The 57671-nt window shown below is 63.7% G+C and carries 51 protein-coding genes and 1 pseudogene (2 of these 52 only partly in view); 22 read left to right on the top strand and 30 right to left on the bottom strand.

The features are described from left to right. The 3 genes from NKF27_RS06900 to NKF27_RS06890 form a co-directional block, all read left to right on the top strand. A protein-coding gene (locus tag NKF27_RS06900; RefSeq protein ID WP_108131729.1) for a TenA family transcriptional regulator crosses the window boundary here: on the top strand, positions 1-743 show its 3' portion. 28 nt of this gene lie to the left of the window's left edge; 743 of the gene's 771 nt are visible here — the last part of the coding sequence; the start codon falls outside the window, past its left edge; it ends in the stop codon at positions 741-743. Further along, on the top strand, positions 731-1561 hold the full coding sequence (locus NKF27_RS06895) for an SDR family oxidoreductase (RefSeq protein WP_108131728.1): 831 nt from the start codon (positions 731-733) through the stop codon (positions 1559-1561). The genes NKF27_RS06900 and NKF27_RS06895 overlap by 13 nt, the downstream gene beginning before the upstream one ends. Before the next feature lie 151 nt (positions 1562-1712). Further along, on the top strand, positions 1713-2492 hold the full coding sequence (locus NKF27_RS06890) for a glutaredoxin (protein ID WP_197037071.1): 780 nt from the start codon (positions 1713-1715) through the stop codon (positions 2490-2492). Between the two features lie 85 nt (positions 2493-2577). Here the strand turns inward: NKF27_RS06890 and NKF27_RS06885 are convergent, their stop codons facing one another. From NKF27_RS06885 to NKF27_RS06850, 7 genes are all read right to left on the bottom strand, one after another. Beyond that, positions 2578-2988 (bottom strand): hypothetical protein, encoded by a 411-nt coding sequence (locus NKF27_RS06885; protein ID WP_124802262.1) that lies wholly within the window; start codon positions 2986-2988, stop codon positions 2578-2580. Between the two features lie 133 nt (positions 2989-3121). Then, positions 3122-3892, bottom strand: coding sequence for a copper resistance protein B (locus NKF27_RS06880; protein ID WP_108131727.1), 771 nt, complete (start codon positions 3890-3892; stop codon positions 3122-3124). 13 nt (positions 3893-3905) lie between these two features. Continuing rightward, positions 3906-5786 carry a copper resistance system multicopper oxidase gene (locus NKF27_RS06875; RefSeq protein ID WP_301271184.1) on the bottom strand — a complete coding sequence of 627 codons (1881 nt, stop codon included), beginning with the start codon at positions 5784-5786 and terminating at the stop codon, positions 3906-3908. Positions 5787-5854: 68 nt separating this feature from the next. Further along, positions 5855-7204, bottom strand: a complete 1350-nt coding sequence (locus NKF27_RS06865) for an ATP-binding protein (RefSeq protein ID WP_253555846.1) — start codon at positions 7202-7204, stop codon at positions 5855-5857. Next, the gene (locus NKF27_RS06860; RefSeq protein WP_240184300.1) at positions 7191-7886 is read right to left on the bottom strand and encodes a response regulator transcription factor; all 696 of its coding nucleotides are present in this window, start codon (positions 7884-7886) and stop codon (positions 7191-7193) included. The genes NKF27_RS06865 and NKF27_RS06860 overlap by 14 nt, the downstream gene beginning before the upstream one ends. Before the next feature lie 50 nt (positions 7887-7936). After that, positions 7937-8425 carry a plastocyanin/azurin family copper-binding protein gene (locus NKF27_RS06855; protein WP_108131725.1) on the bottom strand — a complete coding sequence of 163 codons (489 nt, stop codon included), beginning with the start codon at positions 8423-8425 and terminating at the stop codon, positions 7937-7939. Positions 8426-8523: 98 nt separating this feature from the next. Further along, positions 8524-9423, bottom strand: a complete 900-nt coding sequence (locus tag NKF27_RS06850; protein ID WP_045994126.1) for a LysR family transcriptional regulator — start codon at positions 9421-9423, stop codon at positions 8524-8526. 150 nt (positions 9424-9573) lie between these two features. On the opposite strand from NKF27_RS06850, the gene NKF27_RS06845 reads away from it, so the two are divergent. From NKF27_RS06845 to NKF27_RS06825, 6 genes and pseudogenes are all read left to right on the top strand, one after another. Then, the gene (locus NKF27_RS06845; RefSeq protein ID WP_253555845.1) at positions 9574-10707 is read left to right on the top strand and encodes a 4-oxalomesaconate tautomerase; all 1134 of its coding nucleotides are present in this window, start codon (positions 9574-9576) and stop codon (positions 10705-10707) included. A gap of 128 nt (positions 10708-10835) precedes the next feature. Continuing rightward, the gene (locus tag NKF27_RS06840; RefSeq protein ID WP_253555844.1) at positions 10836-11237 is read left to right on the top strand and encodes a hypothetical protein; all 402 of its coding nucleotides are present in this window, start codon (positions 10836-10838) and stop codon (positions 11235-11237) included. Between the two features lie 33 nt (positions 11238-11270). After that, the gene (locus tag NKF27_RS06835) at positions 11271-11963 is read left to right on the top strand and encodes a hypothetical protein (RefSeq protein ID WP_253555843.1); all 693 of its coding nucleotides are present in this window, start codon (positions 11271-11273) and stop codon (positions 11961-11963) included. A 101-nt stretch (positions 11964-12064) separates the two neighbouring features. Beyond that, positions 12065-14024, top strand: a pseudogene (locus tag NKF27_RS06830) (tripartite tricarboxylate transporter permease). Positions 14025-14446: 422 nt separating this feature from the next. Continuing rightward, positions 14447-14599, top strand: coding sequence for a DUF4160 domain-containing protein (locus NKF27_RS21150; RefSeq protein WP_222569224.1), 153 nt, complete (start codon positions 14447-14449; stop codon positions 14597-14599). Between the two features lie 10 nt (positions 14600-14609). Then, a complete protein-coding gene (locus NKF27_RS06825; RefSeq protein WP_253555842.1) occupies positions 14610-14891 on the top strand; it encodes a DUF2442 domain-containing protein in 282 nt (93 codons plus the stop codon). Between the two features lie 158 nt (positions 14892-15049). Here NKF27_RS06825 and NKF27_RS06820 read toward each other — a convergent pair whose 3' ends face one another. From NKF27_RS06820 to NKF27_RS06805, 4 genes are all read right to left on the bottom strand, one after another. Continuing rightward, complete coding sequence (locus NKF27_RS06820) at positions 15050-15745, bottom strand: FadR/GntR family transcriptional regulator (RefSeq protein WP_253555841.1); 696 nt, start codon at positions 15743-15745, stop codon at positions 15050-15052. 167 nt (positions 15746-15912) lie between these two features. After that, a complete protein-coding gene (locus tag NKF27_RS06815) occupies positions 15913-17430 on the bottom strand; it encodes a tripartite tricarboxylate transporter permease (protein ID WP_231498536.1) in 1518 nt (505 codons plus the stop codon). After that, positions 17430-17900: a tripartite tricarboxylate transporter TctB family protein gene (locus tag NKF27_RS06810; protein ID WP_052704466.1), complete on the bottom strand. Its 471-nt coding sequence runs from the start codon at positions 17898-17900 to the stop codon at positions 17430-17432. Before NKF27_RS06810 ends, NKF27_RS06815 begins: the two co-directional genes overlap by 1 nt. Positions 17901-18098: 198 nt before the next feature. Further along, positions 18099-19064, bottom strand: coding sequence for a tripartite tricarboxylate transporter substrate binding protein (locus NKF27_RS06805; RefSeq protein ID WP_253555840.1), 966 nt, complete (start codon positions 19062-19064; stop codon positions 18099-18101). A 453-nt stretch (positions 19065-19517) separates the two neighbouring features. Between NKF27_RS06805 and NKF27_RS06800 the strand changes: the two genes are divergently transcribed. Further along, a complete protein-coding gene (locus NKF27_RS06800) occupies positions 19518-20294 on the top strand; it encodes an SDR family NAD(P)-dependent oxidoreductase (RefSeq protein ID WP_222515339.1) in 777 nt (258 codons plus the stop codon). A 224-nt stretch (positions 20295-20518) separates the two neighbouring features. Then, positions 20519-22099: an aldehyde dehydrogenase (NADP(+)) gene (locus NKF27_RS06795; protein WP_253555839.1), complete on the top strand. Its 1581-nt coding sequence runs from the start codon at positions 20519-20521 to the stop codon at positions 22097-22099. A gap of 589 nt (positions 22100-22688) precedes the next feature. Here the strand turns inward: NKF27_RS06795 and NKF27_RS06790 are convergent. The 4 genes from NKF27_RS06790 to NKF27_RS06775 form a co-directional block, all read right to left on the bottom strand. Further along, the gene (locus tag NKF27_RS06790; RefSeq protein ID WP_253555838.1) at positions 22689-24218 is read right to left on the bottom strand and encodes a tripartite tricarboxylate transporter permease; all 1530 of its coding nucleotides are present in this window, start codon (positions 24216-24218) and stop codon (positions 22689-22691) included. Positions 24219-24280: 62 nt separating this feature from the next. Beyond that, entirely contained in the window at positions 24281-24808 is a 528-nt protein-coding gene (locus NKF27_RS06785) for a tripartite tricarboxylate transporter TctB family protein (protein WP_253555837.1), read from the bottom strand. 202 nt (positions 24809-25010) lie between these two features. Then, the gene (locus tag NKF27_RS06780; RefSeq protein ID WP_108449893.1) at positions 25011-26030 is read right to left on the bottom strand and encodes a tripartite tricarboxylate transporter substrate binding protein; all 1020 of its coding nucleotides are present in this window, start codon (positions 26028-26030) and stop codon (positions 25011-25013) included. Between the two features lie 75 nt (positions 26031-26105). Next, the gene (locus tag NKF27_RS06775; RefSeq protein WP_045994114.1) at positions 26106-26852 is read right to left on the bottom strand and encodes a ribonuclease activity regulator RraA; all 747 of its coding nucleotides are present in this window, start codon (positions 26850-26852) and stop codon (positions 26106-26108) included. A 394-nt stretch (positions 26853-27246) separates the two neighbouring features. Here NKF27_RS06775 and NKF27_RS06770 point away from each other — a divergent pair, with 394 nt between their 5' ends. Continuing rightward, a complete protein-coding gene (locus NKF27_RS06770) occupies positions 27247-28011 on the top strand; it encodes an SDR family NAD(P)-dependent oxidoreductase (RefSeq protein ID WP_253555836.1) in 765 nt (254 codons plus the stop codon). A 128-nt stretch (positions 28012-28139) separates the two neighbouring features. Here the strand turns inward: NKF27_RS06770 and NKF27_RS06765 are convergent, their stop codons facing one another. The 4 genes from NKF27_RS06765 to NKF27_RS06750 form a co-directional block, all read right to left on the bottom strand. Beyond that, positions 28140-29465, bottom strand: a complete 1326-nt coding sequence (locus tag NKF27_RS06765; protein WP_253555834.1) for an FAD-binding oxidoreductase — start codon at positions 29463-29465, stop codon at positions 28140-28142. Between the two features lie 13 nt (positions 29466-29478). Continuing rightward, positions 29479-29790 (bottom strand): hypothetical protein, encoded by a 312-nt coding sequence (locus tag NKF27_RS06760; protein ID WP_253555832.1) that lies wholly within the window; start codon positions 29788-29790, stop codon positions 29479-29481. Further along, the gene (locus NKF27_RS06755) at positions 29790-31238 is read right to left on the bottom strand and encodes a sodium-dependent transporter (RefSeq protein WP_253555830.1); all 1449 of its coding nucleotides are present in this window, start codon (positions 31236-31238) and stop codon (positions 29790-29792) included. Before NKF27_RS06755 ends, NKF27_RS06760 begins: the two co-directional genes overlap by 1 nt. 64 nt (positions 31239-31302) lie before the next feature. Further along, entirely contained in the window at positions 31303-32796 is a 1494-nt protein-coding gene (locus NKF27_RS06750) for an aldehyde dehydrogenase family protein (RefSeq protein WP_253555828.1), read from the bottom strand. A 123-nt stretch (positions 32797-32919) separates the two neighbouring features. Here NKF27_RS06750 and NKF27_RS06745 point away from each other — a divergent pair, with 123 nt between their 5' ends. Further along, the gene (locus NKF27_RS06745; RefSeq protein WP_253555827.1) at positions 32920-33852 is read left to right on the top strand and encodes a LysR family transcriptional regulator; all 933 of its coding nucleotides are present in this window, start codon (positions 32920-32922) and stop codon (positions 33850-33852) included. 231 nt (positions 33853-34083) lie between these two features. Here NKF27_RS06745 and NKF27_RS06740 read toward each other — a convergent pair whose 3' ends face one another. The 5 genes from NKF27_RS06740 to NKF27_RS06720 form a co-directional block, all read right to left on the bottom strand. Then, on the bottom strand, positions 34084-35364 hold the full coding sequence (locus NKF27_RS06740; protein WP_108131714.1) for a TRAP transporter large permease: 1281 nt from the start codon (positions 35362-35364) through the stop codon (positions 34084-34086). After that, positions 35361-35972 (bottom strand): TRAP transporter small permease, encoded by a 612-nt coding sequence (locus NKF27_RS06735; protein WP_253555826.1) that lies wholly within the window; start codon positions 35970-35972, stop codon positions 35361-35363. The genes NKF27_RS06740 and NKF27_RS06735 overlap by 4 nt, the downstream gene beginning before the upstream one ends. Before the next feature lie 18 nt (positions 35973-35990). Then, entirely contained in the window at positions 35991-36965 is a 975-nt protein-coding gene (locus NKF27_RS06730) for a sialic acid TRAP transporter substrate-binding protein SiaP (RefSeq protein WP_231498535.1), read from the bottom strand. A 73-nt stretch (positions 36966-37038) separates the two neighbouring features. Then, positions 37039-38730, bottom strand: a complete 1692-nt coding sequence (locus NKF27_RS06725; RefSeq protein WP_253555825.1) for a GMC family oxidoreductase — start codon at positions 38728-38730, stop codon at positions 37039-37041. Beyond that, positions 38727-39428: an FCD domain-containing protein gene (locus tag NKF27_RS06720; protein ID WP_253555824.1), complete on the bottom strand. Its 702-nt coding sequence runs from the start codon at positions 39426-39428 to the stop codon at positions 38727-38729. The genes NKF27_RS06725 and NKF27_RS06720 overlap by 4 nt, the downstream gene beginning before the upstream one ends. A gap of 291 nt (positions 39429-39719) precedes the next feature. Here NKF27_RS06720 and NKF27_RS06715 point away from each other — a divergent pair, with 291 nt between their 5' ends. The 9 genes from NKF27_RS06715 to NKF27_RS06675 all read left to right on the top strand — a co-directional run bounded on the left by NKF27_RS06715 (position 39720) and on the right by NKF27_RS06675 (position 49872). Beyond that, positions 39720-41189: an aldehyde dehydrogenase family protein gene (locus tag NKF27_RS06715; RefSeq protein ID WP_253555823.1), complete on the top strand. Its 1470-nt coding sequence runs from the start codon at positions 39720-39722 to the stop codon at positions 41187-41189. 78 nt (positions 41190-41267) lie between these two features. Then, positions 41268-42281, top strand: a complete 1014-nt coding sequence (locus NKF27_RS06710; RefSeq protein WP_222569127.1) for an ABC transporter substrate-binding protein — start codon at positions 41268-41270, stop codon at positions 42279-42281. Between the two features lie 52 nt (positions 42282-42333). Further along, positions 42334-43920 (top strand): sugar ABC transporter ATP-binding protein, encoded by a 1587-nt coding sequence (locus tag NKF27_RS06705; RefSeq protein ID WP_253555822.1) that lies wholly within the window; start codon positions 42334-42336, stop codon positions 43918-43920. After that, complete coding sequence (locus NKF27_RS06700; protein ID WP_197037066.1) at positions 43917-44930, top strand: ABC transporter permease; 1014 nt, start codon at positions 43917-43919, stop codon at positions 44928-44930. Before NKF27_RS06705 ends, NKF27_RS06700 begins: the two co-directional genes overlap by 4 nt. A gap of 1 nt (position 44931) precedes the next feature. After that, positions 44932-45912 (top strand): ABC transporter permease, encoded by a 981-nt coding sequence (locus NKF27_RS06695; RefSeq protein WP_253555821.1) that lies wholly within the window; start codon positions 44932-44934, stop codon positions 45910-45912. 7 nt (positions 45913-45919) lie between these two features. Then, positions 45920-47062: a mandelate racemase/muconate lactonizing enzyme family protein gene (locus tag NKF27_RS06690; protein ID WP_253555820.1), complete on the top strand. Its 1143-nt coding sequence runs from the start codon at positions 45920-45922 to the stop codon at positions 47060-47062. A gap of 42 nt (positions 47063-47104) precedes the next feature. Continuing rightward, positions 47105-48124: a zinc-binding dehydrogenase gene (locus tag NKF27_RS06685; RefSeq protein ID WP_253555819.1), complete on the top strand. Its 1020-nt coding sequence runs from the start codon at positions 47105-47107 to the stop codon at positions 48122-48124. After that, positions 48121-48897, top strand: coding sequence for an SDR family NAD(P)-dependent oxidoreductase (locus tag NKF27_RS06680; RefSeq protein ID WP_253555818.1), 777 nt, complete (start codon positions 48121-48123; stop codon positions 48895-48897). The genes NKF27_RS06685 and NKF27_RS06680 overlap by 4 nt, the downstream gene beginning before the upstream one ends. 12 nt (positions 48898-48909) lie before the next feature. Next, the gene (locus NKF27_RS06675) at positions 48910-49872 is read left to right on the top strand and encodes a C-terminal binding protein (RefSeq protein ID WP_253555817.1); all 963 of its coding nucleotides are present in this window, start codon (positions 48910-48912) and stop codon (positions 49870-49872) included. Between the two features lie 123 nt (positions 49873-49995). On the opposite strand, the gene NKF27_RS06670 is transcribed toward NKF27_RS06675, so the two are convergent. From NKF27_RS06670 to NKF27_RS06645, 6 genes are all read right to left on the bottom strand, one after another. Then, positions 49996-50613, bottom strand: coding sequence for a helix-turn-helix domain-containing protein (locus tag NKF27_RS06670; RefSeq protein WP_253555816.1), 618 nt, complete (start codon positions 50611-50613; stop codon positions 49996-49998). 82 nt (positions 50614-50695) lie between these two features. Next, positions 50696-51127 (bottom strand): nuclear transport factor 2 family protein, encoded by a 432-nt coding sequence (locus tag NKF27_RS06665; protein ID WP_108131704.1) that lies wholly within the window; start codon positions 51125-51127, stop codon positions 50696-50698. A gap of 125 nt (positions 51128-51252) precedes the next feature. Next, complete coding sequence (locus tag NKF27_RS06660; protein ID WP_253555815.1) at positions 51253-52629, bottom strand: FAD-binding oxidoreductase; 1377 nt, start codon at positions 52627-52629, stop codon at positions 51253-51255. 48 nt (positions 52630-52677) lie between these two features. Continuing rightward, the gene (locus NKF27_RS06655; RefSeq protein ID WP_052704185.1) at positions 52678-54351 is read right to left on the bottom strand and encodes a BCCT family transporter; all 1674 of its coding nucleotides are present in this window, start codon (positions 54349-54351) and stop codon (positions 52678-52680) included. 410 nt (positions 54352-54761) lie between these two features. Then, complete coding sequence (locus tag NKF27_RS06650; protein ID WP_253555814.1) at positions 54762-56954, bottom strand: OsmC domain/YcaO domain-containing protein; 2193 nt, start codon at positions 56952-56954, stop codon at positions 54762-54764. Between the two features lie 159 nt (positions 56955-57113). Beyond that, positions 57114-57671: the 3' portion of a hypothetical protein gene (locus NKF27_RS06645; protein ID WP_253555813.1), read on the bottom strand. The gene runs 189 nt beyond the window's last position; the window shows 558 of its 747 coding nt (coding positions 190-747); its start codon lies off the right edge, out of view — the gene reads right to left on this strand; its stop codon occupies positions 57114-57116.

Below are 57671 nucleotides of genomic sequence, written 5' to 3'. Positions count from 1 at the left end.
TCACCTCGCCACCTGTCGACAACGGCAAGCCCGACGGTTTCTACCGCCACCTGCTCGCTGCCACCGAAGACGAACGCCAAGCCTTGATGGGAGGGGAACTGATCGGGCGCGCCCAGGGCGGCAAGATCACGCTGCCCGAATATCGCGCCTTTCTCGCCCAGGCCTATCACCATGTGCGTCACACCGTCTCACTGATGATGGCCTGCGGCGCCGAATTGTCCGCTCCTAACTTCGTGCTGCGCGACAACCTGCGCATGGCCATCGCCGAGTACATCGACGAGGAAAAGGGCCACGAACATTGGATACTCGATGACCTCGAGTCCACCGGCGTCGATCGGCACCACGCGCGTTCACGCCCACCGCTGTTCGAGACGGAATGGATGGTGTCCTACGCCTACGACAGCATCAGACGGCGCCATCCGCTGGCCATGTTCGGCATGGTACTGGTGCTCGAGGGTACCAGCACCTCGGCGGCCAGCGCCGCCGGCAGGGCCATCCGCGATAGTCTGGGCCTGACCGATGACGCCTTCCACTACCTGTTTTCCCACGGCGAACTGGACATCTCCCATATGGCCTTCTTCGCCGAACTGATGGACACCATCACCGACACCGAGGAGCAGGCCCAGATCGTCCATTCGGCCCGCGCCTTCTATCGCCTCTATGGCGCGGTCCATGACGCCGCCCTGCGAGACGCCGAGCACTGGACGGACGAAGCGCTGGAGGCAAACTCATGCCATCACTGAGCGAGCGCAGGATTCTGGTGACCGGCGCCACTGGCGGCATCGGCTCGGCGCTGGTGAAGCGGCTTGACGCCGAAGGCGCCAGCCTGTGGCTGGCAGGGCGTGATGAGGGCAAGCTCAGCGCCCTGGCGGGCGAGCTTGGCAAGGCTGCCTCGAGACACACCCTCGTCGCTGGCGTCGATCTGACCACCGCGATGGGCCGCCAGCGGCTACTCGACCAGCTAAGTCAGGCAGCACCCGAGCAGCGCCCTTCGACGCTGGTCCACCTGGCCGGCATCAATCATCTCGGCTGGTTTCGCGAAACCTCGCCAGACGACGTCATCCGGGTGCTCGATACCAATCTGAGCTCGACCCTGCTGCTGACCCAGGCCCTGCTGCCCTTGTTTCTCGGCCAACCCAGCGCCAACCTGCTGTTCGTTGGCTCACTGCTGGGGCATATCGGCCACCCGGGCTATGTCGCCTACTGCGCCAGCAAGGCCGGCCTCAAGGGCTTCGCCGAAGCGCTGTCCCGGGAGCTCGAAGACACTTCGGTCCGAGTGCAGTACCTGGCCCCCCGCGCCACCCGGACCGCCATGAACGGCCCCGACGCCGAGGCCATGAACGAGGCCCTGGGCAATACCGTGGACAGCCCCGAGCGCGTGGCCGATGCCATCATCACGCAGCTGACAAGTGGCCGGCGTCGCGCCGTCCTCGGCGGCAAGGAGCGCCTGTTCGCGCTGATCAACGCCATCGCCCCCACGCTCGTCGATCGCGCTATCGCCCGGTCCCGAGCCGATATATCCCGCCACCTGGATCCCCCTGCGCAGGTTATCCAGGACTGACCAGCCGATGACCGTATCACCTTGACCCTTGTGCCGCACAAGGGTTTTAGTCTGTGGTGGAGATGCTCGAACTTGCATAGTAGTGACAGAAGCTTCAGGGGCAACCACCCTGGCCTGTCTGGGCTTTTCTCAACCACCACAGGGAGAGGAAATGAGCACGAACACAGCAAGCCCGGCGCAGCGGGCCTCATCCAGCACTGCCCGCCTCTATCGCATGAAGACCGCGGATCACCTCTGCCCCTTCGGCCTCAAGACCTTGTCGCTGCTCAAGCGCAAGGGCTACCAGGTCGACGACCACACCCTGACGTCACGTGAAGCCATCGACCGCTTCAAGCAGGAAGCCGACGTGGACACCACACCCCAGGTGTACATCGGCGACGAGCGCATCGGCGGCTACGAAGAACTGCGCCGCTACCTCGGCATGAGCGTGCCCGGCGACAAGGAAGTCAGCTACCGTCCTGTCATCGCCATCTTCGCCACGGCCCTGCTGATCGGCCTGGCGGTAGGCTGGGTGTCCGGCCAGTCGCTGGTCTCAGTGCGCACCATCGAGTTCGCCGTCGCCTCGGCCATGGTTCTGCTGGGCCTGCAGAAACTGCAGGACGTGGAAAGCTTCAGCACCATGTTCCTGAACTACGACCTGCTGGCCCAACGCGATGTACGCTACGGCTACATCTACCCCTACGCCGAAACACTGGCCGGGATACTGATGCTGGCAGGCAGCCTGATCTGGATCGCCGCGCCTGTGGCCCTGTTCATCGGTACCGTGGGGGCCATCTCGGTGTTCAAGGCGGTCTACATCGACAAGCGCGAACTCAAGTGCGCCTGCGTCGGCGGCAACAGCAACGTTCCCCTGGGCTTCGTTTCCCTGAGCGAGAACCTGATCATGCTGCTGATGGGCCTGTGGATGCCGGCCAAGGCACTGTTAATGTAAGACACGCCTGACCTGACGGCTCCAGACGTGCAGCAAAAACCCGCCAGGCATTGCCTGGCGGGTTTTCTCTGGCACGATGCAACGTTTATTCGAAGCCGACATGCAGACTGTAGCGACCACTGTTTTCATTGGCGCTGCCAAGCACACTGCCTCGCACTTCAAGCTCATAGTTTCCGGGAGTGACAGGTTCCTCCAGCAGGAAGTGGCCGTTGTTGTCCGCGTCGCTGGCCACCAGCTGCCCCGCGGGGGAATACAGCCTTCCCTCGATACTCATCGACTGACTCGAGTCGCTGGCAAGATGTTCACTGCTGACGACGATCATTCCTTCCTCTTCGATCGGCAACCGGTAACGCACGGGTGCACCACGAAGCTGTTGGGTGGCAGACACACCTTGCCGCAAGATTTCGGCTTCCTGCGAATGGCCCTGCGCAGCCCATACCGGTAGAGAAACGCCCACGAGGACAGCTACACCCATCATGTGTTGCCACAATTTCATAACGATTACCTCCTTTGAATGTTGGCACCTTCATGATGTGTCATCTGGCTTAATCTACGCTGAAACATTGAAAAACGGCGTAGTGAAGCAGATCCCGCCAGCGGCCTGAATGGCAACCGTAGGCGTAGAGGCATCAAAACCAGACGCGTAGCCCGGCAACCACTGCGGTGTCTTCCACTTGATCGCCTTCATCACGCGCCATATCGGCAGTATCGCCATAAAGTTTCTGCCAATAGGCGCCGATATAGGGCGCGAACTTGCGATGTAGCTCATAGCGAAGGCGCAGGCCGGTGCGCAAGGAATTGAATCCCTCCCCTACACCGAACTCCTCGGCATCATCGAACGCCACTTCCATTTCCAGGCGAGGCTGCAGATAAAGCCGCTGGGTCAGTCGCAGATCATATTCCTGCTCCAGACTCAAGGAGGTATCACCATCGTCACTGACACGAAGATCCAGCTCGGTTTCCAACCGGTAGGGCGCCAGACCCTGCAGACTGATCACGCCGAAATAGCGCTCGGGATGGTCATCGCTGCCAAGCCCGCCCTGGTAGCCAAGCCCTCCCTGTAGCTCCCAGAAGTCGGCGATCAGTCGGCTATACAGCAGATCCAGCGATTCAAATTCCGCATCTTCGCCATCCCCTTGGGTATTGTTCCCTTCCCCCTTCAGGTAGACGCGATGAACGTCGCCTCCGTACCAGGCTTGAAAATCCCAGGTTACTGCCTCGCTGTCTTCAGACGGCCAGACGTATTCCAGACGGTCGACCAGCACCGAGCCACGCAGATGCTCCTGCATGGGCGACGGCCAGTGATCGGGCGCGTCGTAGCCATCCTCAGCCAGCGCCAGCGACGACAATGCCAGACCAGATAGCGTTGCCAGGCAAATACGGCCCACACGAATTTCCATGCGTCATCTCTCCTCAGGCAACCTTGACGACGCGGAACATGCCGGCGTCCATGTGATAAAGAAGGTGGCAGTGGAACGCCCAGCTACCCTCGGCATCCGCCGTGATCAGTGCAGAAAGGCGCTCGCCTGGCTTGACGTTCAGGGTGTGCTTGCGCGGAATCAGCTCACCGGCACCATTCTCCAGCTCCATCCACATGCCGTGCAGGTGGATCGGGTGCTCCATCATGGTGCGATTGACCAGGATGAGGCGCAGACGCTCGCCCTTGTCGAAGTGGATCGGCCCCGAGACCTCACTGAATTTCTTGCCGTCGAAGGACCACATGTAGCGTTCCATGTTACCGGTCAGATGAAGCTCGAGTTCGCGACCAGGAGGACGACGGTCAGGCCAGGGCGCGATGGCCTTCAAGTCCTGATACACCAGCACACGACGCTCGCGGGCATCCAGGCCGATTCCAGGCTGATCGAGGCGGGAGCCTGGCTGCGCCACGCCCACCGGCAGCATGGCTGTACCAGTGGCGCTCTCCGTACTGTCCATCTGAGCGTGATCCATTCCCGCCATGTTCGAGTGATCCATACCGGCCATCGAGCCGTGATCCATGCCGCCCATGTTCGAGTGATCCATACCGGCCATCGAGCCGTGATCCATGCCCGCCATGCTCGAGTGATCCATACCGGCCATCGAGCCGTGATCCATGCCCGCCATGCTCGAGTGATCCATACCGGCCATCGAGCCGTGATCCATGCCGTCATGGGCTCCCATGGCCTCCATTCCTCGATCGGCGATACGTCGGCGTTCCGGCACCGGCGCCACCATCCCCATACGCGGCGCCAGGGTCCCCCTGGCAAAGCCGCTTCGGTCCATGGACTCGGCAAAGATGGTGTAGGCCACATCGTCTTTCGGCGTCACCAGAACGTCATAGGTTTCCGCCACCCCGATGCGGAACTCTTCGACGGGCACGGGCCGAACCGGCTGGCCGTCGGCCGCCACCACCGTCATTTCGAGCCCCGGAATCCGCACGTCGAAGTAGCTCATGGCGGAGCCATTGATGACACGTAGCCGCTGCGTCTCGCCGGGGCGAAACAGGGCAGTCCAATTGTCATCGGGTGAATGACCGTTGAGCAGATAGGTGTAGGTGGCGCCGGTAACATCGGCGATATCACGGGAGCTCATGCGCATCCGGCCCCACATGGCACGCGCTTCCCAGGTGGAGGCGAGCCCCTGACGGTCCACATCGGCGATGAAGTCACCCAGGGTGCGCTCCTGGAAGTTGTAGTACCCCTCCCCGGTCTTCAGGTTGTGGAAGATGGTCGAGGGGTCCTCGACACTCCAGTCGGTCAGCAGCAGCACGTGCTCGCGGTCATAGCGAAAGGGTTCGCGCTGTTCGGCGTCGATGACCAGGGGGCCCACATGGCCAATCTGCTCCTGCAGTCCTGAGTGGCTGTGGTACCAGTAGGTGCCGCTTTGACGGAGGGGAAAGCGGTAGGTAAAGGTTTCGCCCGGCATGATGCCGGCAAAGCTCACGCCGGGGACGCCATCCATCTCCGGCGGCAGGAGAATGCCGTGCCAGTGAATCGAGGTGGGCTCGTCCAGCAGGTTGGTCACCCGCAGCGTCACGTCCTGCCCTTCCTTGAGCCGGATCAGGGGGCCAGGGCTGGTGCCGTTGAGGGTAATCGGCCGTGCAGACTGGCCAGCGATGGGCACGCTCTGGCGACGTATGGCCAGCGAGATATCCGGACCGCTTTCCACCCCCTTGGGGTAACTCGAAGTCTGTCCCCAGGGGTTGGCCCAGGCAGGCGCCAGACCGAGGGCGGCGGTGCCGATTCCCAGGGCTGCGCTTCCCTTGATGAATCCTCGTCGTGATAGCCGATGTGGCGGTAGAAGTGTCGTCGACATGGGTGCTGTCTTCCTGTGCGATGAACTTCTGCCATCTTCCATCGCCAAGCTGAAAGCCAGCTGAATCCTTAACGCACGGCCTCTCTCTCGGAGGTTGACGCCAGCGCCAACGGCAAGCGGATGGTCACCTCGAGTCCACCGCTGGGCGGCGCCTGAAAGCCGACCTCTCCCCGGTACTGCTCGACCAGTTCAAGCAGAATCGACAGGCCAATGCCGTTGCCTGGCCGCCCTTCATCCAGCCTCTGCCCTCGCCGGCCCAACAGCGGCAGCAACTCCGCCGCCACTCCGGGGCCATCATCCTGGATCTTCAGCTCTAGACATCGCCCCAACGTCAGCGCGAGCCACACCGACTGGTTGGCCCACTTGCCCGCGTTGTCGAGCACGATGCCGATCATTTCCAGGAAGTCCTGTCGCTCCATCTCGATGCAGGCATCCTCGGCGTCCCCGAGGGCCATGACGAAGCGCTTGTCGGGGTACAGGCTTCGAAACATGTCGAAAAGCTGGTCGAGTTCCCGCTTGACCCGGGTGTGCTGGCCGCCACCGGGGCCCGCCAGACGCGCCTGACGCAGATGGGACTCCATCAACTCCTGCATCAGCGTCAACCGCTCCAGCAGACGCTCACGGCGGGATTTATCAAGCTCACGCTTGCTGCGCAGCGCCTGCATCACCGCGGTCAGAGGGGTCTTGAGCGCATGGGACAGGTCGGCAACGGCGTTACGCGAACGCACCAATCGGCGCTCCTGGCTGTCCATCAGACGATTAAGCTGCGAGACCAGAGGGCGGAACTCCTGCGGCACCTTCATTCTGACACGCTGTCGCTGACCACTTCGCAGCTCGGCCAGCTGGCGCTGCAACAGATCCAGTGGCCGCAGGGCGGCATTGACCGCCAACCCGTTAAGCAGCGAAAGAGCCAGCAGCACCAGACCTGCGATGGCGCCAATCCACCAGTGCAGTGCCGCAAGGCCTTCCTCGACGCTGTCGAAGGATTCACCGATGAGCAGCACCCCAGGCCTACCGTCCACCGTAAAGGTTCGCCTCAACACCAGCAGGTGACGCCCCTCCAGGTGCACATCCAGCAGCGACCTGTCAGGCCCATCCAGATGGGGCGTCAGCGCCGACAACCAGCTCGGATGGGAGGTGGTGACGATCTCGCCGCGCTTGAGCACGTACAGGTGATGAAAGACCTCGGCCGACAGGCTCGAGGGCAAGGTGGGGGCCGGTACCGGGTCTGCGGCTTGACGCAGTTGCGCCAGGCGATACTCCGCCTCCTGCCGCAGTCGATCACCCAGAAAGTCCCGCGCGGTCTCGCGCAGCAGCAGGCCATGCATGAACCAGGTCAACCCCATGACCAGTAGGGACACCGCCCCGAGGCTGACCAGCAGGCGCAGACGGAGACTATTGCGTCTAATGCGAAACAAGCACGTACCCCTGGCCTCGGCGGGTCTGGATGACATGCTTGCCCAGCAGACGCCTCAGGCGCGCGATATAGACCTCCACCAGATTGGGCGCCGGGGCATCCTGCTCCAGGGCGTAGAGCTGATCGAGCAGCTTCGTCTTGGAGTGCACCCGGTCAGGGTGGTGCATCAGGTAGCGCAGCAGGCAGAACTCGGTGGCGGTAAGCGTCTGCCATGGGCCTCCCGCGCAACTGACCTGGCGCTGCTCCTCGTCAAGGCGGATGCCATTGACGATCAGCCGCGCCGTCAATTCGGTACGCCGCCGCAGCAGCGCCTGTATCCGCGCCAGCAGTTCCTGTTCGTGAAAGGGCTTGGTGAGGTAGTCATCAGCCCCCCGACGCAGGCCGTCCACCTTGTCCTGCCAGGCATCGCGAGCCGTCAGGATCAGCACCGGAAGGCCTAGGCCGTGTTCACGCTGGAACTCGAGCCAGTCGAGCCCCGAACCATCGGGCAGGCCGATATCCAGAATCATCAGTGCATACTCTTCGCTGTGCAACAGCGCCTTTGCCACGCTCAGTCGCTCGGCTACGTCGACGCGATAGCCATGATCATCCAGCGTATCCTTCAGACTCTCGCAGAGCAGGTCATCGTCCTCGACCAGCAACAGCTTCATCACCATCATCTCCCTGCCAGCGGGCCCCGGCATGCCACGCCTCACTCGAGCCGGACGGGGTGGCCCCGTCCCAGGCTTGCCGCCTATTCTCCCACACTCAGGGTGCCATGCATGCCCGCTTCAAAATGTCCGGGTACATTGCAGGCGAAGGTCAGCGATGCCCCCTGCTCCGGCGCCTTCCAGACAAGCGTTCTGGTTTCTCCCGGCGCCAGAGTCACCGCCGGCATGTTCATGGCGCCGTGCATCTGACTCATGTCGTGGCCGTCACCGTGCATGCCATGCCCTCCCCCCGAGGCCATCTCACGCATCATCTTGCGGTGTTCGTTCTGAGCCTCGGCGGAGCCGATCACGAACTCATGCTCGAGCTGACCGCTGTTGGTGACCTCGAAGGCCACCACCTCCCCGGAGGCAACGCTCAAGCTTTCCGGATCGAACCAGATATCGCCGGCCTCGACGGCGATGGTGCGATCCGCCTGATCGGGGTCCATGGCCTCCGATTGAGCGTGGCCGGGACCTGCCAATGCCTGGGTCGACAACAGGCCAAGAGCGACCACCATCAGTGTGCTGCGCATGACGTCATCCTTCCGTTTTGGGTGTCTCCCTCTGTTTGTAGCGCAAGAACCTGAATCCATACTGAATCGGCGATAGATGGCCATGCGGTTCGCTGCGCCTACGAATGCTTCCACTGTTCCAGCAGCAGATCGATAAACAGCTGGGCGGTGCCCGAGATACTGTGCACGTTGCTGCGTACCAGGCCGATGGTGCGCTGGATGCGTGGCTCCGGCAGCTCCCGCGAACACAGGATCTCGTGATCCGGGCCCGGCATGGTCATGCGCGGCAGAATCGCCACCCCCAGGCCCGACTCCACCAGCCCCAGCGAGGTGGACAGATGCTGTACTTCGTAGAAGCTGTTGAGGTGGATGCCCTCGGCGGACAGCGCATTGTCCAGCAGGGTGCGATTGCCGCTGTCGCGACTGACGGTGATCAGCCGCACCTGCTCGAGGTCTGACCACTCGATTTGCTCCCTGGCCGCCAGAGGGTGATCGGAGCGCAGCGCCAAGACGAAGGGGTCTCTCATCAACTGGGTGAAAGACACCTCAGGCCGCTGGGCGCTGAACATGTTGATGCCGAAGTCGGCCTCGCCGCTGATGACCTTCTCGAGACCCTCGTTGGCGCTGACATCCAGAATACGAATACGGATGCCCGGCCAGGCCTCGCTGAACCCCCTGATCACGCTTGGCAGAAAGTAGAAGGCAGCGGTCGGCAGGCAGGCGATGGTCACGGTGCCGGTCTGGTGGGTGGCCAGCTCGCGGATACCGAGGATCGAGGACTCGTACTCTTCGATCATCCGTCGCGCCCGAGGCAGAAAGTCGGCGCCTATCGGCGTCAGCCGCGTACGCCGGGTGGTGCGCTCGAGCAGGCCCACCTCCAGCAACTCTTCGAGCTTCTGGATTCGCCGTGACAGCGCAGGCTGCGACAGGTGCAGGCGCTGAGCCGCCTCATGGAAGGAGCCCAGCTCCGCGACCTGGATGAAGGCCTGCAGATCGAGAAATTCAAGACGGTGCTGCATCGGGTCACTCTTGCATGAAGGCTTTTGGACTAATAACCATAGCGCATTAATCCCCATTTCGCATTGATAGACGCCAAACTTTGCATTTGAAGCATCAATAGACGCCTGACAAGCTGATACCACGACCTCCAACAACGGCGTGGCATCACGATGATGAACAGCATCCCCTGCATGATCATGCGCGACGGCACCTCCCGCGGGCCCTTCCTGCGCATGAGCGACCTCCCCGACGACGAGCCCGCCAGGGCGGAAATCCTGATCAGCCTGATGGGCTCCGGCCACGCCCTGCAGATCGACGGAATCGGCGGCGGCGACCCGTTGACCAGCAAGGTGGCCATCGTCGAGCGCTCCAGCCACCCGGACGCCGACGTGGACTACCTGTTCGCCCAGGTGGACGTGCTCAACCGCCGTGTCGACTTCAACCCCAACTGCGGCAACATGCTGTCTGCCGTCGGCCCCTACGCCATCGAGTCCGGCCTGGTGGAGCCGCAACCGGACTACACCCTGGTGCGGGTACGCAACCTCAACACCCAGCGACTGATCGAGTGCCACGTACCCACCGACGCCGGCCAGGTCCGCTACGACGGCGACACTCGCATCAGCGGTGTCCCCGGCAGTTCCGCCGCCATTCAACTGAGCTTTCTCGACATCGTCGGAACCAAGACGTCGGGACTGCTCCCGACCGGCCAGGCCGCCGACACCATCGACGGTGTCACCGTATCCTGCCTGGATGCGGCCACCCCGATCATCATGATCGACGCGCGAGAGCTTGGACTGAGTGGCCGCGAGACGCCCCTTGAGCTGGATAGCGACAGCGACCTGCTCAAGCGTCTGGAGAGGATCCGTCGTCATGCAGGAGAGCTGATGGGGCTTGGTGACGTCAGCGACAGCGTGCTACCGAAGCCAGTGCTGGCCTCGCCCGCCGAGGATGCCGAGCGCACCCTGTGCACCCGCTACTTTGTCCCCCATCGCTGTCACAAGGCGATCGCTGTCACCGGTGCCATCGCTGTGGCGAGCGCCGTCAGCGTCCCTGGCACCGTCGCCAATCGCATCGCCATCGATGCAGGGCAACTCAAGGCCGGTGACCTCAAGGCGGCCGTCAGCCTGGAGCACCCGTCGGGCTTCATCGACCTCCAGGTGGAACACCGCGACGGCGACCCCGGCGATATCGCCCGGGCCTCATTGATCCGCACCGCCAGAAAGATCATGAGCGGCACCCTGTTCTACGCCCTGCCCGACCCTACTCTGCCCGGCACGTCTTCCAGCCGCCCCGGCCCGGACTGATCTGCACCGACAAGGACGCTGCGCGGCTGCGCCGAGCGCCGCCGCGCCCGACAACCACAACCGCCATAACAATCACCACCTCCCCAACCGACATAACAATCGTCACAACGACCGTCAGGAGACACGCCATGATGACCCGTAAACCTTCCTCGTTCACCGCATCACGCCTCGCCTTGTCCCGCGTTACCAGGGCCGCGGCACTCGGCATCGCCATCGCAGGCGCCAGCCTCGCCGGCAATGCCCAGGCCGCAGAGGTCGAGGTACCCGCCAATATCAAGTGGACCGTGCCGTTCGGCGTCGGCGGCGGCACCGATGTGTGGGCGCGCTTCTTTTCGCCCTGGCTCAGCGACTATATCCCCGGCGAGCCGACCATCATGATCGACAACGTCCCGGGAGGCGGCTCGATCAATGGCGCCAATCTGTTCGCCATGCGCGCCAAGGCCGACGGTTCAAACTGGCTCGGCACATCGGCCTCCACCCAGTACCCGGCGATGCTGGATGATCGCCGCGTACGCTATGACTACAGCTAATGGACGCCGATCCTGGCGACCCCCACCGGCGGGGTGGTCTATGGCCAGCCGAGCCTTGGCGACACCGCCGACGCGGCGATCGATGCCCTGCTCAGCCAGCCGGTCAAGCTGGCCGCCCAGAACCCCACCGGTCTCGAGCTGCCCGTGCTGATCGCCCTCGACCTGCTCGGCGCCGACGTCCAGGCGGTGTTCGGTATGCGTAGCCGCGGCGAGGGACGACTGGCCTTCGAACGCGGCGAAGCGGACATCGATTTCCAGACCAGCTCGGCCTACCTGAGCAACGTCACCCCGCTGGTCGAGTCCGGCAAGGCAGTGCCGTTGTTCTCGCTGGGCCTGCTCGACGACGACGGCAAGATTGTTCGCGACCCGGCCTTCCCCGACCTGCCGACCTTCAACGAGGTCTACCAGGCGCGTCACGGCGAGGCGCCCTCCGGGCCTGCCTATGAGGCATTTCGCAAGTTCTTCGCCTCTGGCTTCGCCCTGCAGAAGTTGATCATGGTGCCCAGGGACACCCCTCAGGAGCTGGTCGACGCCTACCGTGACGCTGCCCGCGAGTTCGTCGCCACCGATGAGTTCAAGCAGGACGCAGAGGCCCAGCTCGGCCCCTATACCCCGGTCATCGGTGACGTCATCCAGCGCCACCTGGAAGACGCCATGTCGATCGATGAGGCGACCCGTGAGTGGCTGGCCAAGTGGCTCGAGGAGAAGCACAACGCCAGGATCTGACACCGTTCGGGAAGCGCCGGCCGCGACGGCCGGCGCCTCCTGGCTCAACGACTTCAACAAGACGCCCTCGGGCGTCACCAACAACTCGAGAGCCACACGCCATGCTTGATATCCTTCTTTCCAGCCTGGGACAGCTGTTTACCCTGTCCCATCTGCTGTTCATGACGCTGGGGGGTGCTGGTTGGCCTGGTCGTCGGCATCATTCCAGGCCTCGGCGGCATCGCCGGCATGTCACTGCTGCTGCCCTTTCTCTACGGCATGGAGCCCACGGTCGCACTCGGCATGCTGATGGGCCTGGTGGCGGTCATCCCCACCGGCGACACCTTCGCCTCCGTGCTGCTGGGCATTCCCGGCTCCAGCGCGTCACAGGCCACCGTCATCGACGGTTTCTCCCTGGCCAAGAAAGGCCAGGCCGCACGGGCTCTGTCCAGCGCCTTTCTGTCATCGATGATCGGCGGCCTGATCGGTGCCGTGGTACTGACCGGCTTTATCCTGATCGCAAGACCACTGGTGCTGTCGTTCTCGTCATCGGAACTGTTCATGCTGACCCTGCTCGGGCTTTCCATGGTGGCGGTGCTGTCGGGAGCCGACCTGTTCAAGGGTCTGGCCGCCTGTGGCTTGGGTCTGCTGGTGGGGGGTATCGGCATGGCACCGGCCACCGGAGAATTTCGTCTGAACCTCGACATCGACTACCTGTTCGATGGCCTGCCGCTGGTGGTCGTCGGCCTCGGCATCTTCGCCCTGCCGGAGATCATCGATCTGCTGGTCAAGCGAGGCGCCATCGCCGAGAAGCCATGTCGCCTCGGTGAAGGCTGGCGTCGCGGTATCCAGGACGTCGGCCAGCAGCGCGGGCTGGTCGCACGCTGCGCCGCCATCGGCAGCCTGGTCGGCACCATTCCGGGGCTCGCTGGCTCGGTGGTGGACTGGCTGACCTACGGCCATGCGGTGCAATCGGCCAAGGACAGCTCCGAGTTCGGCAAGGGGGATATTCGCGGCGTCATCGCCCCGGAGTCGGCCAACAACGCCTGCGCCTGTGGCGCGATGGTGCCGACCTTGCTGTTCGGGGTGCCCGGTTCAGGCACTGCGGCGGTGTTCCTGGGCGGCCTGCTGCTGCTCGGCCTGCAGCCGGGGGTCGGCATGATCGAGACCCATCTGGACCTGACCTACACCATCATCTGGTCGCTGGCCCTCGCCAATATCCTCGGCGCCGCGCTCTGCCTGATCCTGGCCCGTCCCGTGGCCAACCTGACCCGGGTGCCCTTTGCCACCCTGGCGCCGCTGATCACGGTGCTGATCATGTTCGCCGCCTTCCAGGCCACCCGCGCCACCGGCGATCTGCTCGCCCTGAGTGCCATCGGCGTGCTGGGTGTGCTGTTCAAGCAGGCCAACTGGTCACGTCCGGCCTTCCTGATCGGTTTTGTGCTGGCACCGGGCGCCGAGGCCTACTTCTACCAGGCGGTCCAGTTCCAGGGCACCGACGCCTTCCTGCGCCCCGGCGTGCTGATCATCGGCGCCATGATTCTTGCCGCCATGTTCATTCCGGTGATCGGCAAGCAGATCAAGAAGCGGCGTCAGCCGATGTCGGTGGGCGCCGCGGCCACCGAGCCTAAGCCCGACGCTGAATCCCATCGTCTGGGGATCATCGATATCGTGCTGCTGGGAGCCCTGCTGGTGCTGGCGGCCAGCGCCTGGGTCAACGTCTCGGAGTTGTCACTGATCGGCGGCATCATGCCACGGCTCGCGATTGCCATCATGGCCCTGGCCTGTCTGGCCGAGATCGTCCGCAGCGTGGTACGTCGCCCCCGCTGGGAGCGTCAGACCTTCGCCCGAGAAGCCATCTGGCTGGTCGGCTTCTTTGCCCTCGTCGCCGTCATGCTGACGCTGGGCTTCATCACCACGGCCACAATGTTCACCCTGGTGTTCCTGCTGGCCATCGCCAAGCTCAAGCCCTGGGTCGCGGTGCTGATGGCGCTGGGGGTACTGGCATTCCTGCTGGCGATGGCAGAGTTTCTGACCCTGACCTATCCCCAGGGCATCCTCGACCCGCTGTTGTTCTACTGACCCCCGAAGCGACCCGCAGCAGCCCTGCGAGTACGAAAGCCACCGCTGTACACAGTTGTAACGAGATAAGCCCCGCCTCGGCGGGGCTTATCCTGTAAAGACGTGCGTGAGGGGAACACCATCGAGGTCGACGAGCATCGTCGACGGGGCTCGCTCGCTGGCCGGGCTATCGAGCATAGCGAGAGCCACGAACTTGGCCTGAGCCACCTCGAGATTCACCCGCGTCGGCAAGATCCCCTCTAGCGGCAACGAGCCTTAGGAAAACGACTGACTGTCAGCCGCCTGGTGGATACGATTGGACTCGGGCGTGCCATCTGGACATGACCGCCGCGCCCCGGCTAGCTTGACCACATGTCGCTCGGCTCGACGCTACTGCCGCACACGAATTTGGGCCGAAAAACCTTCGGCAAGACACTGTCAATATCCGTACATGTGAGATTATTCAAGGAGATCTGCCAAGGAAGCAAACCAAGCTTGTCCTGGCATGGGCCGAGCTTCATCAGGACGAATTGATGGCAGACTGGCGACTGGTCATGAACGGCGAAGAACCCTTCAAGATCCAGCCATTACAGTGAGGGGGAAATCATGTACCCATCTGTGAAAAAGGTTACACCGATTGACGACTATCGCCTCTCGATCCATTTTGACAACGGAGAGAATGGCGTCCTGGATATGAAAACCTACCTGGATTTTGGAGTGTTTCAGAAGCTAAAGGATCGCAAGGTATTTGATCGCGTTCGGGTATCATTTGACACCATCGAATGGGAATCAGGAATCGATCTTGACCCAGAGTTTGTCTATGCCAAAAGCCAGCGTACTGACGTGCAACATGGAGAGACAAGCGAAGAACAGGGCACACACAGCTAAGCACGTCACCAGGCCAGACAGCTGGGCTGTCCATGCGCAGATAAAGAACACTCGCTCGGGAATACCTTCCTTTCTTCCGAGTCCCGAGCCACTCAGCGACCCACTTCAAAATTATCCTGGAGGGCCGCGTTCAGGCACGCCAGCAGGCCCCCGCGCCCCTATTGGCTCCCCTCGAACATGCGATGCCGGGCGTTGTCGATATGGGCGCGCATGGCGGCTTCGGCGCGCTCGCCATCCTTGTCGCTGATCGCCTCGACGATCGCCAGGTGCTCATCCTGGACTAGCTTCAAGCGCTCCTGAGAGGCCATCAATGACAGCCCCCGGGTCAGGTTCATGCCTTCCTTGATGCTCTCGTTGAGCGACTTCAGTACGGTGATGTAGTAGTGGTTGCTGGCCGCCTCGGTGATCGCCAGGTGAAAGCGATAGTCCTCGTCGGTGGCCAGATCGTGGCGGGCGTTGGCCTCATCGATGATGTCGTAGCAGCGACGGATCTGGTCGAGCTGCTCCTGGGTACGTCGTAACGCCGCCAGGTGCGCCGCCCGCGCCTCGACGTTGGTACGAAACTCGAAGCAGCGCTGGATATCGGCGATGCTCGAGATCGGTGCGAACTTGAGCACCGCACTGTCGGGCTGACGGATCACGAAACTGCCGGAGCCCCGCCGGGACACCACCAGTTCGTCTTCCTTGAGGCGCGCCAGGGCATCACGCAGCACCGGCCGGGACACTTCGTAGCGCTGGCACAGTTGCGCTTCGGTCGGCAGTTTCTTGTTGACCGGATACTGGCCCTCGATGATCGCTTCCAGAATCTTCTCGTAGACCGCCGAAGCCAGTGAAAATTTTTCGTCTTGTGCCATCTTGCCCTGCTCCGGTTCTCTGTTCCCTGGAAGCCGCCTGGCTTGTACCATCAGGCGCCACCTCCCTTTTACCACTGCAAAAGGCGCCCCGCATTGGGCCTTTAGGCCACACAGGGCGCCTCTCGCCTCTACCTGCCCTATCCGGGCGGATCACCACCGCCCGCGGATCAGGACGCCTCGGTAGTGACTCCGCCGCCCTTGCCGGCCTTGCGGCCCTTCCACACGCCGTTGGCGATGATCAGGGTCCAGGTCAGGATCGCCAGCCCCGCCAGCACCATGGCGATGGGCCGGTCGACGAAGGCCATCAGGTCACCGTCTGACTTGAGGATCGAGCGCATGAAATTGCTCTCGATGATCGGGCCGAGAATAAAGGCCAGAATCAGCGGGCCCAGCGGGAAATCATTCTCCATCAGGAATACGCCGACCAGCCCCAGGCCGAGCATCACCCAGACATCGAACATGCTGTTGTTGGCGGAGAAGGCCCCCACGATACAAAACATCAGGATCAATGGGTAGAGAACGCCAGTGGGCACGGCCAGCAGCCTGCCGGCACCCTTGATCGCCATCAGCCCCAGCGGCAGCAGCAACAGGTTGGCCAGCACGAACACCATGAAGATGGCGTTGACCAGAGCCCCCTGCTCGGTGAAGACGTCGGGGCCCGGGGTGATGCCCTTGGTGGTCAGCACGCCGATGATGATGGCGGTGACGGTATCCCCCGGAATGCCGAACACCAGGGCCGGGATATAGGCGCCGGACAGGGCCGCGTTGTTGGCGGCGCTGGCCGAGACCAGCCCTTCCGGATGGCCGGTGCCGTACTTCTGCGGCTCCCGCGACAGCTTGCGACTGATGGCGTAGCTGATCCAGGAGGCGATGTCGGCGCCGGCACCCGGCAGTGCACCGATCATGGTGCCGAGCAGCCCGCCACGGGCGACGCCGCCCTTGTAGCGCCAGGTGGTACGGGCCACGCCGTCGAGCAGCTTGCCCTTGGGCGTTTCCACCCTGGAGGCGCGCTGCCCGGCGTTGGGCAGGCTGCGCAGCAGTTCGGTGATGGCGAACAGGCCGATCAGCACCGGCAGCAACGAGATCCCCGCGAGCAGGTCATAGCTGCCCATGGTGAAGCGCATCTGGCCGGACACACTGTCCATGCCGATCATCGCCAGCGACAGGCCGATCAGCATCGAGATGGCGCCCTTGAGCGGATCACCGCCGGCGACCAGAATCGCACAGGACAACCCCAGCAGCGCCAGCCAGAAGTACTCGTCGCTGGTGAACTGCAGCGCAAATTCGGCGATCCGCGGGGCAAACAGCGCCAGCACCGCGACCCCGATGATGCCACCGAGCATCGAGCAGGTGACGTTGATACCAAGCGCCAGGCCAAGCTTGCCCTTCTTGCCCATCAGGTAGGCTTCGTCGGCGTAGACCGCCGACGCTGGCGTCCCCGGCATGCGCAGCAAGGCACCGGGAATGTCACCGGCGACGATCGCCATGGCGGTGGCGGAGACGATGGCGGCGATGGCCGGCAGCGGCTCCATGAAAAAGGTCACCGGCACCAGCAAGGCGGTTGCCATGGTGGCGGTGAGACCAGGGATAGCTCCCATGAAGAGTCCGAACAACGAGGCGGCGACAATCACCAAAAGCACCTCGCCGTCGAGCACCATGGCAGCGGCTTGCATCAATTCATTCATCAGTAGAGCACCCGTTCAAGCAGTCCTGCCTCCAGCGGCACGTGCAGAAGCTGTGCGAACAGCATCCAGATCACGGTCGTGGCAATCACCGCGATCAACAGCGCACGCCCCCAACCACGACGGTGATAGGCGCGAAACAACAGCGTCAGAAGCGCCACCGCAACGATCGGAAAACCCAGCAGCGGCGTGAGCACCACGTAGGCGATGACACTGGCGACCACCGCCGCCAGCGCCAGCACAAACGCTCGGCCGGTTACCTTGGAGGTCCAGCGCGCCCAGGGCTGGCGTTGGCGCAGGCCCTTGAGCACCAATAGCCCTCCCATCAACAGCAGCAGGGCCCCCACCACCTTGGGGAAGGTGCCGGCGCCATAGACCTGGCGCGGCAGCGGACTCAAGTCCGCGGAAGCGACGATGAGGGCGGCCCCCAGGGCCGCCGCCATGGTTCCCGATACCGCGTCACTGGTACGCATGATGACGTTCTCCCGGGCGTTTCCGCGCCTTTGTCAGTGCGCCGCGAAGGCGGCGCTCAATCGGGTGAATTGCAGCCTGAGCCAGCGGACCGCTCGGTGAGCTTTCTGTCACCGAGCGATCTGTCACTGGGCCCTCGGTTACTGGGCCTTCAGCTACTGGGCTCTCGGTTACTGAGCCTTCAGTTACTGGACTCTCGGTTACTGGGCCAGGCCAAGCTGGTCGATGATGGAGGCGTTGTTGGCATCCTGTTCGGCCATGAATGCCTCGAAGCCTTCCGGACCTTCCCACACGGCGCCGAAGCCGCGGCCTTCCATGAACGACTGGAAGTCCTCGGAGTTCCACACCGTCTCGGCTGCGCTCAACAGACGCTCGGAGACGTCTTCAGGCAGACCCTCGGGGCCGATCAGTCCACGCCAGGAACCGTGGGACCAGTCATCACCGGTCACCTCGCCGGCCGCCGGGATATCCGGGAAGGCCTCCTCGCGCTCGCTGGACAGCACCGCCAGGGTGCGGACGCGGTCGGATTCACGCATGGACTCGGTCTCCGGCAGCGACGAGAAGACGATGTCGACACCGCCCGCGGCCAGCTCCTGCAGGCCCGGCGCGGCACCTTCACTGGGTACCAGATTGACGGTGTTCGGATCGATGCCCTGCTGGTCGAGGAAGCCAGCGAACGACAGGTGGTAGGCAGCACCTGGCGCAGAACCCGATACGGTGTACTCGTTGGGTGACTCGGCCAGGTCGGACAGAGCGTCTTCCAGGTTCTGCCAGGGCGACTCGGCGTTGACAGTGAAGGCCGCATAATCGAGGTTGAGCAGCGCGATCGGGGTAAAGTCCTCGTAGGACAGGTCGGCGGTGCCGATATGGCGATAGGTCGCGATCTCGGCGGTGCCCAGGCCCAGGGTGTAGCCATCGGGACGCGCCATCTTCATCGCCATATGGCCGACCACACCGGAGCCACCGGTACGGTTGACCACGTTGACCGGCTGCCCCAGCTCTTCCTGCAGCCCGGCGGCAAACTGCCGACCGACGGCGTCGGTGCCGCCACCGGCGGACCAGGGCACGATCAGCGTGATCGGCTTGGAGGGATAGTCGTCACCGACGGCAACCGTGGAGGTGGCCACCAGCAGGGAAGCGCAAAGCAGGCGTGGGAGCGTTCGCATGAGTTATCTCTCTTGTCGTCGAGCGTCTGGGGTCCGGTCAAGGTCGTGGCGACCCACCACCGGAAAGAACGCTTGCAAGAGTGCCGCCACGGCGCCAACTAGACAAGTTATTACAACTTATACTTTATGCTAACGGGCCCCGTAGACGAGCCGTCACTGCCTCCCGTCGAGAGGAAAAACCGATCGCCAAAACCCCACAACAACCCTTTTATCACAACAATTTAAATAAAACGCAGATCGTAAACACCGAGCTTTCCAAAGTTCTCTTTGACAGTAGCTCCATGCCCACAAGACCAAAGTACCATGCCCACTTGTTAGTATTTGTTTGAAGTCCACCAGACGCTAGGCTAAGGTTTATCCCACAATCCCAGGCTGGTCGCGCTGCGCCCTCCTTTCTCCTATCAACATCCATGATGCGGCCTGTTGCAGGCCCGATTCGTTCAGGAGCACTTCATGTTCGCCGATCTCAACGACAAGACCGTCCTTATCACCGGCTCCACCAAGGGCATCGGTCGTGCCGCCGCGGTGGCCTTCGCCCGCCAGGGTGCCATCGTCGGCATCAACAGCAGCCAGAAGGACAGCGCCGCCGAGGAGCTGATCGCCCAGCTGGAGTCCGAGGGTGCGCGCTTCGCCTACTATGAGCGCGACCTGACCAAGAGCGGCGAGTGCGAGACCCTGGTCAACGAATTTGTCGAGCAGTTCGGCAGCCTTGACGTGCTGGTGAACAACGCCGGCGGCCTCGGCGTTCGCAAGGGCCTCGAGTCCCTCGAGGACGACGACTTCAACCTGGTGATGGACCTGAACCTGCGCTCGGTGATCATGACCACCCGCTTCGCCATGCCGCACCTGAAGGCCTCCGCCGAGAAGCGCGGCGAGACCGCCAGCGTCATCAGCACCGGTTCCATCGCCGGTCGCGAAGGCGGTGGCCTCGGCGCCTCTCTGTACGGCGGCTCCAAGGCCATGCTGCACAACCTGCATCGCAACTGGGTAAAGGAATTCACCAAGGACAACGTGCGCTTCAACATCGTCGCACCGGGCACCATCGACACCGCCTTCCACGCCGACAAGAGCGCGGAGGTGAAAGAGAAGATCGCCTCCACCATCGCCATGGGCCGCCTTGGCACCTCCGAGGAGGTTGCACCGTCCTTCCTGTTCCTGGCCTCCCACGCTGCCAGCGGCTACATCACCGGCCAGGTGATCGACGTCAACGGCGGCCAGATGTGCCCCTGAGGCATATCGCAGCATCCCGGGCCAACGGCGTGACGGCGCTGTCGACGCCAGCCCGCTAGAGCCCCGAGCGGCCGGACATGCTTCCGGCCGCTTCGCTATCCACTCCCCTACTCGGCGTTCGCTGCGCACTGCGATTGCAGGTTTCGTGCGTGTCGACCCCGGCTTGGCTGCGGCCGCCCCTTGCCACCTTTCATCATCTTCACTGCGCAATAACAGGAGTCCCCATGACTATCGAAGGTCATCATCTGATCGGCTTTTCCTCGGTGGCCGGTGCCACCGACGGACGCACCATCTCGGCGGTCAACCCCGCCTCCGGCGAGACCCTTGCCCCGGCCTACCCCCTGGCGGGCCAGGCCGAGGTGGAGCGCGCCTGCCAGCTGGCCGAGGACGCCTTCCTGGCCTACCGCCGCCTGCCGCTTGCAGACCGCGCGGCCTTTCTCGAGGCGGCAGCCGACAATATCGATGCCCTCGGCGACACCCTGACCGAGCGCGCCATGGCCGAGACCGGCCTGCCCAGGGCACGCCTTGAAGGCGAGCGTGGCCGCACCTGCGGACAGCTCAGACTGTTCGCCGAGGTCCTGCGCAGCGGCGACTATCTCGACGTACGCATCGAGGACGCCCTGCCCGAGCGCGCGCCCATGCCACGCCCCTCCCTCGCCCAGCAGCAGGTGCCGCTGGGTCCGGTGGCGGTGTTTGGCGCCAGCAACTTCCCGCTGGCGTTCTCGGTGGCCGGCGGCGATACCGCCGCCGCGCTGGCCGCGGGCTGCCCGGTGATCGTCAAGGCTCACTCCGCCCACCCCGGCACCTCGGAGCTGGTCGGACGCGCCCTGCAACAGGCCGCCAAGAGCAGCAAAATGCCCGAGGGCGTGTTCTCGCTGCTCTATGGCAGCGGCAGCGAGCTCGGCCAGGCCCTGGTCAAGGACCCACGCATCCAGGCGGTGGGCTTCACCGGCTCGCGCAACGGCGGCACCGCCCTGCTGCGCACCGCCCAGGCACGCCCCCAGCCGATCCCGGTCTACGCCGAGATGAGCAGCATCAATCCGGTCCTGCTGCTGCCGCAGCAGCTGGAAGCCAACGCCGAGGCCCTGGGCGACGCCTTCGTCGCGTCGCTGACCATGGGCGCCGGCCAGTTCTGCACCAACCCGGGGCTGATTCTGGCACTATCTGGTGCCGCGCTTGAGCGCTTCGTCGAGCAGGCCGGTGCTGCGGTACGCGAAGCCGCCCCACAGCTGATGCTGACCCCCGGCATCCACGCCGCCTACGAGCAGGGAGTCGCCCAACTCACCGACCAGCCGGGCGTCAGCCTGGTCGCCAAGGGCAAGGCCACCGGCCATCTTGCCTGCCCCTGCCAGCCGCACCTGCTGCGCACCAGCGCCAGTGACTTCATCGGCAACGCCGCTCTGCATGACGAGGTCTTTGGAGCCTGCGCGCTGATCGTCGAGTGCGACTCGGTGGCACAGATGCAGCAGGTGCTGACCGCGCTGGAAGGCCAGTTGACCGCCACGGTCCACCTCGAGGAAGCCGACTACGCGCTGGCCGACCAGTTGCTGCCGCTGCTTGAGCGTCGCGCCGGTCGCATCCTGTTCAACGGCTGGCCCACCGGCGTCGAGGTGTGCCACCCCATGGTCCATGGCGGCCCCTGGCCCTCGACCTCCGACTCGCGCACCACCTCGGTGGGCAGCGCCGCGATCCAGCGCTTCCTGCGTCCGGTGTGCTACCAGGCGATGCCCGAGGCCCTGGCCCCGGACAGCCTCAAGGCCGACAACCCTCTGGGGCTGACCCGCCTGGTGAACGGCAAGCGCTAGCCCAGCGTTCTTTCTTTTTCTCCTTCTCTCCTTCTCTACTTCTCTACAACAGGCGACGCCAGCCCACCGGCGTCCCTGGCGCACCATCAACGAGGCCCTCGCCACCGGCGAGGGCCTTTTTTGATGGTGTCGATCTACTCTCCAGCGGGCCCCGACTTGTCGCGTCTGCCCAGAAATGCCCCCAAGATGCCCCTGAGACACCCCGGAGATGCCTTCAAGGAGCAAGCTCGCCTAGGCTAGGCACATCCTTTACATACAAGAGGCTCGCGACGATGCGCAGAGGCTACGTCTTTCCATCCAACCGTTCCCAGGCGGTACGCCAGCCAGAGGCAGCCGCCTTTGCCGAGGACGCAAATAGAGGCGGTATCGTCTCCACGACTCAAAGAGGCGCCCTCACTCCTGCCGACAAGACCTGGGACGAGTGGTTTGACGCGGAGGGAGCGAGCGAAGACTTCATGGAGGATCGTGGCCAACCAGGCCACTCGCCCGACCCTTCCGCTCGGCATCATGAACAAAAAAAAGCGCCTGACCCGGGCGATGTGCCGTCGGACAGGCGCTGAAGTTTCCTGCTCTGGAATCTGTACGGGCCTCAGGTCGTGTTCTGGCTACCCTTCAACTGCACCGGCTTGCGGATCGCCAGGAAGTACACGAACACCCCGGTCAGCACGATGAAGAACAGACTGTCGGGCTGGGTCACGAAGACCGTCAGGTCACCGTTGGACAGGGTCAGGGAACGGCGCAGGTACTCCTCGAGGCCCGGGCCGAGGATAAAGCCGAGCAGCAGCGTTACCACCGGATAGCCGTGCTTTCTCAGATAGAAGGCCAGCACCCCCATGACCAGCGTCATCATCATCTGGAAGGTCGAGTAGGTCGCCACGTAGCTGCCCACCACCGCCAGCATGGCGATCGAGCCAAACAGCACGTCACGGCGAATGCGCACGATGCGGATAAAGTAAGGCCCGAGCAGGTACATGGTCAGCGGAATCAGGATCAGCGCGCTGAAGATCAGTGCCGCCAGCATGGGCGCGATCAGTCCGGCCTGGGATTCCATCAGCTGCGGCCCCGGCTGGATGCCGTTGATGACCAGCACGCCGAGCACGATGGCGGTGATCGGGTCGCCCGGGATACCGAAGGTCAACATGGGCACCAGGGCGCCGCCGCAGACCGCGTTGTTGGCGCTTTCCGCCGCCGCGATCCCCTGGGGATTGCCCTTGCCGAAGCTGTCCGGCTCGCGCGAGGTACGCACCGCTTCCACGTAGGCCAGAAAGCCCCCCATCGAGCCCCCGGCCCCGGGCAGCGTGCCTACCAGATAGCCGATGGTGGAAGACTTCAGATAGCAGGCCGCGCCGATACGGCGGATCGCCGAACGCGACGGGATGAAGTCGCGGCGACGAATCTTCGCCACTCCCTTGAGCTTATCGCGAATGGCCTGGGCCTTGTCGTTCTCGGCAAGCTGGGTCAACAGCTCACTGATGGCGAAGGTACCAATGATCACCGGCATCAGGTCGATCCCCGCCGCCAGGTCACCCATGCCGAAGCTGAACCGGGCCACCGGCACCATGGCGTCGAGCCCCACGGTGGCAAGCATCAGCCCCAGACAGGCGGCGATAGCCGCACGGCGGACATTGCCCCGCTGGGCGATGACGATGACGATCAGCGCAAACAGGATCAGCGCGCACTTGCCGGTGGTCTGCACCAGCAGCGACAGGTCGGCGATCAAGGGCGCCAGCAGCACCAGCAGTACCGCCCCGAACACGCCGCCGATCATCGAGGCGAAGGAGGCATGGCCCAGCGCCAGAGGCCCTTCGCCGCGCTGCTGCATCGGGTAGCCCTCCAGCGCCGTCATCATCGACGAGGGTGCACCGGGAATATTGATGGTGGTGGCGGTGATGCTGCCACCGCACATGCCGGCCATATAGATGCTGGCACAGGCCATCAGCGCCGTGGTCACGTCCAGGCTGTAGGTCAGCGGCAGCAGCAACGCCAGCGCCAGGGTCGCGGTCAGGCCGGGAATCGCCGAGAACACGGTGCCGATCAGAAAGCCAGCCACCACATAGAACAGCACCGTGGAATTGAGCAGCAAACCGAAGCTCGCCAGCACCTGGGTCAGGAAGTCCATGGGTCACCCCCGGTGTGTCGCCCGGCAGCGAGCGCCGAGCGGGTTGCATCAGTCATCATGGCTCACCCCCAGAGTGTCGGTAGACGGACGTTGAAGACCTGGTTGAACAGCACGAAGCCCACCGCGGTAATGGCCAGCGCGATCAGGGCCTTGCTCAACCACTTGTCGAGCCCCGAGAACAACAGCATCACGCCCAGTACATAGACCAGGGTGGACAGCACATAGCCGAGTGACTGAAACACCAGGACATAGACCAGAGTCGCCAGCATCAGGGTCAGCTCCGGCGAAAGACGACGGCCCCTCGGCCTATCGCCTTCATCGGCCGCGTTGTCCCGATCCAGGGCACCGGCGCTGCGCACCGAGGACCACCACTGCAGCACGCACAGCACGGTGGCCAGCACACCGATCAGCAACGGAAAGAAGGATGGCGTCAGCTTGCCGGCCTCCAGCGGAGGCCCCATCGCCAGGCCACCGATCAGGTAGCCCAGGGCCAGCAGCGCCAGCACGCCGTGGAAACGGATCGCGCCAGCACTGGAGCCAGGGCCAAGGCCAAGCGCACGCGCCAGCAGAGATGAAGATGAACGAGACATGCGAAACCTCTCTCGGCCCCCAATGACGGGAGACCGACAACACAGTGTTCGTTGGAAGGGAAGTGAAGCGGGCCGGCAGAGGCAGGTGCTCTACCCGCCCGCTCCAGATGGAGGCAGGAGGCGGAAGGTCGCTGCGTGAAGCTCAGACATGTTTCACCGGACTTTTCACCGGACTTTCCGCCCCGGACTTTGCACCCCGGACTTACAGGTCCAGCTCATCCATGGCGGCGAAGGTCCGCTCCTGGTAGCTGCCGATCCATTCGTTGACTTCCTCGCTGCCGAGCCAGCCCGGCGTGACACCAATACTGGTGACCCACTCTTGGAACTCGTCGCTCTGGTAAGCCTCGTGGTAGGTCGACTCCAGGGTCTCGATGGCGTCTTCCGGGGTATTGGCCGGCGCCGCCAGCACGATGAAGCTGCCGGTCTCGAGATCCACGTCGAATTCGGAGATCGGCGGCACCTCGGGATAGGCCGGGTTCTGCGAACCGGACAGCTCGACCACGCCAAGCGCATCACCCGAGGACAGGATCCCGGAGAAGTCCCCCAGGCTCGAGATGGCGGCGTCGATCTCGCCGGACAGCAGCGCCTCGGCCTCGGCGGTGGACGACCCCGGATAGGAGATCACGTTGAAGGTGACCCCGGTGGCCGCCTCCAGGCGACGTACCGCCAGGTAGGGGCCAGAGCCCTGGGGCGCCACACCGATGCGCACCGTGCCGGGATTTTCCCTGGCCGCCTCGATCAGCTCCTCGTAGGAGGTGAAGCCCGACTGCTTGGATACCACGATGGCGTCGGCTTCCTGGGTCACACGGGCGAACGGCTCGAGCTTGTCCAGCGAGTAGCCGGGCACCATATTGCCCCGCGGCAGGGTGACGACGCTGTCGTAGGTCAGCACACCGATGGTGTGGCCGTCGGGACGCGCCTTGGCCAACTGCATCAGGCCGGTGGCGGTCACCGCCCCGCCGATGTTCTCGACGTAGATCGAGGTCGGCAGCGACTGCTCGGCCAGGTTGCTGATCTTGCGCGAGATGGCATCCGCGCCGCCGCCGGCAGGCCAGGGCACGATCATGCGGATGTCACGCTGGGGGAAGTCGGCCTGGGCCGTCGGCACGGCGACGACCGCGGCCAGCGCCACACCGGCCAGGGTAGCGCCGGTCGCGCCCTTGATCAGGCGCTTGCGCAGGGTCGTGCTGAGGGTGGCGTTGAGGGGAGTGAGAGCAAACATGGCGACTCCTGGGATTATTTTGTGATTGTGTGGGGGTAGATGAGGCGGCGCTTGTCTGGCCGCGCGACTGCTGCTTCAGCCGCGAGACTTCTGCTCGCGCAGGTAGGCCTGGTATTCCTCCTGGGCCTGTTCGTTGGGCGGATAAAGACCGATGACCGCCGCGCCGTTGTTGACCTTGTCCAGCACGTAGGCTTCGAAGGCCTCCATGCCACTGGCTTCTTCGGCGATCTCGTCGGCCAGCTCGAGCGGCACCACCATGACGCCGTCGCCGTCGCCGACCAGTACGTCGCCGGGATAGACCGGCACGCCGCCACAGCCGATGGGCTGCTGGATATCCACCGCGTGGTGCTTGGTCAGGTTGGTCGGGGCGCTGGGCTTGGTGCAGAACACCGGCATCGACATGCTCTCGGCGTACTCCGAGTCACGCACACCGGCGTCTGACACAAAGCCCGCGCACTCGCGCACCTGCAGGCGGGTCAACAGGATGCTGCCGGCACTCGCGGCGCTGGCATCCTGACGGCAGTCGGACACCAGTACGCGGCCAGGCGGCACACTTTCCACCGCCAGACGCTGGGGGTGCTCCGGATCACGGAAGGCGGCTACCACGTCCAGGTCCTCGCGGGCCGGGATATAGCGCAGGGTGTAGGCCTGCCCCACCATCTTGACCTGGCTCTTGTTCATGCGACCGACGTTCTGGATATAGGTGTTCTTCAGACCCCGCTTGTGCAGCAGGGTGTGCAGCGACGCCGTCGAAGCCCGCATCAGTCGCTCGCGGGTCAGGTTGGACAGCTCTGCGTGGGGGTAATCGTTGATGATGCTCATGGGCTCCGCCTATCGCTGGCAAACTGGGTTGTTCGTTGACGGAGTCACTATAGGAAGCGCCGGAAGGCTTTTCAAACAACTTTTTACAACTTGGCTTTCATCTTGACCTTCATACGGCACTCGAGACCACATCGACAACCCGAAACATTCCATTTAATCGTTAAATTTCAATTATTTGAAAAACCACTTCCACTCAGGATCGATCAATATGCCTGCCCCTTAGACATAGGTCTAATAAGAAAAAATTTGTCTTTAAAAGGTAAAAGATGTGGTCGAGGCGAAGCACTGCCATCCGCACGATGCCCCTCCCCGGCCTTTCCCGCGCCCGGGATGCCCACTAGGCTGACAGCTCCCTTTGCGACACATGCCCGTCCGATCACTCAGGAGATTTTCGATGGCTGTACTGACGACCTTTGCACTCGACGGCAAGACCGCCCTGGTGACAGGCGCGAGACGCGGCATCGGCGCGGCCATGGCGCTGGGCCTGGCCGAAGCCGGTGCCGACATCATCGCCGTCAGCACCAGCATGACCGCCGACGGCGGCGAGCTGGGCGAGCGAGTTCGCGCCCTGGGGCGAGACTGCACAGGGATCGCCTGCGACCTGTCGGACCGCAGCGCGCTGATGGCGATGGTCGAGCAGCTTGCCGACCGGCGTATCGATATCCTGGTCAACAACGCCGGCACCATCGAACGCGCGCCCGCCACCGAACACACCGATGCGCTGTGGGACAGGGTCATCGACGTCAATCTGAGCGCCCCCTTCGTGCTGACCCGGGAGATCGGCAGGCAGATGGTCGCGCGAGGCAGCGGCAAGGTGATCTTCACCGCCTCGCTGCTGTCGTTTCAGGGCGGCATCACCGTGCCCGGCTACGCCGCCAGCAAGGGCGGCATCGCCCAGTTGACCAAGGCCTTCGCCAACGAATGGGCCGCCCACGGGGTCAACGTCAACGCCGTCGCTCCGGGTTACATCGCCACCGACAACACCCAGGCACTGCGCGACGATCCCGAGCGTTCTCGCGACATCCTCACGCGCATCCCCGCCGGTCGCTGGGGCGACGCCGCTGACTTCAAGGGACCGGTGGTGTTTCTGGCCTCCAGCGCCTCGGACTATATGCACGGCAGCGTGATGACCGTGGACGGCGGCTGGATGGGGCGTTGAGAGTCGACTCGCAGACATTTCGTGAGGGCAAACCGACTGCGGCGGGCCACTGGCCCGCCGCAGAGATTTTTCGACAGCGTACATGTATTCAGCGTCACGATGCCTATCAAGCATCGACTGGCACAGTGTCAGATCAACACACGAAGACACTGCCCGGAATGATAGAGTGTAAACCCTCCTTCATAACCACAACTCCAGAGTGACTTGGCAGCTATCGGTCGATGAGCCTTGATCGGCAATGGCAGCAAGCCGTCATCACCACTTATCAGATAGCGCGCAAACCCCTTGCCAACTACCGTGCCCGTGGTGATGCCACGACCATTGAAGCCGGTCGCAGCGAGGATACCCGGAGCCGGTTCGAACAGCCTGAGAGTATGATCAGGGGTAAAGGCAATCTTCCCCGACCAGGTACATTCCCAACTCACCCTGCCCAACTGTGGAAAATAGTGACGCTGAACGCGGTCCGCCCAGCAACGCAGATAGGCAGAAGGACGCCCCTCACCTCGTCCCAGGCTCCCAAGAATCAATCGTCCCTCTGAATCACGTCGCATGCTGCTAAGCACCATGCGCGTATCCCAGGCCCCCTGACGCTCAGGCAGGATCTCCTCCGCCATTTCCTGCGACAGCGGTGGCGAAGCCACTTGAAAGAAATGCCCCGGGAAGAAATGCTCCCTTACCCGATTCCACTCACCCTCGGAGTAGGCGTTGGTCGCGACGACAACACGATCAGTCAGCACAGCCCCCTGTTCGGTACCGACTCGCCATCGGTCACCCTCGCGTCGAAGACTAAGGACGGGGCTTTCAGCGAACAACGCCGCCCCCGCCGCCTTCGCTGCTCGTGCCAGTCCTCGGGTATAGGCGGTCGGGTTCAACGTCCCCGCTCGCCGATCCAGCAATGCCCGGCGAATTCGCGGCGTGCCGACCAGCCTTCGGCAAGCTTCATCCTCCACCAGCTCCACCGGCGCACCTCGACGCTGCAGCTGCTCCGCACGACGGTCTAGTTCGCGCTCGCCCTTGGCATTGTGGCCCAGGTGCAGCGTTCCGGTTCGCTCGGCATCACAATGGATGGAGTGTTGCTTGATCAGCTCGAAGACCTTGGCGGGCGCGCCAGCGAGGATTTCGTTGGCACGCTCACCCTCCTCCCTACCCAGGGCCTCACAGATGTCATCTGGCGGAATCCACAGCCCAGCATTGACCAAGCCAACGTTACGACCGGAACCTCCCGTTGGTATTCCTGCTGCTTCAAGCAACACCACGTTCACACCCTCTTGCGCAAGGTGCAGGGCGGTACTCAAGCCAGTGATGCCACCCCCGATCACCACGACCTCGGCTTGTCGTACGTCACGCAGCATCGGCAGTGTGAGGGACGCTTCTTGGGATGTGGTCGTCCAGAGACAGTGTTCCTGCATGGCGCCGCCCTTGTCCTCCGTTCGCGCTCTGGCCATCGTCAACATGCTTGCGACTCCTTCATTGCTGGGTGCCTCGAACGCCTGACCCAGCGGCCCAGGTATAGAAACGACGTCTGTTGGTAACAAGTGAACGACGCTGTTCTTCAAGCAGCCCGCGCATCTCTTCGGCTTGCTCTCCGTTGGGAAAACGAATCAACCAGCGCTCCATGTCTCGCTGGGCCTTTGCAGAGAAGGGCTCGAATCCCTCTTGCTGCTGAAGCAATTCAAGCTTTCTCTCTTCTTGACGCATGGAGTAGACCATAGTCAATGCAGCCACACCCCAGAGCGACAGGATCGATATCAACATTACGACAATAGCGGGAAAGGTCATTAGGCTCGTTCTCCCATAACAGTTGGCGCAGCCGCCGGTTGAGTTGAACGTCCCGCCAGCCATAAGCATAGAGGGATCATCAGCGTCAGCACGGCAAGTCCACTCAAAGTCTTGACAGGCGCCTGAGCCAGGTTGCTGTACAGGAAGTAGGCCATGATACCCAACATTATCATCGGTATCTGATAGCGGATAACGGCCTCCCAAAGGCTGGGAATATAGATGTCGGCCCCACGATTTAGGCTTACCAGACGTAGCCTATGTGCATCAAACTTCCACCCAATAGTCACCATTACAATAAAGGTCGCCAGCGGCAAGCCCCAGTTGCCAAGTACGAAATCCAGGTAACCCAGAACATCTGCATTCATCGCACTTGGGATACCCAACACCCAAATAACTCCGCAAATCATAACCACCGCGCGGGCGCGAGGAAGTCGCCGCTCTTCCTTACAGGTGGTGACACCGACCTCGGTTATTGCCAAAGCTGTTGTCAAGTTGGCAAAGAAGAATCCGACAAAGAACAATAGCGCCCAGAGATAACCACCGGTCATGCTGCCAAAGGCACTGGCCAGCGCCACGAAGGCAAGCTCGGGCCCGGAAGTGGGAGATATCCCAAAGGCGAAAACGATAGGGAATACCGCAAATATTGCCAACAAACCAAAACTGGTATTACCCACAGCGGTAAAGATCCCGCCACCAAGAGGAATGTCATCGTTGCGGCCCAGGTAGCTGCCATAGGTCAAGGCGATCCCCCACCCAAGACCCGTGGAGAAAAGCGCTTGACCTAGAGCTGCGAGCCAGGTTTCTCCACGGACCAGATACTCCCAGTTCGGTGAAAAACTGAACTCTAGCCCTGCGAGCGCACCGGGCAAGGTTAAACCACGAATAGCGATGGCAACCAAGGCAATCGTCAGGATCGGCATCATCCATTTAGCTAGACGCTCGATACCGCCTTTAATTCCAAAAAGGAGAATCCCGGTGACCATCCCCATGCCAACTGTATGCATGGCTACGTTGAGAATGGTGTTCTGGCTAAAGTCCTGCCACAGCGCCGCTGTATCGAAGCCTGACTGGGTAAAAGTGCCGATCATGGCGTGATACGCATAGTAGATTGACCAACCCACCACCGATGAATAGTAGGACATCAGGACAACATTAAATATCAGAATCACCAGCCCAAGACCGACCATTCGATTGTTGCCGTACACCTTGCGAAAGGTCCCGATCAATCCCTGGCGGGCATAGCGCCCAAGACTGGTTTCGCCCATCAACCCAGGCACCGCGATAAGATAGAGCAGACTGAAGTATGCAATAAGAAAGGCACCGCCACCGTTTTCTCCGGTGACGTAAGGCATGCGCCAGATGTTTCCAGCACCGACCATGGCGCCAATCACCGCCATCAGGTAGCCGAAGCGACTACCCCATTGTTCACGTGCCATTGTTGTTGTCATTCATGGCCTCCATCAGTAACAGGAGAAAGGGGCACCCCGCCTGGCAGGCGGGGTGTTCAAGCGTTCAGTCAAACTTGATGCCCTGCGCCAAGGGCAGTTCACGTGAGTAGTTGACCGTATTGGTCTGTCGGCGCATGTAGCTTTTCCAGACGTCGGATCCTGACTCGCGCCCCCCCCCGGTATCTTTTTCTCCACCGAAAGCGCCCCCGATTTCGGCGCCGCTTGGCCCGATGTTGACGTTGGCAATACCACAATCACTGCCCATGTCGGAGAGAAAAGTCTCCGCCTCTCGCACATCGGTTGTGAAGACACAGGAGGACAGGCCCTGTGGCACATCATTTTGCATCGCCAGAGCCTGATCAAAGTCGCGATACCCCATCACATAAAGGATGGGAGCGAAGGTCTCATGGCGAACCAGATCATTCTGCTCGTTCATCTCGACAATGGCCGGAGCAACGTAGTACGCCTGCGGCATCTGCTGCTCCAGACAGCGATCGCCCCCAAAGACGCTTGCGCCCTGGTCTCGGGCCTGGCTCAGTACCGACTGCATTTGATCGAAGGCCTGACCATCGATCAGAGGTCCCACCAGGTTCCCTTCCAGGGGATCGCCGATACTGACGTTGGCGTAGGCCTTCTTGACCCGCTCGACCACTTCTTCGCGCACAGATTCGTGGACGATCAAACGGCGAAGGGTGGTACAGCGCTGACCAGAAGTACCCACTGCGGAAAACAATATCGCGCGAACCGCCATGTCGAGATCGGCACTCGGCGTCAGGATCATGGCATTGTTGCCGCCCAGCTCAAGAATACTGCGACCGAAACGGGCCGCGACGCGGGGGGCGACCTCACGTCCCATTCGCGTACTACCAGTGGCGCTGATCAACGGCACGCGAGGATCATCCGTCAGCGCCTCGCCGACATCCCGCTCACCGATAATGACCTGGCTTAGATGCTCAGGAGCGTCATCGCCAAACTCCGCCATGGCTCGCTGCAACAGTGATTGGCAGGCAAGCGCGCACATCGGTGTCTTTTCAGAGGGCTTCCACAACAAGCTGTTGCCACATACAAGCGCTAGCGCAGCGTTCCATGCCCAGGGCGCTACCGGAAAGTTGAAGGCGGTGATCAGCCCGATCGGCCCCAGTGGGTGCCAACTCTCGCGCATGTGATGGCCAGGCCGCTCAGAGGCGATGGTCAAGCCATGGAGCTGACGAGACTGTCCCACGGCGAGGTCACAGATATCGATCATCTCCTGGACTTCACCGAGGCCTTCCTGATAGATCTTGCCGCACTCGAGGGTAACCAGGGTTCCCAACGCTTCCTTGTTTTCTCGCAGCTGTTCGCCGAAAAGGCGCACCAATTCCCCTCGCCTCGGCGCAGGCACTTGTCGCCACGCCAGAAACGCCGACTTAGCATTCTCGATGCGAGCACGTACCTGTTCAGTGGTTTCGCTATGCACACGTCCAAGCTCCCTGCCATCACCGGGCGAAGTCACTTGAAGATCACCATGACGATACCGGGACTCGTCGACGCCGAGGCGCTGCATGATAGTGTCGATCATTCGTTCTCCTTCCTGCATTAATCGCGTCTGGTGTTTCCAGCCCAGTATTGCGCTGCTTGTTGACGCGCCTCAAACGACGTTTTATACCGAGGTCATTCCTTTTTTTCGCAAAGAGGCACCTCCGTGAGCCGCCGCCATCTACCGACCATCTCCGCCATGCAATGCTTTGAAACTGCCGCACGCCACCTGAGCTTCACGCGCGCGGCGGAGGAACTCAGCCTGACCCAGAGTGCTGTCAGCAAGCAGGTAGCACAGCTGGAGTCAGTGCTTGAGCACCCTCTGTTCAGACGCATCCGCAAACGACTGCAAGTCACTCCAGAAGGCTCCCTGTACCTGACCGAGGTGCGCAAGATCCTCGCGCAAGTGGAAATATCGACTCGCTACATGCAGTCCTACGGAGGACAGAGTGAAGTACTGAAGGTCACGACCCTCCCGACCTTCGGGTCGCGTTGGCTGATACCCCGGCTCAACGGTTTCCGCTTTCGCCATCCCAACGTCTTTCTCGATATCAGCAATCGCGTTGCTCCCTTCGATCTGGAACAGGAGCGCGTCGATATCGCTTTTTTCTTTGGGCAGGGAGTCTGGCCTGGCGCCGAGTGCATCAAGCTGCTCGATGAAGAAGTTGTGCCGGTATGCTCCCCTCACGTACTCCCGGCGACAGGCCTGAGTGATCCACTTGAGTTGACGCAGCTCGTTCTGCTGCAGAGCGCCACACGACCTGAGAGCTGGCATGACTGGTTTGAAGCCCAGGACCGCTATACGCCGCATAGCTACCACGGCCCACGCTTCGATACGTTCTACATGTCCCTACAGGCCGCTAGAGCCGGCTGTGGCGTCGCGCTGGTTCCGCGCTTTCTTGCCCAGGAGGAGCTGCAGACAGGGCAACTTGTCGTACCTTGGCAATTCTCCCTGAAAAGTCGCAGCGCCTACTACCTGGCCTATCCCGAGCACAAGGGGGAGGTTGAAAAAGTCAGAGGATTTATCGACTGGATCCTGGAGCACCAGCAAACCCTCGACACCGACACCCTCGCCACGACGCCCAGTTCCACTGGCTAGGGCGCGCAACCGTCGTCACCACCCGATTGTTCAGTCTTTTTTGGAATGGTGCCTCTCGAGCAAACCCATGTACGACGTCACGCAAACATTGTCACGCTGCTGCAATCTCCCATCCGCTTGACTAGCGGAAGAGCCGGCAACAGTACTAGTGCTGACAAAAAAATGGCGGACCCGAAGGCCCGCCAATGTCGTTCGACCACGAGCCAGTTCAGCCCGTGGCATCATGCGCAACTATCGATAGATCAAGGTCGGCAGCCACAGCGAGATGGACGGCACGAAGGTGACCAGCATCAACACGATCAACAGCGGGATCAGGAACGGCAGGGTCGCCGAGGCGCAGCGCTCGAAGGGCACCTTGGACACCTGCGAGAGCACGTAGAGCACCAGTCCCACCGGTGGCGTCAGCAGGCCAATCATCAGGTTCAGCACCATGACGATACCGAACTGTACCGGGTCGACGCCCAGGTTGACCGCGATCGGCAGCAGGATCGGCACCAGGATGGTGATCGCCGCGATGGTTTCCATGAAGCAGCCCACCACGAACAGGATCAACGTCATCAACAGCAGGATGATGGTGGGGTTGGAGGTGACCGCCAGCATCCAGTTGGCGAAGTTCTCGGCCACATGGTGACTGGTCAGCAGCCAGGAGAAGATCGACGAGGCGGCGATGATCATCATGATGATCCCGGTGGTCTCGATGGTCTCCATGGTGACCGCCAGCAGTCTCTTGAAGGTCAGGGTGCGATAGACCACCGCCCCCAGCAGCATGGCGTAGATCACCGCGGCGATGGCGGCCTCGGTCGCGGTGAAGATGCCAAGCACGATGCCGCCGACGATGATCACCGGGGTCAGCAGTGACAGAAAGGCACGACGGAAGGTCAAGGCGATCCAGCCCAGGGCGAAGCCGACGTCACGCGGATACTGATAACGCACCGCGTACCAGGCCACCATCAGCATCAGCGAAAGCGCCATCAACAGTCCCGGGACCAGGCCGGCGGCGAACAGCTGACCGATCGAGGCCGAGGCCATCACGCCGTAGATCACCAGCGGCAGGCTAGGCGGAATGATCGGCCCGATGGTGGACGAGGCAGCGGTGATACCCACCGAAAAGCCAGGGTCATAGCCCGCCCGGCGCATCGCCTTGATCTCGATCGCGCCGAGCCCACCGGCGTCGGCCACCGCGGCACCGGACATGCCGGCAAAGATGACCGAGGCGCCGACGTTGACGTGGCCGAGCCCCCCGGGCATCCAGCCCACCAGGGCCCTGGCGAAGTCGAAGATGCGACTGGTGATGCCGGCGGAGTTCATCAGCGCACCGGCCAGGACAAAGAAGGGAATCGACAGCAGCGGGAAGCTGTCCATGCCACCGACCATACGGTGCAGCACGATAAAGTCGGGGACGCTGCCATCCACCAGGATCGCCGCCAGCGACGAGGCGCCAAGCGCCACCATCACCGGGAAGCCCATCACCAGCATCAGCAGCAGGCCGCCGAACAGGACCAGTAGCGTCATGATGCCTCCTCGCCGGTGGTGTCAGCTCGCTGCGCCGCCAGCCACTGTTTCGGACCGCTCGCCCGCACCAGCTGCCAGGCCTGCCGCAGCGCCATGATGGCGATGCTCAACAGCACCACGCTGTAGAGTGTGTCCATGCCGACCGACATCGAGGTCATCTTCTGTGCACTCATCAGCGGCAGGATCTTCCAGGTGACCCACCCCAGCAGCACGAAATAGACGAGCTGGCCCAGGTCGACCAGCCAGATCATCGCCGCCGACGCACGCGGGGGAAGGTAGCGATACAGCAGTTCGAGGCGGATGTGGCTGCGCTTGCGCACCCCCACGGTCGCCGCCAGAAAGCCGACGCAAATCAGCAGATAGCGGGCGACCTCCTCGGTCCAGCCCAGCGGCGAGCCAAGCACATAGCGACTGAAGAACTGGGCGAACACCACCGCTGCCATGGTCCAGAAGACCAGCAGGGTGAGCGCATCCTCAAGTCCGATGTCGTGCCAGGCGAAGGTCGGGCCGTCGTCGTCAAAGTCGATATCCGGGCCTTGCGGCCCCTCACGGGCACCCTCCTCGGGTGCCCGTGCGGAGCCCAGGGCCTCGCTGTCAGTGTGGTTCATAGCGTTTTTCCCGAAGCGTTACAGCGCCTGCAAGCGATCGAATTGTTCCTGGGTCCAGGTCGCCTCGTCGCCGTTGAGCACCGGCAACGTCTTCTCGCGGAAGGCCTCACGCTCGACTTCCAGTACCTCCACGCCCTGCTCCTTGAACCAGTCGATGGAGGCCAGCTCCTGCTCGCGTACATCGTCGGAGACCTTCCTGGCCACCTCGCCGAGCACCTCGCGGAAGATCTGCTGATCCTCCTCGGACAGGCCGTTGAAGAAGGGACCGCCGGCAACGATCAGGTTGGAGCCGGTCACATGCCCGGTCAGGTTGATGTAGTCCTGGACCTCGTAGAACTTCTTGGCGCGGATGGTCGGCAAGGGGTTCTCCTGGGCGTCCACCACCCCCTGCTGCAGGGCCAGATAGACCTCGGAGAAGGCCACCGGTGTCGGCTGGGCGCCGACCGCGCGGGGGAACAGGCTGTAGATCGGCGCATTGGGCACCCGAATCTTGAGGCCTTCCATGTCGGCGGGTTCGACGATCGGTGTATTGGAGGTCACGTGGCGCTGGCCGTAGTAGCAGTCCCCCAGGATCACGTTGCCGCCGGAGGCATCGCGGTAGCCGTCGGCGAATTCCGCGAACAGCTCGCTGTCGGCGTAGGCCTTCCAGTGCTCATAGTCACGGAACACGAAGGGGGCGTCGGACAGCGCCAGCGGCCCGTAGGTCTGGGCGGCGAAGCTCTGGCCGGTGTAAATGATGTCGACGGTGCCAAGCACCAGCCCTTGATTGATCTCGACCTCCTTGCCCAGGGTCGAGGCGGGGAAGACCTCGACTTCGTAGCGACCGTCGGTGCGCTCGGCGATCTGCTCGGCGCCCCACTCGGCCCAGTGATGGTAGGCCTCGGAGGGTTCGTACACATGGGCCCACTGGACGGTGTCGGCAGCCTGGGCAGCACTGGCTGCGGCGGCAAGACCTACGCTCAGGGTCAGCGGCAGAAGAGTCAGGCGTGTCATCGGATGCTCCTTTTTCATTGTTGCTATTGGTTGCTGTCGGTTGCTGTCGGTGCTTGAAAATCCGTTCAGTAGGTCAATGCATCGCCGCCCCGGAGACCTTCGTCTCGGGCGCTGCAGCGCCGCGCCGGGCGTCCTGCCCCAGGCCCGCATCCTCGCCGATAAAGTCGGCGCAGCGGCTGCCCAGCATCATCGCCGGGGCGGTAGTGTTGCCGGCGGGTATATCGGGCACCGCGGACATGTCGCAGACCCTCAGCCCGCGCACCCCACGAACCCGCAGTCGTGCGTCGAGCACCGCCATGGGGTCGTCATCGGCACCCATGGCCGCAGTACCGGCCGGGTGGTAGTTGGTCTTGACGAAGCGTCGGCAGTGTTCGAGCAGCTCATCGTCATTGGCGCCGCTTCCGGCGAAGGGCAAGGCCACACCGTGCAGGTTTTCCTTGAGCGGTGACTGCTCGAAGGCCCGCAGAAAGAACTTCTGCCCGTCCACCATCGCCTGCATGTCGTCGGGATGGCCAAGCAGGTTGGGCGACACCCGCGGCATGTCGCCGGGGTCGGCCGAGCGCAGGCAAACGCTGCCTCTGGCCTTGGGCTTGACCACCACGGTGGTCACCGTCAGGCCGTAGTCGTCCTTGAGCGCGTCCCGGGTATCCCGGTCCAGATAGACGATGGGTACGCAGAAGGCCTGGATGGTCGGTGCCGCCTGAGGGTCGACGGGATTGACGAAGGCGCCCGCCTCGACCCCGGCCGAGGTCACCGGGCCACTGCCGAACAGCTTGAACTGGAGCCCGTTGGCCAGCATCCGCCAGCCGACGCCCTGGCGATAGTAGCCACACGGGGTCCTGGCGTAGGCGGTGATCGGCACCTCGGGATGGTCGATCAGGTTCTGCCCCACCCCCGGCAGGTCCGCCTTCACCGCAATGTCGTGCTGCGCCAATTGCTCGGCCGGCCCGATACCGGAGAGCATCAGAAGCTTCGGGGTCACCAGCGCACCCGCCGCCAGGATCACCTCGCCGCGCACGCGCACCCGGTGCACCTTGCCCTTGCGGTCGCGGTACTCGACGCCCACGGCGCATCCGTCTTCGACCAGCACCTGCTGGACCTCGCAGTCGAGCGCGACCTCGAGCCCCGGGTGCTCGCGCAGCGGCTCCACGTAGGCGTAGGCGGCAGAGCAGCGCTTACCCGCCCGGTTCATGAACTGATAGAAGCCGACCCCGGTCTGACGCTCGCCATTGAAGTCACCGTTGTAGGGCAGCCCCGCCGCCTGGGTGGCCTGGATAAACCAGCGCGAGGCCACGTCCACATGGCCGGGGTCGGAGACCTGGAGCGGCCCGCCTCGCCCATGGTGTTCATTGACCAGACGGTCGTTGTCTTCCATCCGGCGAAAGTGCTCAAGCACCCCTTGCCAGGACCAGTCGGCCCTCGCCGCGTTGTCGGCGAGTCGCCGGTCCCAGTCTTCGTAGTCCTCGGGCCGCCCGCGCATGTAGACCTGGGCGTTGACCGAGGTGCCGCCGCCGAGCACGTGGCCCTGGGGAATATCGTGGACCCGTCCCCCCAGATGAGCCTGCGGCTCGGTCTGGTGATAGCGCATGAACTTCGAGCCATTGATCATCTTGAAGATGCCTGGGGGCATATCGAGCAGCGGGTGATGGTGGGACGAGCCCGCCTCCAGCAGCAGCACCCTGGCACCCTGCTCGCGCACCAGGCGAGCGGCTGCCACGCATCCGGCAGCCCCGCCCCCGACAACAATATGATCGACTTCGCTCACTCGTTCTCTCCTGCAAAGAAAGTGCTTCGCACAAACTCCCATGAGGCCTCGAGGTGATCGACCAAGGCGCGCTCCGCCGCGTCGGGATCACGCATCAGGATGGCCTCGTAGATCGCCTGGTGGGCCAGGAAGTTGTCGTGATTGCGCTGCTCGCTGCGTGGCATCCGGCTCCATTGAGGCGCCAGCCACTCGACAAAGCCTGTGTGAATGGCCGGATAGGCCGGGTTGCCCGAGATGGTGTAAAGCACCCGGTGAAAGGCCACATCGGTGGCGTAGAAGCGCTCGGAATCGCAGATCGCCGCCTGGTTGTCGTCCAGTGCATCCTTCAACCGCTTGAGGTCGTCCTTGCCCGCCCCGGTGGCGGCGTCCCGCACCAGCACTCGTTCGAACAGCACCCGTACCTGGTAGAGGTCATGTACGCCCCGGGAGTTGTCGAGCAGGTGCTTGATCACGCCTCCCGCCGCCTGCATCGCCGAACTCGCGTCCGGGCGACAGACGATCGGGCGATAGCGCGGCCGACTCTTCAAGAATCCCTTGGCGGTCAACGCGGTGATCGCCTCGCGAATCACGGTGCGACTGGCGCCGTATTGCTCCATCAGCGCCCGCTCGGCGGGCAGCGGACGTCCTTCTTCCAGCTCGCCGGCAACGATGGAGCGCTCAATATCCAGAGTGATCGAGTCTGCACTGCGTCCGCTCATACAACACCTCGTTTATCGTCGTACCAAACTAATCGCTAAATTCTCAGCCAACAACTACAACCAATGGCTAATGTCACGCCGAAACCCTAATAACAAGTTATTTTTCAGCTATTTGCACAAAACATAGACAATGGTCGTAGCGCTTCCCGCTTGCCAGCCACCTCGACCATCAACAGTATATGGTCGTACCAAATGTCATTTCAGCGTTATCCAACAGACGTTCTGACCACCCCAACGTTGTTCTGGCGTTACCCAATTATCGTTCTGGCCATACCCAACAGAGGACGCCCCATGGATTTCCAACAGTTCGGTGCCACCCCCCTGGAAGGCCGCATGTGGGTCGACGGTAGCTGGTTTGAGCATGCCGGCTCCCACGCCATCGAGGTGGACAACCCGGCCAGCGAGGCGCTGCTTGGCCAGGTCCCCGCCGGTGACGCCGCCGCCGTTGACGCCGCCGTCGCCGCGGCCAACAAGGCCCAGCCCGACTGGGCCAGGCGACCGGCCAACGAGCGTGGCAAGCTGCTGACCCGCTGGGCCGAGGAGATCGATCGCCATCTCGAACCCTTCGCCCGGCTAATTGCTCTGGAGCAGGGCAAACCCCTGTCCCAGGCTCGCGGCGAAGTCGGCGCCTGCAGTGAATTTCTGCGCTACAGCGCCCAGTGGGCCAGACGCATCGAAGGCGACATTCTGCCTTCGGACAATCGCCACGAGGAAATTCAGATTCGCTCGCTGCCGCTCGGGGTGGTCGCCGGACTGACCGCCTGGAACTATCCGGCGGCCCTGGCCACGCGCAAGGCTGGCCCCGCCCTGGTGGCGGGCAACACCTTTATCCTGCTGGGTCACGAGATCACCCCCTTCGCCGGACTTTACCTGGCGGCGCTGTCCGAGCGCGCCGGGTTTCCGCCCGGCGTCTTCAACGTAGTCACCGGCCAAGGGCCGGTGGTGGGCCAGGCGCTGGTGGAGCACCCCGACACCGATCTGATCACCATGACCGGCAGTACCCGGGCGGGGCGACAGATCTTTCGCAGCGCCGCCGAGGAACTCAAGATCGTGCGGCTGGAGCTCGGCGGCAAGGCGCCGTTCATCGTGATGGAAGACGCCGACGTCGACGCCGCGGTGAAGGCCGCCGTCACCGCGCGCTATACCAACTGCGGCCAGATCTGCACCTGCAGCGAGCGCATCTACCTGCATCGCCAGATCGCCGACGAGTTCATCGACAAGTTCATCGCCGCCTCGCGCGCACTGAGCATCGGCAATCCGCTGGATGACCCCGACATGGGCCCCAAGGTCAGCCGTGGTGAACGCGACAAGGTCGCCGCCATGGTCCAGCGCGGTATCGCCCAGGGCGACCGCGTGCTGCTCGAAGGCGGCCCGCTCGACTCAGGCGACTACGCCAAGGGCTACTGGATCGCCCCGACCATCGTCGAGACCCGGGACAATCGCTCGCCGCTGATCGACGACGAGGTGTTCGGACCGGTGGTGCCGATCCAGCGGGTCGACGACTTCGAGCAGGCCCTGGCCTTCGCCAACGACACCTCCTACGGCCTTTCGGCCTATGTCTTCACCCGCGACCTCAAGCGGCTGATGCGGCTGCCCTCGGAGCTGCGCTTCGGCGAGATCTACTTCAATCGCGCCAACGGCGAGCAGGTCCACGCCTATCACTCGGGCTGGGGCCACTCCGGCGTCGGCGGAGAGGACGGCAAGTACGGTTTTTCCGCCTACTTCAAGAAGCAGACGATGTACGTCAACTGGGGCGATTGAACGCCCCCTCCCTGCAGCACGGAGCACTGCCGACGCGGTGCTCTTTTGACAACAAGCACAATAGCCCAGGAGAACACGATGCCTTCGACCCACCACTCCCCGACCGCCCGTCACCCCCGCACCCGCCGCCTGGCGGGGCTTGCCACCGCCGCCCTGCTGGGACTTTCCGCCATGCCCGGCTGGGCCCAGCAGTTGCCGCCGCTGGAACAGAAGGACAGCTACCGGGTGGGCTTCGCCCAGATGGAAAGCAACAACCCCTGGCGCATCGCCGAGACCCAGTCGTTTCGTGATATCGCCCCCGAGTGCAACTGGCAGCTGACGGTGACCGACGCGGCCGGTTCCGCCGCCAAGCAGGTCGCCGACGTGGACAGCATGATCGCCCAGGGCGTCGATGCGATCTTCCTGCCCCCGCGCGAGGAAAAGGCGCTGATCCCGGCGGTGATGAAGGCCCGTGCGGCAGGCATCCCGGTGTTCCTGGTCGACCGTATCGTCGATGACGAGGTCGCCAAGGCCGGTGAACACTACGTCAGCTTCCTCGGCTCCGACTTCATCGAGCAGGGGCGCATCGCCGCCCAGTGGCTGGTCGACAACTTCGAAGGCGATCAGGCCCACATCATCGAGCTCGAGGGCACCACCGGCGCCTCCTCGGCCAATGACCGCAAGGAAGGCTTCGATGCGGTCATCGCCGAACAGGACAACATGGAGATCATCGCCTCCCAGTCCGGCGACTTCGCCCGCGATACCGGTCGTCAGGTGATGGAGACGCTGCTCCAGGCCCATCCTGAGGTCAACGTGGTCTACGCCCACAACGACGAGATGATCATCGGTGCCATCCAGGCGCTGGAACTGGCCGGACGCACCCCCGGCGAGGACGTGCTGCTGGTCTCCATCGACGGCACCCGCGACGCCCTGCAGGCGATCCTCGACGGCAAGCTCGGGGTCAGCGTCGAGTCGTCGCCGCGCTTTGGTCCGATGGCCTGCGACGTGCTCAACCGCTACGCCGCCGGCGAGACCATCGAGCCCTGGGTACGCGTCGAGGACCGTGTCTTCACCCAAGACAACGCCGCCGAGCATATCGACGACGCCTATTGAGCTGAGCCACGCCGGTTGATCCCGACCTGACATTCCAACCAGGTACCACGTCATGACAGCGCTTATCGACATGCGCGACATCCACAAGCGGTTTGGAGGTACCGTCGCCCTCGACGGCGCCTCGCTCACGATCGCGCCGGGTGAGGTGCACGCCCTGATCGGCCAGAACGGGGCGGGCAAGTCCACCCTGATCAAGGTTCTGACCGGGGTCTACACACCGACCAGCGGCCAGATCCTGCTCGACGGCGAGCCTGTGGCCTTCTCCGGCCCGCGCCGGGCGCAGCAGGCGGGCGTTGCCACCATCTACCAGGAGCTCAACCTGGTGCCGCTGCGCTCGGTCACCGAGAACATGATGATGGGCTTCGAGCCCCTTCACTGGTGGGGCGGGATCGACTGGCCCCAGGCCCATCGACGGGCCCGCACGGTGCTGGAGGAGCTGGGGCTGGACATCGACGTCCGCCGTCCGCTCAGCGAGTACTCCACCGCCATCCAGCAACTGGTGGCCATCGGCCGAGCGGTGTCCCAACAGGTCAGGCTGGTGATCATGGACGAGCCGACCAGTTCGCTGGACGAACGCGAGGTCCAGCGGCTGTTCGAGGTCATCCGACTGCTCAAGTCCCAGGGCACCTCGGTGCTGTTCGTCTCGCACTTCCTCGAGGAGCTCTACGCGGTGTGCGACTGCGCCACCATCATGCGCAACGGCGCCACGGTGGAGCAGCGCACCCTCAGCGAGACACCGCGCCTGGAGCTGGTGGCCTCCATGCTTGGCCGCAAGGCCTCGGACATCCAGGCAAGCGGCACCACCAGCTTTCGCGAGATGGAACTCGACACCGACGAGACGCTGCTCGAGGTCGAGTCCCTGGCCACCGACAGGGGCCTGCGCGGCGCCTCGCTGGAGGTGCATCAGGGCGAGATGGTCGGCCTCGGAGGTCTGCTTGGGGCCGGTCGCAGCGAGCTTGCCCGCGCCCTGTTCGGGCTCGATCGCACCACCCGAGGCAGCATGCGGCTGGCCGGCCAGCGCTACGCCCCCCGCCACAGCCGCGACGCCATCGCCGCGGGGGTGGCGCTGCTCAGCGAAGACCGCAAGGTCGAGGGCATCATCCCCGAGATGAGCGTGCGCGAGAACATGACCCTGCCCCTGCTCGGCACGCTGAGCCGTCGTGGCGTCATTCAAAGGCGGCGCGAGCGCGAACTCGCCGCGCACTTTATCGAGGCGCTCAAGATCAAGACCGCCTCCATGGAACAACCCATCGGCCAGCTATCCGGTGGCAACCAGCAGAAGGTACTGCTGGCACGGTGGCTGGCGACCCAGCCGCGACTGCTGATCCTCGACGAGCCGACCCGTGGCGTCGATATCGGCGCCAAGCGCGAGATCCAGCGCATCGTCCAGGACTATCAGGCCCAGGGCGGCGCGGTGCTGATGATCAGCTCGGAATTCGAGGAACTCGCCGAGGGCGCCCAGCGGGTGGTGATCATGCACGAAGGCCACTCGACCCGGGTGCTCGACAACCCCGGGCTCAGCGAAGACGCCCTGGTCACCGCCATCGCCACCGCCCAGCACGACCGAGCCGACGGCGCGGCGCGTGACGACGCTGCACCGTCTGCTACCGCCACCGACCACCAGGAGACCGCACCATGACGTCGCTCCACTCCTCCCGTCAGGCGACGCCCCGGTCGGCCAGCCCGCGATGGCGCCAGGCCATGCCGGTGAATCCCCGCAGCCTGGCGCTGCTCGTCGCCCTGCTGGCACTGATCCTGTTCAATGTCGCGATCACCCCCAACTTTCTCGAGTGGCAGACGCTGTCGGTCAACGTCTCCCAGGTGTCGACCATCGCCATCGTCGCCATCGGCATGACCCTGGTCATCGCCACCGGTGGCATCGATCTGTCGGTGGGCGCGGTGATGGCCCTGGCCGGCGCCCTGGCGCCGCTGATCTTTCTGTCGGAGTTCGGCCAGCAGGCGCCGCTGGCGATGACCCTGGTGGCCATCGTCGTGGCCCTGGCGGTCGCCGTGGCCTGCGGGCTGTTCAACGGCGTGCTGGTCAGTCGCTTCGGCGTGCAGCCGATCATCGCCACCCTGGTGCTGTTCATTTCCGGCCGCGGTCTGGCCCAGGTGCTGACCAACGGCAACCTGCAGACCTTCGACAATCCCGCCTTCGAGTTCCTCGGCGCCGGTCGGCTACTCGGCCTGCCCTTCCAGGGCTGGCTGGTGGTGGTCATCGCCCTGGTGGTGGCCTGGGTCATCGCCCGCACCCGCTACGGCCGCTACCTGCTGGCCACCGGCGGCAACCCCCAGGCGGCACGCATGGCCGGGGTGCCGGTGACCCGCGTCAAGCTCGCGGCCTACACCAGCTGTGCCCTGCTCGCCGGCCTCGCCGGGCTGATCACCGTGGCCATCAATTCCGCCTCGGACGCGGCCAAGAACGGCAACCTGATGGAGCTCGACGCCATCGCCGCGGCGGTGGTCGGCGGCGCTCTGCTCAAGGGCGGCAAGGCCCCCATCGCCGGGGTCATCCTCGGTGCCGCGATCATTCAGCTGGTGCGCTACACCCTGCTCGCCAACGGCGTCGCCGACGAGGTGGCGCTGGTGGTGAAGGCCGCCATCATCGTGCTGGCGGTGTACCTCCAGACGCCCAGAGGAGCCCACTGACATGACCACCGTCTCCTGGCGCCAGCGCCTTGCCGACAATGGCCAGGCCACCGGGGTCTGCGTGATCCTGCTGGCACTGGTGTGCCTCGGCCTGATCCGCTACGACAATTTCGGCAGCGCCTACAATCTTTCATCCTTTCTCAACTACAACGCCATGTTCGTGCTGATCAGCCTGGGCATGTGCCTGGTGATCATCACCGGTGGCATCGACCTGTCGGTGGGCACGGTGGCGGCGCTGTCCTCGGTCACCGCCGCCTACGTCAGCCCCTACGGCCTGGTCCCGGCGCTCCTGGCGGGGCTCACCACCGGACTGGCGGCGGGTCTGGTCAATGCGGTGATGATCACGCGCCTGCATATCCCTCCCTTTATCGCCACCCTGGCGAGCCTGCTGGCGGCCAAGGGCACCGCCCTGATCATCAGCGGCAACCAGACGGTGCCGGTGGACTGGGCCAGCGGCTTTACCCGACTGGGGATGGAGTCGATCGGCGGCCTGCTGCCCTGGAGCTTCGCCATCACCCTGGTGGTGGGCGCCGGTCTCTGGTGGCTGCTGGAACAGCGCCCCATCGGCCGCACCATGCTCGCGGTGGGCGACAACGAGGAAGCCGCCCACCTGATGGGCCTGCCCGCGCGCAAGGCCAAGACCCTGGCCTACCTGATCAGCGGCGGTTGCGCCGGGCTCGCCGGGGTCTTTCTGGCCTCGGGCTTTGGCGCCGGCCAGCCGCTGGAGGGACTCGGCTGGGAGTTGACCGCCATCGCCGCCGTCGTCGTCGGCGGCACCCTGCTGACCGGCGGCAAGGGGTCGCTGGTGGCGACGCTGATCGGCGCCTTGATGCTCGGTCTGATCTTCAACCTTTTGAACTTCGAAAACGGACTTGGCACCTTCAACCTCAGCGCCTACTGGCAGATGGTCATCCGCGGCGCCTTTCTCTTCGTCGTGATCGCGATCCAGGTGCAGATCACGCGCACACGCAACACAGGATAATCCTCCCATGTCGACGATCACCTCCATCGAGCTAGACCTCTACCGACTGCCGCTGAGCGAGCCCATGGGCGATGCCAAGCATGGCGTGCACACCGACTTCGAGGTCGTGACCGCCACCGTCACCACCGCGGATGGCCATAGCGGCACCGGCTACACCTATACCGGCGGGCGCGGCGGACACGCCATCCTGGCACTGCTCGAGCACGACCTGGCGCCGATGCTGCTGGGGCGTGACGCCGGTGACATCGCCGGCTGCTACGACGACATGCTGTGGCATATCCACTACGTGGGCCGCGGCGGCATCGCCGCCTTCGCCATCTCCGCGCTGGATATCGCGCTGTGGGACCTCAAGGGCCGCCGCCTCGGCCAGCCACTGTGGCAGATGGCCGGCGGCCAGGGCCGCCAGTGCCAGGCCTACTTCGGCGGCATCGACCTCAACTTCTCCCTCGAGCGGCTGCTGGCCAATGTTCAGGGCTACCTCGACCAGGGCGCCGAGGCCATCAAGATCAAGGTCGGCCGCCCGACCCTTGCCGAGGATGTCGAGCGGGTGGCACGGGTGCGTGAGCTGATCGGCCCCGAGCGTCCCTTCATGGTGGACGCCAACTACGCGCTGAGCGTCGATGGCGCCATCGAGGCCGCCAGGGCCTTCGCGCCCTACGACATCACCTGGTTCGAGGAACCCACCCTACCCGACGACTACCAGGGCTATGCCCGCATCGTCGAGGCGACCGGCATGCCCCTGGCCATGGGCGAGAACCTGCACACCGCTCATGAATTCGGCTACGCCTTCGAACAAGCGCGGCTATCCTTTATCCAGCCGGATGCCTCCAACTGCGGCGGTATCAGCGGCTGGCTCGATGTCGCCCGCCAGAGCCGCCACTACGGCCTGCCCATCTGCAGCCACGGCATGCAGGAATTGCACGTAAGCCTGGTGTCGGCCCAGCCCAACGCCGGCTGGATGGAGATCCACTCCTTTCCCATCGACCACTACACCCGGCGTCCGCTGGTCCTCGACCAGGGTCGCGCGGTGGCCCCGGACAGCCCCGGCATCGGGGTCGAGTTCGACCGCGATCGGATGGCCCCCCATCGCACCGGCGGTGCGCGGCTCGGCAGCGACAGCGGTGCCGAGCGCCAGCAGCACAGCGCCTGAATTCTCCCTCTTCACAACGCCCCGACGACACGAGGAACCCCCATGGAAGCACTGGTCTATACCGGCCCCCGACAGGTCGAGGTCACCGACGTACCCAAGCCCGTCGAGCGGGCCGGCGCCGTCAAGGTTCGCATGCTCTACTGCGGTGTCTGCGGCACCGACATCGGTATCTACTCGGGCAAGCACCCGCGCGCCCAGGCGCCCCTGGTGCTGGGCCACGAATTCGTCGGCCGAGTGGAGCAGACACCGCCGGACTCGCGCTTCGCGGTGGGCGACCGGGTGGTGGCCTACCCGCTGATCTCCTGCGGCGACTGCCACCCCTGTCGCAACGGCACCCCGCATGTCTGCGCCAACCTGCGGCTGATCGGCATCGATCGTGACGGAGGCATGACCGACCATCAGTGGATCGACGAAAGCGTGCTGTTCAAGGTGCCAGACAGCCTGTCCGATGAGGTGGCGGCCCTGGTGGAGCCCCTCGCGGTGGTGGTCAGGACCCTGCACCAGGCACGCTTTGCGCTGCTCGACAGCGCAGTGGTGATGGGCGCCGGCCCCATCGGCCTGTTGACCGCCATCGTGCTGCGCCACTCAGGCGCCTCCCGGGTGATCGTCTCCGACGTCGACGAAGGCCGCCTGGGGCTGTGTCGCCAGCTCGGCTTCGATACCGTGGACGTGCGCAGCGAAAGCCTGGTCGAGCGGGTGGCCAGCGCCACCGGCGGCGACGGCGCCGACGCCGTGTTCGAATGCTCCGGCGTCGAGAGCGCGGCGCTGGAGATGACCAAGGTGGTACGCGTCGGCGGCACCATCTGCCTGACCGCCACCCACAAGGCGGCCCACGCGGTCAATCTGATCGACGTGAACTTCAAGGAGCTGACCCTGATCGGCTCCCGGGTCTATACCCACAAACAGTTCGGCGACGCCCTGGCTCTGGCCGACACCCTGGCCGATGAACTGCGCCAGACCATCACCCAGGTGGTGCCGCTGTCCGACGCGGCGGGTGTCTTCGAGATGATCGCCACGCCCTCCCTCAACACCGTCAAGGTACTGGTGGACTGCCAATCATGAAGCTGTTTGATCTACACGGCCGCAAGGCCATCGTCACCGGCGGAACCCGGGGCCTCGGGCTCGGCATGGCCGAAGCCATGCTCGAGGCAGGCGCCGAGGTCGTCATCCTGGGCTCGTCGGACAAGGTCCATGAGGTCGCCTCGGGCCTGTCCACGTCGACCAGCGCCTGTCATGGCGTGGTCGTCGATCTGGCTAGCCGCCAGCAGCGCAGCGAGGGCTTCGACGCTGCCCTTGCCAAGCTCGGCGGTCGCCTCGACATCCTGGTCAACGCCGCCGGCGTCCAGCGCCGCCACCCTTCCGAGCACTTCCCCGCCGATGACTGGGAGGCGGTGCTCGAGGTCAACCTGACGGCGGTGTTCGAGCTGTGTCAGCTCGCCGCCCGGCATATGCTCGAGCGTGACGTCGAAGGGCCCGACGGCCAGGGCAAGATCATCAATATCGCCTCGCTGCTGTCGTTCTTCGGTGGCATGACGGTGCCGGCCTACGCCGCCAGCAAGGGCGGCGTGATGCAGCTGACCAAGGCCCTGGCCAACGAATGGGCGGCCAGGGGCATCAACGTCAACGCCATCGCCCCGGGCTACATGGCCACCGACATGAATAGCGCACTGCTGGCCGACGAAGGCCGCAACGCCGAGATCACCGCACGCATTCCCGCCGGGCGCTGGGGCAATGGCGACGACATGAAAGGACCGCTGCTGTTTCTGGCCTCCCCTGCCTCGGACTATGTCCACGGTGTCACCCTGCCCGTCGATGGCGGCTACCTCGGCCGCTGACAGGAGACTTGCATGAAGATCGTCTTTACCGACCTCGATCACGCCAACCACGACGTGGAAACCGAGATCTTCAAGCGCGCGGGCTTCGATGTCCCGCTGCTTGAAATCCAAAGCGAAGATGCGCTGATCGAACAGCTCCAGGGCGTCGATATCGCCCTGAACCAGTACGCCCCCTTCACCCGCCGGGTGCTCGAGGCCCTGCCCGATCTCAAGCAGATCGTGCGCTACGGGGTCGGCGTCAACAACGTCGATCTCGAGGCCGCCAGCGCCGCCGGGGTCCAGGTCTGCAACGTCCCGGACTACGGCATGCACGAGGTCTCCGATCACGCCCTGGCGCTGAGCCTGGCGCTGATTCGCAAGCTGGTGCCGATGAACGCCGGCTGCCAGGCCGGACGCTGGGAGTACGCCGATGCCATGCCGATCCGACGCCAGACCCGGATGACCGCCGGGGTGGTCGGCCTGGGTCGCATCGGCCGGCTCTACGCCCGCAAGATGGCGGCGCTGGGCTTCAATGTCATCGCCCACGACCGCTACCATCAGCCCAACGCCGAAGACGGCACCGACCAGCTTCGTTGCCTGGAACTCGATGAGTTGTTCCGGGAGGCCGACGTGATCGGGCTGTTCTGCCCCTTGACCGAGGAAACCCGCCATCTGGTGGACGCCGCGGCACTGCAGCGAATGAAGGACTCGGCCTATCTGATCAACACCTCCCGTGGCGGCATCATCGACGAGACGGCCCTGGCCCAGGCCCTGAAGGAAGGCAGGCTTGCCGGCGCCGCCCTGGACACCACCGAGCAGGAACCCTTGCCCGCCGACAGTCCGCTCAGGGGCATCGACAACTGCCTGATCACGCCGCACATGGCCTGGTATTCAGAAGACGCCGCGCAAGAGCTCAAGCGCAAGGTGGCCGAAGAAGCGGTGCGCTTCGCCAGTGGCGAGAAGGTGCTGTGGCCAGTGAACCGACTGTCCGCCTGACGCCCTGACCAGCAACCGCAGAGCGCCTCTAATGGCGCAGGTGCCGCCTTAACGACACGGCCCCCCGACGAAGTCCGCCGGGAGGCCTTGTCCCTACGATGGCGCCAGATACACCGGCAAGCCCTAGTAGTCGACCCCGGTCATCACCCATACCACCCGGGTCTCGATATCGCCGGGATTGCGGATAAGGTGGGGCTGATCGCCGGTGATGGAGAAGCTGTCGCCCGCCTCCAGCAGATGGCGTTGATCACCGATGGTGAGTTCGAGCTGCCCGGCTTCGACGTAGCCGGCCTCTTCGCCCTTGCGCTGCCTGGGCACCTCACCGCCGCTGCCGCCTGGTTCCAGCCGCGTCATGATCAGAATCAACTGGCCGCTGAGACGCGGCGACAGCAGCTCTTCACGGACGCCGATGCCTGAAAATTCCATGGACCGGCGGCCGGAGGCGCGCACGATCACGTCCCGCTCGTGCTCGGGCACGTCATTGTCGGCCTCGAAGAACCAGCTCACCCGCACCCCCAGCGCCTCGCTGATCGCCTGCAGCACGCCGATGGGCAGCGACGACGCGCCCCGCTCGACCTGGCTCAGATAGCCCACCGAGCGGTTGACCCGTTCGGCAAGCTCGGCCAGCGTCATCTGACGCGCCTTGCGCAGATCGCGGATCTGCTGACCGAGCCGCAGGGCGTCCTGACCCTCGCGGGTATCCCGGGTGGCCTCCTTGCTGGCGTCCTTCGTCCTGGCCATCGCTTTTCCCATCATTATTGGCGTGGACCTAGACTACCAGAGGCTCGACCGGGGGCTAAGGCATCGCACGGCGACTAAGGCGTCAACTGGGGTCAAAGGCGGGACGCTGCTTGCGAAACGCCTGCTTGCGGGTGATCTTGCCATCTCGCACGCTGAACAGATCGACCCCGTCCGCCTCGACTCGCTTGCCGTCTGGCTGGGTGGCGACGAAGGTCGACTCGGAGACGATACGCTCGCCGCCAGCGCCTGGCCCATCGCTGCCACCGTCGGCGACGCCGGCCATGACAAAGTAGTGCCTGCCGTTGATCCACTGCACGTCAGGCATGGTGCCCCAGGTGTTCTCGAAGGCCGCCTTGACGGCCTCCCAGCCCTCTATGCGGGTGCCATGGGCCTGGTCCCCGGCGACGGTATCGAAGACGATATCGTCGGCAAAATAGCTCATCACCGCGTCGATATCGTGGGCGTTGAAGGCCGCGAAGAGGCGATTGAGCGTCTCGTTTGTCATTGTCGTCATGGGGTGTGTCTCCTGTCGGGACATGTTGGCCGCTGTGTGTAGCGGTCGCTGTGTGTAGCGGTCGTCGTGAATCGTGGTGGTGAGAAGAGGACGCCAGGCCTTAGCGCCGCCCTCCATTGCCATGGCTATCGCAGGCTGTCGAGCACCTGGAAGTACCGGTAGAGGGCACGCTGGCCCAGGCGACGCACCGGCCTCAGCGGGTGCCCGGGCAAGGGCGAATTGAAGATCGGCAGGTCGGCCTCCTTGAGCGATTCGCCGGCGATCAGCGCCGCCATCTTCTTCGAGGCGTAGGCGGAAAATGCCACACCATTGCCGCTGTACCCCTGGGCGTAGAAGATGCTGCTGGCGGGGTCCGGCTGCACGATCCTTGGCATCATGTCGTGGGAGATATCCATCCAGCCGTGGGAAAACCAGGGCGTCTCGATACCGGCGATGGCCGGAAACTTTCGTGCGATGGCATCGTGGACCACCTTAAGGTGTCGCGGGTTCTGGGCGTCGGCACCGCTGATCGCGCTACGGGTGCCGATCTGCAGGCGCCTTTCCGGCAGAAAGCGATAGTAGTAGCGAAGCTTGCGGGTATCGGTGGTCAGCACAGTGGAACGAAAGCCGCAGGCCTCGACCTCGTCGTCGGTCAAGGTCCGGGTCCACACCGAGTTGGCCATGATCGGCATATTGCGATAGGCCGTGACCCGGTGCAGCTGGGGGCTGGTATAACCCGCGGTGGCGATGCCCACGGCACGCGCCCGCACCACCCCCCCCGGGGTCCTGAGGTGATGCACCCCACCCTCGGTGGTCCAGCCCTGGACGGGGCTTGCGGTGTGAATCCTGGCCCCGAGCCGCCGTGCCACCCGGGCGTAGCCGTAGGCCAACTTGAGCGGCTGAACGGCGATTCCCACCGGCTCCAGCATGGCGCCCTGGGCCTCCTGGTCGCCGATGTAACCCTCAAGCACGTCATCGCGACCGAGCACCCGAGTCGGGTAGCCCAGCAGCCGATTGCACAGCCGAGACTCCTGCTTGAGCCCATCGAGTGCCTTGGTGCTGTGGGCGATCAACAGGTTGCCGTGGTTCTGCGGCTCGCAGTCGATCTCGGGGTCCTCGGCCATCGACTGGAATACCTCGAAGCCCTCGAGGCTATTGGCGTGAAGACGCCGGGCGACGTCCTGGCCCCAGCGCTTCACCCACTGGCTGCGACTCAGGCGGCCCCAGGCGAGATGCCCCTGGCCGCCATTGCGGCTGGTGCAACCCCAGCCGATCTGGTTGGCCTCCAGCACGGTCGCCTTGATGCCGTACTCACGCGCCAGAAAGAGCGCAGTGGCAAGGCCTGTAAAACCAGCGCCGATCAGCACCACGTCGACGTCCATGTCGCGATCCACCGGGCCGTCATCCTGCGGTGGAGGCCCGGCGTGATGGCGCCAGTAGCTCGGCGCATAGTCCCGCCCGACACCGGGAGTGGCGTCTTTCAACGGGTCATAGCTGGGGTCGAACGGCGTGAGTACTGACATCAGACACTCCTCCTCGATGGTTGGCGGCAAAGGACGACGACACGGGGTTCAAGCTCGATCATCACTATGCCTCTCGCCATTGGCTCCCTGGCGGCCGATCTTGTAGGGCACCATGCCTCGGTAGAAGACGCCGATCCTGTCGTTGTGCACACCGCCTTTCTTGGCGGACTTGAGCATCCGGTAGACCGACACCATGTAGGCGATACCCACCACGAAGAAGGGAGCGCCGACCACGATGGCGAGGCTTCTGATCGCGTCGAAGCCACCGGTCAACTGGAACATGATGCCGGTAAACCCGATCACCACGCCCCACAGCAGGCGCATCGACACCTTGGGGTTTTCATCGCCGTTGGAGACCTGCATGGCGGCAAAGAAGGACGCCGAATCGGAGGTCGTCACCGCGAAGATGACGATATTGAAAAGCACCCCCAGACTCAGCCACCAGCCACCCGGCATGCTCTCGAGCAGGGCATAGATCCCCGACTCGGGCTTTTGCTGCACGCCTTCCCATAGAGGCGCGATACCGGTGACCTCGACGTAGCCGGCGGAGCCTCCCCAGATGCTGAACCAGCCGATTGCCAGCAGCATGGGCACCAGGATCACGCCGACGATGAACTCGCGCAGGGTCCGGCCGCGGGAAATCCGCGCGATGAAGCCGCCGCAGAAAGGGATGTAGGAGATGTACCAGAGCCAGTAGAACACGACCCACCAACCGAGCCATTCACGCTGCTCGAAGTTGCCGGCATCGCTCCAGAACTGCAGCGCAAAGACCTCGCCGAAATAGTCGCCGACCTGCTGGGTGGCAAGGTTCAGCAGATATTGAGTGGGCGCATGGCCGAAGAACAGCAGCGCCAGCAGAATCGCCCCAGCCATCACCATATTGGCCTGGCTCAGCACCTTGATGCCGCGCTCCACACCGGTGGCGGCGGAAATCACGTAGGCCACGATCACCACGATCATCACCAGGGCCTGGCCGACGGGACCAAGGTCCCATCCGAACAAGGTCGCCAGACCGTAGTTGATGGAGGCCACCCCGAGCCCGATCATGGTGGCATTGCCGCCGATCGTGCCGATGATCCCCAGGGCATTGGCCAGGCGCCCCCAGACACTGGTGTTGCAGCGCTCTCCCAGGATGCCATAGAGACCGGTGGCCACCGTCAGCGGCAGGCCCAGGCGGTAGGCCGGAAAGGCGATCGCCCAGGCGGCGATGGCAAATACCGCCCAGCCATGCATGCCCCAGTCCAGCAAGGTCAGCTGGACGGCCTTGGCGACCCCGGCGGCTTCTCCCGTCGCCCCCATGTCGATGACGTGGGAGGACTGATAGAGGTGGGTCAACGGCTCGGCCACGCTGAAGAACACGAAGCCGATGCCAAAGCCGCAGCTGAACAGCATCGAGATCCAGGCGCCGTAGGAGAACTCCGGCACTTCATCGTCGGCGCCAAGCTTCAGATCACCATAGGGGCTGATCACCAGGTAGAGACAGAACAGCAGCGCGCCCCCCATCCCCAGCAGAAAGCCCCAGCCAAAGTTGAAGATCAGAAAGTCGCGGGTCGAGGACAACACCTGACCGGTCAGGGTCGGAAAGAACAGCGCGCAAGCCATGATCAAGCCGTAGATCAGCAGCACAGGCCAGAACAGCGAGCGATCATACTGGCCGAAGATGCGGCTGACCGGTCCCGCTGGCGGATGGCTTTCGACATTCGTTATCGATTGTTGGGTCATCGAAAACTCCTTGGTGGATGACACCCGAAGGCGGTGACACGCCGCCAGGCCGCAACCCCGGCCCCCGCGACAACGCCGCCGACTTCGAGCAATAGCTGGCGTAAAACTCTTTGACTTCACAATAATGAAAAATAGCATCTATTTTTTCATCAACAAGAAACTAAGCGGATTTATTTTAAGAATATCGACCAAAGTTCTAGCCTGGCGTCGATCACTCAGATGCCATCCAGCGCGCCAGGAAAGCGGCCCGTTTACCGGAACATCACCACCTTGGAGAGACAGGGGCGTCTGTCCCCAAGCGTTGTACGAAGCGCAGACGAAAACGCCCCCGACGAAGTCCGTCGGGGGGCGTTGGTAGTGCAGGCCATCACAGCGCCTGGCCGTTACACCGGCGCCGGTGGCTGGGCTGATCAGCCCTGGGCTTTGGCCAGCTGAGCCCTGCGCGCGTGCAGTTTCTTGTAGCTCTCGATCAGGCGCTGGTGCTTTTCCAGCCCTTCGAGCGCCATGCTGGTCGGGGTAAGGCCAGGGAAGCGCAGTTCGCCGCTGACCACACCGACCACGCTGTCCATGGTCTCGTCCCCGAACATGCGACGCAGGTTGTAGAGGAAGTCGTCGAGCTCTAGCTCGTCGTCCAGGGTGATCTCCAGCACCGCCCGCACCGCCTGGTAGTAAAGGCCACGCTCGACGGTGTTGTCGTTGTACTGCAGGAACATCTCGACCCGATCCAGCGCCTCCTCATGCTGACCGAGCGCCAGGTGGAGCATCAGCTTGAGCTCGAGGATGGTCAGCTGGCCCCACACGGTGTTCTCGTCGAACTCGATACCGATCAGGGTGATGATGTCCATGTGCTCGTCGATCTGGCTCTCTTCCAGGCGCTCGAGCAGATCCGCGAGCCGGTCGTCGTCGAGACGATGCAGATTGAGGATGTCCTCGCGGTAGTCCAGCGCCATGTTGGTGTTGTCCCACACCAGGTCCTCGACCGGATAGACCTCGGAATAGCCCGGCACCAGGATGCGGCAGACCGGCGCGCCCAGGTCCTCGTGAACCATCATGTAGGCTTCCTTGCCCATCTCCTCGAGGATGCCGAACAGGGTCGCCGCCTCCTCGTCGTTGCTGCCGGAGAAGTCCCACTCGACAAACTCGACGTCGGACCTGGCGCTGAAGAAGCGCCAGGACACCAGCCCGGAGGAGTCGATGAAGTGCTCGACAAAATTGTTGGGCTCGGTCACCGCCAGCGAGTTGAAGGTGGGCGGCATGAAGTCATTGAGGCCCTCGAAGCTGCGCCCCTGCATCAGCTCGGTCAGGCTGCGCTCGATGGCGACCTCGAAGCTCGGGTGGGCACCGAAGGAGGCGAACACGCCGCCGGTCTTGGGGTTCATCAGGGTCACGCAGGCCACCGGGAACTGGCCGCCGAGGGAGGCATCCTTGACCAGCACCGGGAAGCCCTGGGCCTCCAGCGCCTTCACGCCCTCGACGATGTCCGGATACTTCGCCAGCACCTCCTCGGGCACGTCGGGCAGCGCCAGCTCCTGCTCGAGGATCTGGCGCTTCACACCGCGCTCGAAGATCTCCGACAGGCACTGCACCTGGGCCTCGGCCAGGGTGTTGCCGGCACTCATGCCGTTGGACAGGTAGAGGTTCTCGATCAGGTTGGAGGGGAAGTAGATCACCTCGCCATCGGACTGGCGCACAAAGGGCAGCGCAACGATGCCGCGCTCGACATTGCCGGAGTTGGTGTCGATCAGGTGCGAGCCCTGAAGCTCGCCGTCGGGATCGAAGATCTCCAGGCAGTAGTCGTCGAGGATGCCCTTGGGCAGCTCGTCGTTGGGCCCGGGCTTGAACCACCTTTCACAGGGATAGTGGACGAACTCGCTCGAGGCGATCTCCTGGCCGAAGAACTGATCGTTGTAGAAGAAGTTGCAGCTCAGGCGCTCGATGAACTCGCCCAGCGCCGAGCACAGAGCGCTCTCCTTGGTCGAGCCCTTGCCGTTGGTGAAGCACATGGGCGAGGCGGCGTCGCGGATGTGCAGTGACCAGACGTGGGGCACGATGTTGCGCCAGGAGGCGATCTCGACCTTCATGCCGAGCTCAGCAAGCATCCCGGTCATGTTGGCGATGGTCTGCTCCAGCGGCAGGTCCTTGCCCTCGATCCAGGTGCGCTGGCCTTCTTCCGGCTCCGCCATCAGCAGCGCCTGGGCGTCCTCGTCGAGGTTCTCCACCGTCTCGATCTGGAACTCGGGGCCTGTCTGCACCACCTTCTTCACGGTGCAGCGCTCGATGGAGCGCAGGATGCCCTGACGGTCCTTGTCGGACAGGTCTTCGGGCAGCTCTACTTGGATCTTGAAGATCTGGTTGTAGCGGTTTTCCGGGTCGACGATGTTGTTCTGCGACAGCCGGATATTTTCGGTGGGGATATCCCGGGCGACACAGTAGACCTTGACGAAGTAGGCGGCACACAGGGCAGACGATGCCAGGAAATAGTCGAAGGGGCTCGGCGCCGAGCCGTCACCCTTGTAGCGGATGGGCTGGTCGGTGACGACGGTAAAGTCGTCGAACTTGGCCTCGAGCCTCAGGTTGTCGAGAAAATTGACCTTGATTTCCATGGAGTCAGCACCGGAGTAATGGGTTTGGGTCGTCGGACACTCGCCACCGACAACGCCTTTGAGGCGCATTATCCAGTTTTCCCCCGGCGACGTCTTGGCCAGCCGGATGAAATTTGCTCGTGATGGCCTGGCGAGTCGACCTCCTGCCGCCCCCTCCCCTCAACGTCTGAGGAGTCGCGAGATTATCAACTGACACAAGGCCACGATCATAAAGAAACCGGCGCCGAGCCAGGTATCGGCCAGCACCGCCAACAGCAGCGATACCAGCGCGACGTACTGCACCAGCCGCGGCGCCAGTTCCCGTGACGGCCCGCCGCTGTCCGGCGTGGTATCCGCTGCCACCGGACGCTCGAGCCGGGCAAACAACTCGTCGACCTCTGCCTGGCGGGCGGCGCTTCTTGGCGGGGCGTGAACGAAGCGTGCCAGGTAGACAAAGCCAACCACGCTGACGACCTGCAGCACCAGCGAAACCGCCAGCTTGATATCGACCAGTTGGGAGGGATGGATCGACGGCAGGCCGAGCCACTGGCTGAACGCCTCGACGTCGAGCCACACATAGCTCGAGGTGGTCACCAGGATACCCACCAGTACCCCGCCCCATCCGGCCCAGTCAGGGGCGCCGGTCCTGGCGATGGACAGCATGGCCGGCAGCGCCAGCGGCATCTGGAAGATCACCCCGAACATCACCATGATGTCGAACAGACTGAGGTGGTGGAC

The sequence above is a fragment of the Halomonas sp. DN3 genome (genome assembly GCF_024137905.1).
Lineage (GTDB): Bacteria > Pseudomonadota > Gammaproteobacteria > Pseudomonadales > Halomonadaceae > Halomonas > Halomonas litopenaei.
Note: the sequence above shows the minus strand (reverse complement) of the source record. Positions and strands in the feature narration are given on the sequence as shown.

What these genes read in the sequence shown, in the direction of transcription:
- NKF27_RS06895 (WP_108131728.1), top strand. Translation starts at nt 731, where the DNA reads ATGCCATCACTGAGCGAGCGCAGGATTCTGGTGACCGGCGCCACTGGC.
- NKF27_RS06890 (WP_197037071.1), top strand. Translation starts at nt 1,713, where the DNA reads ATGAGCACGAACACAGCAAGCCCGGCGCAGCGGGCCTCATCCAGCACT.
- NKF27_RS06885 (WP_124802262.1), bottom strand. Translation starts at nt 2,988, where the DNA reads ATGAAATTGTGGCAACACATGATGGGTGTAGCTGTCCTCGTGGGCGTT.
- NKF27_RS06880 (WP_108131727.1), bottom strand. Translation starts at nt 3,892, where the DNA reads ATGGAAATTCGTGTGGGCCGTATTTGCCTGGCAACGCTATCTGGTCTG.
- NKF27_RS06875 (WP_301271184.1), bottom strand. Translation starts at nt 5,786, where the DNA reads ATGTCGACGACACTTCTACCGCCACATCGGCTATCACGACGAGGATTC.
- NKF27_RS06860 (WP_240184300.1), bottom strand. Translation starts at nt 7,886, where the DNA reads ATGCCGGGGCCCGCTGGCAGGGAGATGATGGTGATGAAGCTGTTGCTG.
- NKF27_RS06855 (WP_108131725.1), bottom strand. Translation starts at nt 8,425, where the DNA reads ATGCGCAGCACACTGATGGTGGTCGCTCTTGGCCTGTTGTCGACCCAG.
- NKF27_RS06850 (WP_045994126.1), bottom strand. Translation starts at nt 9,423, where the DNA reads ATGCAGCACCGTCTTGAATTTCTCGATCTGCAGGCCTTCATCCAGGTC.
- NKF27_RS06845 (WP_253555845.1), top strand. Translation starts at nt 9,574, where the DNA reads ATGATGAACAGCATCCCCTGCATGATCATGCGCGACGGCACCTCCCGC.
- NKF27_RS06840 (WP_253555844.1), top strand. Translation starts at nt 10,836, where the DNA reads ATGATGACCCGTAAACCTTCCTCGTTCACCGCATCACGCCTCGCCTTG.
- NKF27_RS06825 (WP_253555842.1), top strand. Translation starts at nt 14,610, where the DNA reads ATGTACCCATCTGTGAAAAAGGTTACACCGATTGACGACTATCGCCTC.
- NKF27_RS06820 (WP_253555841.1), bottom strand. Translation starts at nt 15,745, where the DNA reads ATGGCACAAGACGAAAAATTTTCACTGGCTTCGGCGGTCTACGAGAAG.
- NKF27_RS06815 (WP_231498536.1), bottom strand. Translation starts at nt 17,430, where the DNA reads ATGAATGAATTGATGCAAGCCGCTGCCATGGTGCTCGACGGCGAGGTG.
- NKF27_RS06810 (WP_052704466.1), bottom strand. Translation starts at nt 17,900, where the DNA reads ATGCGTACCAGTGACGCGGTATCGGGAACCATGGCGGCGGCCCTGGGG.
- NKF27_RS06805 (WP_253555840.1), bottom strand. Translation starts at nt 19,064, where the DNA reads ATGCGAACGCTCCCACGCCTGCTTTGCGCTTCCCTGCTGGTGGCCACC.
- NKF27_RS06800 (WP_222515339.1), top strand. Translation starts at nt 19,518, where the DNA reads ATGTTCGCCGATCTCAACGACAAGACCGTCCTTATCACCGGCTCCACC.
- NKF27_RS06795 (WP_253555839.1), top strand. Translation starts at nt 20,519, where the DNA reads ATGACTATCGAAGGTCATCATCTGATCGGCTTTTCCTCGGTGGCCGGT.
- NKF27_RS06790 (WP_253555838.1), bottom strand. Translation starts at nt 24,218, where the DNA reads ATGGACTTCCTGACCCAGGTGCTGGCGAGCTTCGGTTTGCTGCTCAAT.
- NKF27_RS06785 (WP_253555837.1), bottom strand. Translation starts at nt 24,808, where the DNA reads ATGTCTCGTTCATCTTCATCTCTGCTGGCGCGTGCGCTTGGCCTTGGC.
- NKF27_RS06780 (WP_108449893.1), bottom strand. Translation starts at nt 26,030, where the DNA reads ATGTTTGCTCTCACTCCCCTCAACGCCACCCTCAGCACGACCCTGCGC.
- NKF27_RS06775 (WP_045994114.1), bottom strand. Translation starts at nt 26,852, where the DNA reads ATGAGCATCATCAACGATTACCCCCACGCAGAGCTGTCCAACCTGACC.
- NKF27_RS06770 (WP_253555836.1), top strand. Translation starts at nt 27,247, where the DNA reads ATGGCTGTACTGACGACCTTTGCACTCGACGGCAAGACCGCCCTGGTG.
- NKF27_RS06765 (WP_253555834.1), bottom strand. Translation starts at nt 29,465, where the DNA reads ATGTTGACGATGGCCAGAGCGCGAACGGAGGACAAGGGCGGCGCCATG.
- NKF27_RS06760 (WP_253555832.1), bottom strand. Translation starts at nt 29,790, where the DNA reads ATGACCTTTCCCGCTATTGTCGTAATGTTGATATCGATCCTGTCGCTC.
- NKF27_RS06755 (WP_253555830.1), bottom strand. Translation starts at nt 31,238, where the DNA reads ATGACAACAACAATGGCACGTGAACAATGGGGTAGTCGCTTCGGCTAC.
- NKF27_RS06750 (WP_253555828.1), bottom strand. Translation starts at nt 32,796, where the DNA reads ATGATCGACACTATCATGCAGCGCCTCGGCGTCGACGAGTCCCGGTAT.
- NKF27_RS06740 (WP_108131714.1), bottom strand. Translation starts at nt 35,364, where the DNA reads ATGACGCTACTGGTCCTGTTCGGCGGCCTGCTGCTGATGCTGGTGATG.
- NKF27_RS06735 (WP_253555826.1), bottom strand. Translation starts at nt 35,972, where the DNA reads ATGAACCACACTGACAGCGAGGCCCTGGGCTCCGCACGGGCACCCGAG.
- NKF27_RS06730 (WP_231498535.1), bottom strand. Translation starts at nt 36,965, where the DNA reads ATGACACGCCTGACTCTTCTGCCGCTGACCCTGAGCGTAGGTCTTGCC.
- NKF27_RS06720 (WP_253555824.1), bottom strand. Translation starts at nt 39,428, where the DNA reads ATGAGCGGACGCAGTGCAGACTCGATCACTCTGGATATTGAGCGCTCC.
- NKF27_RS06715 (WP_253555823.1), top strand. Translation starts at nt 39,720, where the DNA reads ATGGATTTCCAACAGTTCGGTGCCACCCCCCTGGAAGGCCGCATGTGG.
- NKF27_RS06710 (WP_222569127.1), top strand. Translation starts at nt 41,268, where the DNA reads ATGCCTTCGACCCACCACTCCCCGACCGCCCGTCACCCCCGCACCCGC.
- NKF27_RS06705 (WP_253555822.1), top strand. Translation starts at nt 42,334, where the DNA reads ATGACAGCGCTTATCGACATGCGCGACATCCACAAGCGGTTTGGAGGT.
- NKF27_RS06700 (WP_197037066.1), top strand. Translation starts at nt 43,917, where the DNA reads ATGACGTCGCTCCACTCCTCCCGTCAGGCGACGCCCCGGTCGGCCAGC.
- NKF27_RS06695 (WP_253555821.1), top strand. Translation starts at nt 44,932, where the DNA reads ATGACCACCGTCTCCTGGCGCCAGCGCCTTGCCGACAATGGCCAGGCC.
- NKF27_RS06690 (WP_253555820.1), top strand. Translation starts at nt 45,920, where the DNA reads ATGTCGACGATCACCTCCATCGAGCTAGACCTCTACCGACTGCCGCTG.
- NKF27_RS06685 (WP_253555819.1), top strand. Translation starts at nt 47,105, where the DNA reads ATGGAAGCACTGGTCTATACCGGCCCCCGACAGGTCGAGGTCACCGAC.
- NKF27_RS06680 (WP_253555818.1), top strand. Translation starts at nt 48,121, where the DNA reads ATGAAGCTGTTTGATCTACACGGCCGCAAGGCCATCGTCACCGGCGGA.
- NKF27_RS06675 (WP_253555817.1), top strand. Translation starts at nt 48,910, where the DNA reads ATGAAGATCGTCTTTACCGACCTCGATCACGCCAACCACGACGTGGAA.
- NKF27_RS06670 (WP_253555816.1), bottom strand. Translation starts at nt 50,613, where the DNA reads ATGGCCAGGACGAAGGACGCCAGCAAGGAGGCCACCCGGGATACCCGC.
- NKF27_RS06665 (WP_108131704.1), bottom strand. Translation starts at nt 51,127, where the DNA reads ATGACGACAATGACAAACGAGACGCTCAATCGCCTCTTCGCGGCCTTC.
- NKF27_RS06660 (WP_253555815.1), bottom strand. Translation starts at nt 52,629, where the DNA reads ATGTCAGTACTCACGCCGTTCGACCCCAGCTATGACCCGTTGAAAGAC.
- NKF27_RS06655 (WP_052704185.1), bottom strand. Translation starts at nt 54,351, where the DNA reads ATGACCCAACAATCGATAACGAATGTCGAAAGCCATCCGCCAGCGGGA.
- NKF27_RS06650 (WP_253555814.1), bottom strand. Translation starts at nt 56,954, where the DNA reads ATGGAAATCAAGGTCAATTTTCTCGACAACCTGAGGCTCGAGGCCAAG.